The sequence below is a fragment of the Mesorhizobium sp. WSM2240 genome (assembly GCF_040438645.1).
Taxonomy (GTDB): Bacteria; Pseudomonadota; Alphaproteobacteria; order Rhizobiales; family Rhizobiaceae; genus Allomesorhizobium.
The window spans coordinates 1,652,806-1,708,506 of sequence record NZ_CP159253.1; the positions used below are offsets into that span (position 1 = coordinate 1,652,806).

The following is a 55,701-nucleotide window of genomic DNA, read 5'->3' on the forward strand; positions in this document are numbered from 1 at the left end:
CCGTAGAGGCTGGAGACGACAGAGGTCTGCGGCAATGCGAGCACGCCGTCCTCCTCGGGCAGTTGCACGCGCACCTGAACGAACTGACCCGGGCTGAGCTGGCCTTCGGGATTTACGACCTCCGCCCGGATGGAGACCAGCCGCGACACCGGATCGACCTTGGGCTCGATGCCGATGATCGAGCCGCTGAATTTCATATCGGCGGAGTTGGTGCCGAGCCGTACCGTCTGCCCGATCTCGACCAGGTCGAGCTGCTGCTCGGGAATCGAGAAATCGACGCGCATCGTGTCGAGATCCTGCAGCGTGGCGACGATCGTGCCGGGCGCGATATATTGGCCGTCATCGACGCGGGGAATGCCCATCGTGCCGGCAAACGGCGCCGTCAGCTGCTTCTGGTCGAGGACGGCCTGAAACTTGGCGACCTGGGATGCGGAGGCGTCTGCCGCGGCCTTCGCCGCTTCCACGTTCACATCGGTTCCGACGCCACGCCGTTGCAGTTCGAGCGCGCGATCGTAGGCGGTCTTGTCGAGAGCTGCCTGCGTCAAGCCGGCGGCGAGGTCGGCGCGCTGTACCGCGTCGTCGAGCTGGATCAGAACCTCGCCCTGGTCGACACGCTGATTGGCGGAAAACAATATGTCCCTGATGATCCCGGTCGTCTCCACCGTCAGGTCGACGCCGCGCGCAGCGCCCACGGTCCCGATGGCTTCGATGCCGGGCGTCCACTTCATCGGCTCGACGACCGATGTCGACACGGCGACCGGCGCGACCGGCGCGTTGGCGAAATACTGCTCGATGGCCCGGTCGCGGAAGATATTGAAGCCGATGACGCCGCCGCAGATCAGCACGAGCAGGACGAAGGCGATGATGAGGCGCTTGATCATGAATGACACCGGGCTCGACGATTCGACGACGAATGACTGCGGCTTGCAAGCTTCGCCGCAACCACTTGCAAACCGAGGCGTTTACTGTACCGTCTGGACGGTATTGTCAACCTCCGGATGTGGTTCCGGATGACTGTCAAAGGCTGGTTTGGGTCCGTGAAAAAGGGCATGCGCGAGAAAATACTGTCGGCGGCGGCTACTTTGGCGCGCGATGTCGGCCCGGGAAACCTGTCGCTCGACGCTGTCGCAGAGCGGGCAGGGGTGTCGAAAGGCGGGCTGCTTTATCATTTCCCGTCGAAGTCGAGGCTTCTCGAAGCGCTGGTCGAGCAGCATCTGGGCGAATTCGACGCTGCCTTGAACGAGAAGGAAAAGGCATATGGCGGCGGACAGAACAGTCTCGCCGTCGCTTATCTCGACCTGTTCGTCGCTGAGCAAGCCTTACCCCCGCCGACCGGGGTCCTTGCGGCCATGGCCGCAAATCCGGAGCTTCTGGTGCCCGTGGGCCGCTTCAAGCGTCAACTGCTCGATCGGCTGAAAGCCAACGCAAAGGATGAAAGCAGCGCGCTTGCCGTATTCCTTGCCCTCGAAGGCATGCGCAGCCTACGCCTGTTCGAGACGGACATCGTCACGCCGATGGAGCGGGACGCGGTCCTGTCGCTTCTGGCGGAGATACTGGCTGCGGATCCAGAATAGCGCGAAACGAAACAGCGGGCCGTGACCCGCCGTTTCGAAGCCGATTCTCAGGCTGCTACAACCGGGCCTGTCTGCGCAAAGGCGCCGCCGGCAAGCGTCGCCGCGAGAACTGCGATCGGGAGCATTTTGAGTTTCATGACGATTTCCTTTCCTGTTCGAAGGGGATCGATCAGCAGGCGATCGTCATAAAAACGGGCCGGCGGACCGAAGGTTCCGGTCCCTTTTCGCCCGCCAGAAAGGCTCTAGGCGATCCTGCGTTCGAGGACGCCGACGCAGGAATCGAGGTCGTTGGTTGCAAGATGCGCATAGCGCATGGTCATCTGAAGGGTTTGATGGCCAAGCCACATCTGGACCCGCCTAATGTCGATGCCGCCTTGGACGAGGCGGGAAGCGCAGGTGTGGCGCAAGATATGCGGAACCACCTGCATATCCGTCCCCAAGCCGATTTCCGCTTTGGCGTCGTTCCAGATTGCCCGGAAATTGGGCTGGTTCAGCATCGAGAACGGCCCCTTCGCGCGAATGCCTCCAATGACCAGCGATTCCCGCGCCCGGGCCGTGAGCGGAACGGTTCGGCTGCGCCCCGACTTCGTTATCCAGAAGGAGACGCGGTGATCGTGCACATCGTTCCAGATGAGCCCGATCGCCTCGCCCAGGCGGCAACCGGTGTCAACCAGGAAGATGCAGAGCCGGTAGCTATTCTCGCACCTGGCTTTCACGGCCGAGAACAGGCGGTCCTCTTCATCCCGCTCCAGAAACCGAATTCGTCCGGCTCGCTCTTTTTGCCGCCGAAACTCCGGAAGGTTGTGGATATTTCCCATTTTATATGCCTTGCGCAGCAATTTGCTGAGCGCCGCCATCTTGCGATTGATGGTTGCGTTGCTGTTGCCGCGTTCGCGCAATTTTCCAATCAGGCCGTCGACGGTATCCTGGTCAAGAACACTGAAGCGTTCACCGAGCAGTATCTCGTCTAGTTCACCAAGGAAGGAACTGACATTGTATTTGTGGTTTCCGTCGTCCCACAAAATGTCTCTATAGAGGGAAAAAAGGTCGGATATGCTGAAAGCTTCGACTTTGCTAAGCTTGGAAAGTGCATAGTCGACTGTTTGCGAGCTGAAGGAAGTGAAGGATATACCATCTTTCCATAGCCTATTGTCTTCGTCAAGTTTCATTAATCAAGCGCCCCCGCCCGGAATAAAAAGACGATGAAGCACAAGCCCGAAATGTAAGAAAATGACAATAGCGAGAGACATTTCTTCGCCTCAGGTCGCAATGCGCAAAATTCCGCAGCCCCAGCGAAACCCTGCTCTAGGTTTACCCCTCTCCGTCAGCCACCTGACTTGTTGCCCGTCAAAATCACGTCGAAAGCAGCAGTCCACGATCGATCTGCTGAAAGGTTGACCCGGACGAAGCTGTCCGGGTCAACCTGCGCACCGAAGTGCTATTAGAACGTGCGCTGGAAGCGGAGGAAGCCGCCGATCTCGTCGCTATCGTCGTCGATGTCGTCGTCGAAGTTGTCGACATAGACGATTTCAGGCGTGATCACGAGGCCCGGAACGAGCGTGTAGTTCACGTTCGCAACGGCAGCGAAGTTCTCCAACTCATGATAAGACAGCTGAACGTTGATCTTGGCCTTTTCCGAGACGGTGAAGGTACCACCGCCCCAGACAGCCCAGTCGCCGCCCCAGTTGCCGTAGTAGTTGAACAACTCATCAAGCGACTCGTCGTCCGTGGATGAAAAACCAGCCATGATGAACAGCGAAAGCTGTTCGGTGGCGTTCACGTCCAGGCGAACCTTGGCGGCCCATTCTTCCCAGACCGCGTCGTAGGCAGCAACGGCCGAGACGCCGCCCCAGCCCTGCGTCCAGGCTAGGCCGCCGACGACATGCGGAACATAGTCGTCCAGCGCATAGAGTTCACCAGCGCCTTCTTCGAGGGCGACCGCGGCCGAGAAGCCGTTGCCGCCGGTGAAGGTGTAGGCGATCTGGTGCGTGCCGAACGGGCCGTAACCGATGATGTCGTCGTTGATCACGCCGCCGGCATAGCCGGTGAAGGTCGAGAACAGCGAGTCGGTCTTGCCGATGCGGAAGCCGCCGAGTTCGATGTAGGCGTGCTCGATGCCGACATTGTCGCCGGTGGTGGTGACGACGCCGTCGTTAATGTCGTCACCGTCAACGTCAACTCCTACAACTTTCGTGTCGTAGTGGAAGTTGATGGCGGCGTAGGTGCGCAGTGTGCCGAGCTCGGTTTCCGAACGGCTGTCGACACGCAGCTGGAAGCGGGCGCGCTTGTAGTAAGTATCGTTGGTTTCAAGATTGCCCTCCGACAGCTCTTTCTTGTCGAAGACGTCCTGGTGGCCGAGGGCGCCGACGCCGATGTCGTAGCGGATGTAGCCGCCGACGCGCAGGCAGGTCTCGGTGCCGGGGATGTAGAAGAAGCCCGTACCGTACACGTCACAGACGCGCACATATTCCATGGGCTCCGGTTCAGCGATCACGACCGCATCGGCCGCGCGTGCGCCGGAAACTGCGACGAGAGCCGCAGCTGAGCCGAGAAGAAGGCTCTTGATGTTCATTTTCTGACCTCCAGTCAGAATCCGAAGGCCACACGGTGACCAACCGGCTATCGCTTTGATTACAATCCACAAATTGCCGACAGAATGTCTGCGGGGGCCGCTGCCGAGATTCTGGACGTTGCGAGAAATCGTGGTCCATGCGCCCCAGCTGGTCGCGGAATGTCCGATCGCCACCGCCGAATCGCGGATGTATTACGGCTTTAAGCACAGATTTTGGGTCGGGATTAGGAGCTGGCGGAGAGGAAGGGATTCGAACCCTCGAGAAGCTTTTGGCCTCTACTCCCTTAGCAGGGGAGCGCCTTCGACCACTCGGCCACCTCTCCAGCGCAACGCTCCGATAGAGAAAACGGACGCCACAATCAATAAGCCAGGCATTATAATGTCGAAAATAACCCGCGCGCCGCTTGCAGATCGCCGAAACAGGCGAACGCGGCTTCATTGACAAGGCCGGGCCGATTCCCCTTGGAACGCGTAACGGGCCGGATAACAGCCGTTTCACCGGTTCATTCCGCGCCACGATCGAATTAAGAGACATTAACGAGTCCTTTCTGGCTGGCGCCAAATCGTGTCATTTGTGCCACAGCGATGCGGGATAGCGTGCCGCAGCCCGCGCAGCGGGTATGATCGTTGTTGAACGCCGTCCCCTCGTGAGTATTGTCGGATTCGAGGAAGGGGCGTGACAGCGCATCTTTTTCGACATTGGGGATGGGGCAGGGAAAGCTGTCCTTCAGCAAAATTACCCAGACCCGCTTTTTAACTTTTGACTGGAGGTCAGAAAATGAACATCAAGAGCCTTCTTCTCGGCTCAGCTGCGGCTCTCGTCGCAGTTTCCGGCGCACGCGCGGCCGATGCGGTCGTGATCGCTGAACCGGAGCCCATGGAATATGTGCGCGTCTGCGACGTGTACGGTACGGGCTTCTTCTACATCCCCGGCACCGAGACCTGCCTGCGCATCGGCGGCTATCTCCGCTACGACATCGGCGTCGGCATCCTCGGCCACCAGGACGTCTTCGATAAGGAAGACCTCTCCGAAGGCGACTTCGACACCAACGACGCCTACTACAAGCGCGCCCGCTTCCAGCTGCGCACCGACGCTCGCTCGGAAACCGAACTCGGCACGCTTCGCGTCTATGCCGCGATCAACTTCCAGTACACGACGGACGATCCGGGTGGCATCACCGACGCATCCGACGCTGTCGGCATCGAGCACGCCTACATCGAACTCGGCGGCTTCCGCATCGGCAAGACCGATTCGCTGTTCTCGACCTTCACCGGCTATGCCGGCGGCGTGATCCAGGACGACCTGATCGGCTACGGTCCGTTCGGCACCCACCAGATCGCCTACACCTTCACCGGCGGCAACGGCTTCTCGGCCGCGATCGCTCTTGAAGAAGGCGACGGCGGTTCAGGCTCCTTCTTCAATGACTTCAATGACGATGGCATTGTCGATCCCGGTGAAGTTACCACAATCGGCAACCTCTACACGCTCGACAGCTACGTCCCGCATGTGGTTGGCGGCTTGGCCTGGACGCAGGGCTGGGGCGGCATCTCGGCTGTCGCCGGTTACGACGCCAACTGGGAAGAGTGGGCCGCAAAGGTTCGCCTGGACGTGAACGCCACCGAACAGCTCTCTCTCTTCATCATGGCCGGCTATGCCTCCAACGATGACGACAACAACTTCTTCGGCAGCGACGAAAGCCCTAACTACTACGGAAACTGGGGCGGCGACTGGGCTGTTTGGGGCGGTGGCACCTTCACCGTTTCCGAGCAGACCAAGATCAACGTCCAGCTTTCGTATGACGAGCAGGAGAACTTCGCTGCCGTTGCGAACGTGAACTACACGCTCGTTCCGGGCCTCGTGATCACGCCTGAAATCGTCTATGTCGACAACTTCGACGACGACTTCGAGGATGATGATGAAGACGAGATCGGCGGCTTCCTCCGCTTCCAGCGCACGTTCTAATCGGCTTATTCAGTCGATCTGAGAAAGACCCGGCGGGCCACCGCCGGGTCTTTTGTTGCGCGCCTGCCCGGATCGGCGAGCGGATATTGAAATGACCCGACCGGCGGGCCACCGCCGGGTTTTCGTTATGGCAGCCGATAAGTCTCTGTAACGGAGCGCGGTGCAAATCCCCATGAATGGCGCGGTTGCGGGCCGGGCGCTAGTGCTTCGGCGGCAGATGCGCAATCGCTAAAATAATGGTTCACCATTGAACAAGTTTTGAAGTCAGGGCAAAGAAGGCCGTCCGGGAGGGGGCAACTGATTCCGCCGGGCCAAGCCTGTCACAAATTATTGCTACAGCTTGGCCTCGCCCTAATCCTAAGGAGCTACCATGAACTTCAAAACCCTGCTTCTCGGTTCTGCCGCGGCCCTGGCGGCGGTATCGGGAGCCCGCGCGGCCGATGCGGTCGTCATCGCCGAGCCGGAGCCCATGGAATATGTGCGCGTCTGCGACACATACGGCACCGGATTCTTCTACATACCGGGCACCGAGACATGCCTGCGCGTCGGCGGCTATCTCCGTTATGACATCGGCGTGGGCCTCTTCGGGCACCAGGACGTCTTCGACAAGGAAGATTTGGCGAACGGCATCGAAGACGAGAACGACACCTACTACAAGCGGGCCCGCGCCGCGCTGCAGATCGACTCCCGTTCTGAGACGGAACTCGGCACCTTGCGCACCTATGCGCACATAAACTTCCAGTACACGACGAACGATGTCGGCGGCATCACCGACGCCAGCGACGCGGTCGAGATCGAGCATGCCTATATCGAACTCGGCGGCTTCCGCGTCGGCAAGACCGACTCGCTGTTCGTGACCATGACCGGCTTTGCCGGCGGCGTGGTCAATGACGATCTCGTCGATTACGAGCCGGACCGCACCCACCAGATCTCCTACACCTTTACGGGAACCAATGGTTTCCAGGCGGCGATCGCCCTGGAAGAGGGGGCCGGGGACCGGGATTTCGACTTTGACGATGACGGCGTTGCCGATTTCACCGCAAGCTATACCCTCGACAGCTACGTTCCGCACGTCGTCGCGGGCGCCTCGCTGACGCAGGGCTGGGGCGGCGTCTCGGCGGCTGTCGGCTATGATTCCGTGTGGGACGAATGGGCCGGCAAGGTGCGCCTCGACGTGAATGCAACGGACAGGATCACGGCCTTCATCCTCGCCGGCTACAGCTCGACCGATACCGGCAGCTACTACGCGACCTGGGACGGCGATTGGGCCGTCTGGGGCGGCGCCTCGATGGAAGTGACGGAAAAGGCGACCGTCAACGTCCAGCTGTCCTATGACGAATCGGAAGCTTTCGCGGCGGTGGCCAACGTCGCCTACATGCTGGTTCCGGGTCTGCGGGTCACGCCTGAGATTGCCTATTACGACAATCTCGGCGACGACAATGACGAGAATGACGGCGATGAAATCGGTGGCTACCTTCGTATCCAGCGCTCATTCTGACAAACCGGCATAGCTGAACTGAAAGACCCGGCGGGCAACCGCCGGGTCTTTTTCGTCCGGGCTGTGTCTTGATAGGCGGCAGTCGCTGGAATCAGGCCGAATTCGGATCCGCCCGGTCGAGAAACGCTTCGATCCGGGCGGGGAGCAGGCCGGTCTCCAGCATCGGCGTGTGGCCCTGGCCCTCGACGGTGACGGTCTCGATGGACGGGTGGCGCCGCGCCATTTCTTCCAGCGTCCTGGCCGACAGAAGCTTCGAGTTCTCACCCCTGATCGCCAGCATCGGCACGCCGGCGAGACCCTGGAATTGCGGCCACAGCGCCGGCAACGGCTGGCTCAGATCCAGGCCGGCGACGGTTTTCAGGAGCGCCGGATCGAAATCCGCGACCGGCTTTCCGTCCTCATCACGATAGATGGCGCGCACCATGCGCTCCCAATCCCGGTCCGTCAGCGCCGAAAACGCCTGGCCGTGTGTGCCGCGTTGAATGGCGATAGCTTCGGCAAAGCTCGCCGGCTTCGGCGCGCGCTCGAGATAGGCGCGGATATGGGCGAAGCCTTCGCCTTCCACCACCGGGCCGATATCGTTGAGCACCACCGCCTTGAGCGCGCCGGGGCGCGTTGCCGCCAGCACATGGATGATCAGCCCGCCGCGCGACGTGCCGATGAAGGTCGCATGCTCGATGCCGAGTGCAATCACCCCGGCGACAATGTCGCCGGCCTCAACACCGATATTGTAGTTCTGCCACTCCTTGTCATAGGCAGAACCGCCGCGCCCCCGGTAATCGAAGGTCACCACCTTGCGCGGCGTTTTCGCGTCACGAGAGAGATGGAGCGCGAGTTCATGAAAATCGCGCGCGTTGCGGGTCAGTCCGGGCAGACAGACGACCGGGAGTGTGCCGTTCGCGTCGTCGCCATAAATCCTGGCATGGAGCTTCAGCCCGTCAGTCGAGGAGTAGTAAAAGTCGCTGAAGCCTTCGTCCGCCATCGCCGTCCTGCCTGCATGTCCTTTCAGGAGGTACAGGTGGGGGATTGCCGGGTCAAATGGCGAGTGCGCTACGCGATAGGGACAGGGCGTGAAGGTAGACGCCCCTTGTCAGCGACCGTTGATCAGATCGCCGACAATGTCGAATTTTCCGGACAGACGCATCTTGTAGACCTGATAGTTCTCCATCACGCGCTGGACATAGCTTCGCGTTTCGGTGAACGGGATGCTCTCGATCCAGTCGACCACCGTGTCGATGTCCTTGCCTCGCGGATCTCCGTAACGCTTGATCCAGTCGCGGGCGCGGCGCGGTCCTGCATTATAGCCGGCGAAGGTCAGCACATAGGAGCCGTCGAAGCGACCGAGCTGCTCGCCGAGAAAGGCGGCGCCCAGCGTCGCGTTGTAGCCTGGATCGGTGGTCAGCCGCGCCTTCGAATAGGTGATGCCGGCTTTCTTGGCCACCTCCTTGGCCGTGCCGGGCAGCAATTGCAGCAGGCCGCGCGCGCCCGCGCCGGAGACGGCGGCGATGTTGAACTCGCTCTCCTGGCGGGCGATCGCATAAGCGAGCGCCTTGCCCGAGCCCGAGATGTTCGCCGATGACGGGATGACGCCCATCGGATGCGAAAGCGAGCCGATGTCGATGCCACGCGACGATGCGATCTTGCCGACCTTCAGCGCGAGGTAATGATCGCCGCGATTTTCAGCCATGACGGCAAGCAGCGTCAGTTCGCCGGGACTGGTGAGTTCCGCGGCGAGTTCGCGGCAGAGCGTATCGGCGAGACTGTCATAGCCGGCGGCTTGGAGCCGCTTGATAGCCCTCACGGGCTCGCGGCTCACAAATCTCTCATGATCGGCCATTGACGGGCGCGGGTAACCGACCTCGACCCTGTCTCGCCCGATGCGCTGCGCGGCAAGCTGCCCGTAAAACGTCGTGCTGTAGACGCTGGCGCGCTCGAAATATGTTCGGGCATCACCCTCCGCACCGGCTTCAGCCGCGCGGCCGAGCCAGTAATAGGCGCGCGAAAGCGAGATCGGACCCTCGGCGATTTCGGCGATGCGGGAGAAATGACGTGCACCGGTCCTGGCGTCCGCCAGGCCGCGAAACGCGTACCAGCCGGCATGGAACTCGGCATCGGCCACATTTGCCGGGCTTTCCGCCGCATGAGCAGCGGCGATCCTGTAGGCCGTCTTCATGTCGCCTAGATCGACGAGCTCGCGCGAAAGCACCCGGCGCTCGACCCACCATGCGTCGGCATCGGCGAGCACCGCGCCGTCCGTAGGCGCTTTGAGCATCACTTCCGCCGCCTCAGTGAACTTCCCGCCGCGGCGCAAGGACTTGGCCTTGGCAAAAAACCAGCCGGCCGAGCGCTGATCTGCCGGAACCTTGTCCAGGAGCTTGCCGGCGTTGCGGTCGCCCCTGATCACCGCTGTCCAGGCGTCGGCCAGCGATTGCGCCCCGGCGAGCGCCGCGACGCGCTTGGCCGAATTGACTCGCTCCGCATAGAGCATCCGCTCCATGCGCGCGCGGTGGTCGGCGGCCGGAATGATCCCGCCAAACTCCCTGATGATTGCCGCCTCGTCCTTGGGGGCGAGCTTTTCCATGCGCCAGAGCGGCGACAGCACCGCGCGCGCCGCTTCGCGGTCGCCCAGCGCGATATGCGAACGCGCAAGGATGATCACCCCTGCCGACGTCTCCGGTGGAGTGTCGCTGAGCATCCGGACGATGGCTTTCGGATCGGGCTTCTCGCGAAGAAGCGCCCTCTCGCCGTTGCGGCGCAGCGCTGCCGTTCCCGGCCAGTCGGGTAGCGCTTGCGCTGCCGCTATATCGCTGGTCGGCGCCAGTCCGCCGCCTTTGACAGCGATCGCCCAGGTCAGGACGTAGCGGTCGAGGGACCGCTCCGGAAGGCTGTCGCGCACCTCGCGCGCCTGGTTGATCTCCCCGTCCGAGAGCGCTTCCAAGCCGGAATCCAGCTTCGCAACGCCGGCGTCCAAGCCGTCCCGGCCAACGAAAACATCCGGCCGGATTGCAACGGATGCCTTCGACGCTCCGGGACCGAAATTCTTCTCGATCGCGGCTTGCGGTCGAGGTTGCGGAATCGGCGCGAAGGGCAACTCGCCTGACTGTGCGAGCGCCGCGACTGGGCCGATGGTTGCGAGTACTCCCGCAAGCACAAAACGGGTCGGCCAATCAAATGGCATGGTGTTCTTTGTCCCTGTTCTTGCACGATGCCAAGAGGAGCGGGTCCGCAGAAGCTCAGATTCAGCAGGTGAACCCCACCGCCAGTGCGAGCGCCCAATACCTCAAAGATCGTGGCCCAATACACTCTTGCCGCCCATCAGTGGCGAGACTATGGTGCGCGGCTTCGCTTTCGGATAGAAAGCCGCGACATTCGAAAAGGACTGGCCAACCGCAAGGTTGCAGGGAGTTGGACGTAATGCTGAGAGGCTCGATCACCGCGCTCGTGACACCATTCGAAAAGAGTGGCGGTTTCGACGAGAAAGCCTTTCGCGCCTTTGTTGAGTGGCAGATCGCCGAGGGCACCAAGGGCCTCGTCCCGGTTGGCACCACCGGCGAGTCGCCGACGCTCTCGCATGACGAACACCGCCAGGTGGTAAAGGCTTGCGTGGAAACGGCGAAGGGCCGCGTGCCGGTCATCGCCGGGGCGGGCTCCAACAACACGGAAGAGGCGATCGGACTTGTGCGCTACGCTGAGGAAATCGGCGCCGACGCTGTTCTCGTGGTGACGCCCTACTACAACAGGCCAACCCAGCGCGGGCTTTATGCGCATTTCGCAGCCGTCGCCAAGTCGACCAGCCTGCCGATCCTGATCTATAACATTCCGCCGCGCTCGGTGATCGACTTGATGCCGGAAACGATGGGCCTGCTGGCGCGCGACTTCAAGAACATCGTCGGCGTGAAAGACGCCACCGGCAAGGTCGAGCGCGTGTCGGAGCAGCGCATGACCTGCGGCAAGGATTTCATCCAGCTTTCCGGCGAGGATGCATCGGCACTCGGCTTCAATGCACATGGCGGAGTAGGCGCGATTTCCGTCACGTCGAATGTGGCGCCGCGCCTTTGCGCCGAATTCCAGGAAGCGACGCTGAACGGCGACAAAGAGAAGGCGCTGGAATTGCAGGATCGGCTGATGCCGCTGCACAAGGCGATCTTCATCGAGCCGGGTGTTTCGGGATCGAAATATGCGCTGTCGCGGCTCGGCAAGGCCGAAAACGTTGTGCGTTCGCCGCTGGTGACGATCGAGGACGCAACCGCGGAGATGATCGACGCGGCGATGAAGCATGCCGGGTTGATCAATTAGGTCGGCTCTTGCCAAAGCCCGTCACTGCCGCCATGTGATTGTGTCCTCGTCGTGCGTCCTTCGAGGCCCGCACCTCGGGATAGGAAAGTCTTGCGCGGTCGAGCGTCAAATCCGTAAGCGATTGCCTGCCGGGAGGGAGGTCGCACAACGCCCCTCATCTGAGTGCGAGCGACAGCGAGCCTCGAGAACTCACCTGAAGTGTACGTGACGTCATGAACCAGAAGAAAGCCGATCCGAACAACAAGACCGTCGCGGAAAACCGCAAGGCGCGTTTTTCCTATGAGGTGGTCGACACGGTGGAGGCCGGGCTGGCGCTGACCGGCACCGAGGTCAAGTCGCTGCGCCAGGGGCAGGCCAACATCCAGGATTCCTATGCTTCGGTCGAAGGCGGCGAGATCTGGCTGATCAACTCCTATCTGCCGGAATATCTGCAGGCCAACCGCTTCAACCATGAGCCGCGCCGGCGGCGAAAACTCCTGCTCAACAAGCGGGAAATGGCGCGGCTGGCGCAGAGCGTCGAGCGCGAAGGCATGACCATGGTGCCGCTGAAGATCTACTTCAACGACAAAGGCCGTGCAAAACTGCTGCTCGCCGTCGCCAAGGGCAAGAAACTGCACGACAAGCGCGAGACCGAAAAGCAGCGCGACTGGAACCGGGAGAAGGGTCGGCTGCTCAAGGAGCGGGGGTGAGGCTGCGGCCGCTATTTACTTCCCGATGGCTATGACGTTTCCACCTGCTGCCGCGCCAGGAACTCAGCCACTTCCGCGAACACCTCCACGAACATTTCCGCCGTCAGGCGTCCGGTATTGGTGTTGTAGCGCGAGCAGTGATAGCTCGAAAACAGCCTGACTGCATCGGCGCTCTGGCTGGCGCCGTGCCTGAACGGGTAATCGGCGACGCGCTTGCCAAGCGCGCGGACGGTCGATTGGTGGGCAATGGTGCCCAGCGTCAGGATCGCTTCGAGATTTCGGAAGCGGCCGATCGTCGGCATGAGAAAAGCGCGGCAGGTCGCGATCTCCAGGCCGACCGGCTTGTTTTCGGGTGGGACGCAGCGCACCGCATTGGTGATCGCTGTGCCGATCAGCTCCAGGCTGTCGTCCGGTCGCGCTTCGAAGCGGCCGCGGGCGAAACCGAAACGAATGAGCGTGTCGTAAAGCAGCTCGCCGGCGTAATCGCCGGTGAAGGGACGGCCGGTCCGGTTGGCGCCGCGCAAACCTGGCGCCAGCCCGACGATCAGGAACCGCACCACGTCTTCGCCTTCCGGCGGCAGGAAGGTCGGCACCGGTCCGTTGAACCAGCCTGGCTCGCGGACGCGCCACGCCGTCCTGAAGTCGGCGAGACGCGGGCAGAGCGGACAATCGTGCGATGGCTCGGCGAAAAGCTGGCGGGTCACGCGATCAAAATTCGCTTTCCTCGGCTTCGGCAGGCTCGGCGCGCCGCACCGGCCGCTCTGAAGGATCGCGTCCGATCTCGCTCCTGAGCGTCATCAGGTCGATGAAATGGTCGGCCTGGCGGCGCAGATCGTCGGATATCATAGGCGGCTGCGAGGCCATTGTGGACACTACGCTGACCTTTCGGCCGCGCCTTTGCAAGGCTTCGACCAGCGTGCGGAAATCGCCGTCGCCGGAAAAGATCACGTAGTGATCGACGACTTCGGCAAGTTCCAATGCGTCGACGGTGAGCTCGATGTCCATATTGCCCTTGATCTTGCGGCGGCCGGTGGAATCGGTGAATTCCTTCGCCGGCTTGGTGACCACCTTGAACCCGTTGTAGTCAAGCCAGTCGATCAGCGGACGGATCGACGAATATTCCTGATCTTCCACCAGCGCGGTGTAGTAGTAGGCGCGCAGCAGATAGCCGCGCTTCTGGAAGCTCGATAGCAGCTTGCGATAGTCGATGTCGAAGCCGAGCGAGCGCGAGGTGGCGTAGAGATTGGCGCCGTCGATGAAAAGGGCGATCTTTTCGCGAGGATCAAACATGGCCGTAATATCCCTACAAAAACAGCAATCACTTTAAATACGCGGGGGCTAGCCCCTCGGTTGCACGGGAAATACGTTCCGGCCGCCTCATAATGAAATTAGAGTTCGCCCCGGCCCATTCCAAGCCTTGACGGTCCGAAGCAATAAAATGTGATCCCGTGTTGGATTGACCGCCCGTGCGGCAGTTCAAAAAGCCTTCAAGCTTGTATTTGGCGCGGGTTCAGGTTATGGACCGCGCCTGTTTTCCACTACATCATCGTATGAAAGGGGCAATCCATGGCCCGCGTAACCGTTGAAGATTGCATCGACAAGGTCGACAACCGGTTTGAACTGGTTCTCCTGGCCGGCCACCGCGCCCGCCAGATCTCGCAGGGCGCGCAGATCACCGTGCCGCGCGACAACGACAAGAATCCGGTCGTTGCCTTGCGCGAGATCGCCGACGAGACGCTGTCGCCCGGCGATCTCAAGGAAGATCTGATCCACTCGCTGCAGAAGCATGTCGAGGTCGACGAGCCGGAGAGCGACGGCCAGGAACTGGTCGACCAGACCGACGCCGCAGCAATTGCCGCCGATGCCGACGAAGCGGAAGAAAACATCACCTTCGACCGCATGTCAGAAGAGGATCTTCTCGCCGGCATCGAAGGCCTGGTGGCGCCTGAAAAGAGCGACGACTACTGAGCGCGCTTTCTGACAATTCTGCTCAGCCGGCCAGCTAGCGCTGAGCGAATTCTGAAAAGCTCTCGCCGCAGCGCTTGAAACGACCGCCGGTACTTTCGCGCCGCCGGTTTGGTGGTTATCTATGGCATGCGCCGTATCATCCGATGCGGCGCATGATCTCTTTTATAGTCCGGGACTTAGCCCATGATGCGTCAGTATGAGCTTGTCGAGCGCGTCCAGCGCTACAAGCCCGACGTGAACGAGGCGCTGCTCAACAAGGCCTATGTCTATGCGATGCAGAAGCATGGGCACCAGCGGCGCGCCTCGGGCGATCCCTATTTTTCGCATCCGCTCGAAGTCGCCGCCATCCTCACCGAAATGCATATGGACGAGGCGACGATCGCGGTCGCTTTGCTGCATGACACGATCGAGGACACGACGGCCACCCGCCAGGAGATCGACGAACTGTTCGGCCCCGACCTCGGCAAGCTTGTAGAGGGGCTAACCAAGCTCAAGAAGCTCGACCTCGTCTCGAAAAAAGCCGAGCAGGCGGAGAATCTGCGCAAGCTGCTGCTCGCGATTTCGGAGGATGTGCGCGTCCTTCTGGTGAAGCTGGCGGACCGCCTGCACAATATGCGCACGCTCGACCATGTTCCCGACACGAAGCGCCTGCGCATCGCCGAGGAGACGATGGAAATCTATGCGCCGCTCGCCGGGCGCATGGGCATGCAGGGCATGCGCGAGGAACTGGAGGAACTGGCGTTCCGCTATATCAATCCGGAAGCCTATCGCACGGTGACGGAGCGGCTCGCCGATATTTTCAGGCGCAACCGCGGCGTGGTCGAGGAGATCGAAAAGTCACTTTCGGCCCTGTTCGAGAAGCACGCGATCGAGGCGGTCGTCAAAAGCCGGCAAAAGAAGCCATGGTCGGTTTTCCGGAAAATGGAGGCAAAGGCGCTTTCTTTCGAGCAGCTTTCCGACATTTTCGGCTTCCGCGTTGTCGTCGGCACGGTCGAGGATTGCTACCGCGCGCTCGGCGCCATCCACACGACCTGGTCGATGGTTCCAGGACGTTTCAAGGACTACATCTCGACGCCCAAGCAGAACGACTACCGCTCGATCCATACTACGATCGTCGGGCCGTCACGGCAGCGCATCGAGCTTCAGATCCGCACGCGCGAGATGAATAAGGTCGCCGAATATGGCGTCGCCGTGCACGCGCTCTACAAGGATACGGGCGGCAAGGTGAACGGCGCCAGCCACGCGATCTCCAAGGAGACCAATGCCTATGCATGGCTGAGGCGCACCATCGAGCAGCTTGCCGAAGGCGACAATCCGGAGGATTTCCTCGAAAATACCAAACTGGAGCTGTTCCAGGACCAGGTGTTCTGCTTCACTCCAAAGGGCATGCTGATTGCCCTGCCGCGCGGCGCGACGCCTATCGATTTCGCCTACGCGGTCCACACCGATGTCGGCGACACCTGCGTGGGGGCCAAGGTCAATGGCCGCATCATGCCGCTGATGACCGAACTCAAGAATGGCGACGAGGTCGAGATCATCCGTTCGAAGGCGCAGGTTCCGCCCGCCGCCTGGGAATCCATCGTGGTAACGGGAAAAGCGCGCGCCGCCATCCGCCGCGCCACCAAGAACGCGATCCGCAAGCAATATTCCGGTCTCGGCATCCGAATCCTCGAACGCGCTTTCGAGCGCGCCGGCAAGCAGTTCTCCAAAGACAGCATGAAGCCGGTTTTGCATCGTCTGGCCCGCAAGGACGTCGACGACGTGGTGACGGCGGTGGGGCGCGGCGAGCTGTCGTCCACCGACGTGATGAAGGCCGTCTATCCCGACTACAAGGATGAGCGTATCACGCCGGCGCCGAAGCAGCGCGAAGAGGGCTGGTCGAAAATACGCAATGCCGCCGGCATGCTTTTTCAGATTCCGGGCCGGGCGTCGCGCAAGGAGAAGCGCGAAGCCAAGGACAACGGTGTTCCGATCAGGGGCATCAGCGGCGACCTGCCGGTGCGCTTCGCCCCGGAGGGCGCGGTGCCGGGCGACCGCATCGTCGGCATCGTCCAGCCGGGCGCCGGCATCACCATCTACCCGATCCAGTCGCCCTCGCTGACCGATTTCGACGACCAGCCGGAGCGCTGGATCGACGTACGCTGGGACATAGACGAGGCGACCAAGGAGCGGTTTCCGGCGAGGGTCTCCGTAACCGCGATCAATGCGCCGGGCTCTCTCGCCGAGATAGCCCAGGTGGTCGCGGTCAACGACGCCAACATTCATACCCTTTCCATGGTGCGCACCGCGCCGGATTTCACCGAAATGCTGATCGACCTGGAAGTGTGGGATCTGAAGCATCTGAACCGGCTGCTGTCGCAGCTCAAGGACAATTCGAGCGTCAGCGAAGCGCGGCGTGTCAATGGCTGAAGCATCGGGATGATGATGGATACGGAACAAGTTCTGGATATTTTCCGCGAAGCGGGCGCCGTGCTCGAAGGGCACTTCATCCTGACGTCCGGCCTCAGGAGTCCAATATTCCTTCAGAAGGCGCGCGTCTTCATGCATGCCGATAAAACGGAAAAGCTCTGCCGCGCACTTGCCGACAAGATTCGCGCCGAAGTTCCAGGCGCAATCGACTATGTCGTCGGACCGGCGATCGGCGGGCTCATTCCTGCCTATGAGACCTCGCGCCATCTCGGCGCGCCTGCGATCTGGGTCGAACGCGAGGACGGCAAGTTCCGGCTGCGCCGTTTCGATATCGAGAAGGGCGCGCGTGTCGTGATTGTCGAAGACATCGTCACCACCGGGCTCTCGATACGCGAGACGATCGACTGCCTGCGCGAGATCGGCGCCGAGGTAGCGGCGGCCGCTTGCATCATCGACCGCTCGGCGGGCAGGACCGATGTCGGCGTGCCGCTGATCGCGCTCGCCGAATACGAAGTGCCGGCCTATCCGGCGGACCAGTTGCCGCCGGAACTGGCGGCCATCCCCGCGGTTAAGCCCGGTAGCCGGAATATCTGATCCATGATCATCGGCATTGGCAGCGACCTGATCGATATTCGTCGCATTGCGAAATCGCTCGACCGCTATGGCGAGCGCTTCACCGCGCGCGTCTTCACGGAGATCGAGCAGGCGAAATCGGACCGCCGCAAGGAGCGCGCGGCCTCCTATGCCAAGCGCTTCGCCGCCAAGGAGGCCTGCGCCAAGGCGCTCGGCACCGGGATGTCGCAGGGGGTGTTCTGGCGCGACATGGGCGTGGTCAATTTATCGGGAGGCAAGCCGACAATTCATCTGACCGGCGGCGCGGCTGCGCGGCTGAAAAAAATGCTGCCGTCCGGCCACCGGGCGGCGATCCACCTGACGATCACGGACGACTTTCCGCTGGCGCAAGCCTTCGTGATCATCGAGGCACTGCCGGTCGAATAACGGCCATCTTCTTGGCGCTTTTGCCGCCGGCATGGACGTTGCCCAGCGCGCGTCGAGCCCTTATACCCAACCGACGAAACGAGGACTTCATGAGCGTGGCTGAAAAAACCGAGAAGAAAAGCGGCGGGCTAGGCGAGACCGTCAGCGTCATCGTGCAGGCCCTCATCCTGGCGCTGGTCATCCGGACATTCCTGTTTCAGCCCTTCTCGATCCCCTCGGGTTCCATGCGGCCGACCCTGCTCGAAGGCGATTATCTCTTCGTCACCAAATGGTCCTACGGCTATTCGCGCCATTCGCTGCCGTTCTCACCGAATATCTTTTCCGGCCGTATCTTCGGCAGCGCGCCCGAACGCGGCGACGTGGCCGTATTCAAGCTGCCGCCCAATCCTTCGCTCGATTACATCAAGCGCGTCATCGGCCTGCCGGGCGACCGGATACAGGTGAGGGACGGCCAGTTGTTCATCAATGACGTAGCCGTTCCGCGCGAGAAGGTCGGGCAGATCGACAATCCCGACATCACCGAAGTCAGCGGTCCGGTCGACGTCTACCGCGAGACGCTGCCCAACGGCGTCAGCTACGACACGCTCGATCTCACGCCCAATTCGATCGGCGACGACACGCGCGAATTCATCGTTCCCGAGGGCCATTATTTCATGATGGGCGACAACCGCGACAATTCGACGGACAGCCGTTTCTCCGTCGGTTTCGTGCCGGAAGAGAATCTGGTCGGCCGCGCCAACATCATCTTCTTCTCGATCGCCGAGGGCGCAAGCCCGCTCGAAATCTGGAAATGGCCGACGCAGATGCGCCCGTCGCGCCTGTTCAATTTCGTCCGCTGACCGATCACATGGCCGCCAAGCGCCTTTCCGAACACGAACTCGCGGAGGCGATCAGGGGGCGAACCGGATATGCCTTCCGCGACACCGGGATGCTGCGGCGGGCGCTGACGCATGCGAGCAAAAGGGGCGCCGACGGCGCGGACAATGAACGGCTGGAATTCCTGGGCGATCGGGTGCTTGGCCTCGTCATCGCGGAAATGCTTTTCCGCCGCTATCCCGAAGCCCGCCAGGGCGAACTCGCGGTTCGTCTCAACGCGCTGGTGAGCGGCGAAAGCTGTGGCGTGATCGCCATCGAGATCGGGCTGGACAAACTGATCCATGCCGACCCTGTGGCGAAGGCCGCGAAGGGCCGGAGGGTCGGGAACGCGCTCGCCGACGCGGTCGAGGCGCTCATTGCTGCGATCTATCTGGACGGCGGCCTCGAACCGGCCCGGGCGTTCATCGCCCGCCTTTGGGAGCATCGTGCGGAAACAGTGGCCAAAATGCTGCGCAGCGCCAAGACCGAACTGCAGGAATGGCTGGCGCAACATGACGGGCTGAGGCCGATCTATTCCATTATCAACCGCGAAGGGCCGGACCATGAGCCGATCTTCACGGTGTCAGTGGCGGCCGAAGGCTTTCCGGCCATCAGTGGCGCAGGCCCCTCCAGGCAGGCGGCCGAGCAGGCCGCGGCAGCGGCCTTCCTGATCCGCGAAGGCGTCTGGCAAGAAGAAGGAAAGCTGTCGTGATCGAGCCCGAAAGCCTGCCTGAGACGCGGTCCGGCTTCGTCGCTCTGATAGGCGCGCCCAATGCCGGCAAGTCGACATTGGTGAACCAGCTTGTCGGCGCGAAAGTCTCGATCGTGACGCACAAGGTGCAGACGACGCGCGCCATCGTCCGCGGCATCGCGACCCACAAGAACGCGCAGATCGTCTTTGTCGACACGCCGGGCATCTTCCGTCCGCGGCGGCGTCTCGACCAGGCGATGGTGACCACCGCGTGGGGCGGCGCCAAGGATGCCGACGTTGTGCTGGTGCTGATCGATGCTGAACGCGGCATCAAGGGCGACGCCGACGCCATGCTGACCAACCTTGCCGGTGTCCGCCAGCCGAAAATCCTGGTGCTGAACAAGCTCGACCGGGTCAAGCCCGAAAGCCTGCTGGCGCTGGCCGCGACCGCAAATGAGCGCGTTGATTTCCAGCGCACCTTCATGGTTTCTGCGCTCACCGGCGCGGGGTGCGGCGCGATCCTCGACCATCTCGCCGAAACGCTGCCCGCCGGCCCATGGTTCTATCCCGAAGACCAGATCTCCGACCTGCCGATGCGCCAGCTCGCGGCCGAGATCACCCGCGAAAAGCTCTATCTGCGCCTGCATCAGGAACTTCCTTATTCGTCGCATGTCGAGACGGAAAAATGGGAGGAGAAGCCGGACGGCTCGGTGCGCATCGAGCAGGTGATCTATGTAGAGCGCGACAGCCAGAAGAAGATCGTGCTCGGCCATAAAGGCGAAACGATTCGTTCCATCGGGCAGGCGGCTCGCAAGGACATCGGGGAAATCCTCGAGCAGAAGGTGCACCTCTTCCTGTTCGTGAAGGTGCGCGAGAACTGGGGCGACGACCCCGAGCGCTACCGCGAGATGGGGCTTGAATTCCCGCACTGAGGAGTAAACTCTCCGGCGATGGAATGGCGCGATGAAGGAATCATACTCGGCGCCCGCAAGCATGGCGAAACCAGCGTCATACTTGAGGTGATGACGCGCGCGCATGGCCGCCATCTGGGGCTTGTGCGGGGCGGGCGCTCGCGCAAGCAGCAGCCGCTGCTCCAGGCAGGCAACCGCGTCGACCTGATCTGGCGGGCGCGCCTCGACGAACATCTCGGCACCTTCCAGGCCGAACCGCTGGAACTCAATGCGGCTCGGCTGTTCGACAGCGCTGTCGCCGTCTATGGACTGCAGACTCTTGCAGCGCATCTGCGCCTGCTGCCCGAACGCGATCCGCACTCCGGGCTTTACGAGATGCTGGCCCTGATGATCGAGCATCTCGACGATCCGGACACCGCCGGCGAACTCGTCGTGCGCTTCGAACTGCTTGTGCTCGACGAACTCGGTTTCGGTCTCGATCTGACGCAATGCGCCGCCACCGGCGCGCGCAGCGACCTTGCCTATGTGTCGCCGAAGACTGGCCGCGCGGTTTCGCGCACTGCCGGCGCGCCCTGGGCCGGCCGGATGCTGGCGCTGCCCGCCTTCCTGCTCGGCAATTCCGGCCTGCGCGCCGATCGTGCGTCGATCAAGGATGGCTTTAAACTCACCGGATTCTTCTTCGCGCGTCATGTCTACGAGCCGCGTGGCATCGAGGCGCCCGATGCGAGGGCAGGGTTTCTCGCCGTGCTTCAAAAACACCGCCCGAACGAACCCCACACCACCGGAGAACATGCCGCATGAGCGAGGTCGAACTGTTTCCGGGTTACGTCTCCCCACTCGGCCTCGGCACCATCCCCTTCGAAGACATAGCCAGATTTTCCGGCATTGAGCTTCTGCAGCGGATCGTCGACGGCAAATATCCCGCACCGCCCATTTCCGCCGTTCTGAATTTCGCCCTGACCGAGGTTTCGGAAGGACGGGCAGTGTTTCGCGGCTTGCCTGGCGAGCGCCATCTGAACCCGCTGGGCGGCGTTCATGGCGGCTGGGCGGCCACTATCATGGATTCGGCGCTGGCCTGTTCGGTCCAGACGCTGCTCGAGCGCGGCGAAGCCTACACCACCGCCGAATTCAAGGTGAATTTGATGCGGCCGATCACGCCCAGAACCGGCGAGGTCGTCTGCGAGGGACGCGTCGTGCACAAGGGCCGCACGCTCGCCGTCTCGGAAGCCACGCTGAAGGACAAGCAAGGAAAACTGCTCGCTTTCGGCACCGAAACCTGCTCGATTTTTCCGGTCGCCAATCTGGCGGCGCGCTAGAGCCTGGATCGAAATAGAGGTTCTAACTTATTGATTAGACGCATGATCTTCTTCGAAAGTCTGCGATTTTTCGGGATCATGCTATAGCAGGTACGAACTGCCAGGGCTGAATTCGGGGGAACGGCCATGTTATTCGACAGCTTCGGGCTCCTGGGCACGCTCGGCCTCGTGGCGCTTGTCGTGATCGTCATACGCCTGAATACGCGCCTGGGGCTGGTCGAGCGCGAGCTTGGCGCAATGCGCTCCCTCGTCCTCTCCCGGCCGCCGGCTGCTGCGGCCTCGGCCGTGGCGAAAGAACAGGCGCCGCCTGCAACGATGGAGCGGGCTGGCGAACCCATAGTGGACGGCGCGGTTCCCGAGACCGCGGAGCAAGCTGGGGGTGAACCTGCCGAACCGGCAGGACCATGGGGGATGGTCGAGGGGAGGGATACGGCAGGCGCTGAACCCGCGCCTGCGGCGGCTGCCGGATCATCCGCTGCGAAGGCTGACATAGAAACGGCGCTCGGCACGCGCTGGGCCGTCTGGGTCGGCGGCGTAGCGCTGGCGCTCGGGGGTGTGTTCCTGATCCGCTATTCGATCGAGGCTGGCATCTTCGGCCCTGGCGTGCGCCTGACTATGGCGGCGCTGCTTGGCCTGGCGCTCGTCGGCGCAGGCGAGTTCATCCGCCGCACCGGCTTCGAGATACCGCTGAACGGTGGCAACAACGCTTACATTCCCGGCATATTGACCGCCGCCGGCGCCTTCACCCTGTTCGGGGCGGTCTACGCCGCGCACGGCGTCTATGGCTTCATCGGTCCGGCCTCCGCCTTCGTGCTTATGGGAATCATAGGCGTGGGGACCGTTGCTGCCGCTCTGGTGCACGGGCAGGCGCTGGCCGGCTTCGGCCTGCTCGGCTCGCTGGTCACGCCGCTGCTCGTCGCCTCCGAAGCCCCGAATGCCTGGGCACTGTTCGGCTACCTCGCCATCGTGCTCGCCGCGGCAGTCGCCATCGCCCGCCTGCGCGATTGGCGCTTTCTTGCTGGTGCCGCCTTTGCCGGAACCGGGCTCTGGTGCCTGGTTTATATGGCCGGCTCGGAAACGATCGACTTCACCGTTGTGCTCTTCATCAATCTCGTCATCCTGCTGTCGCTGGCCTTGATCTGGCTGGGCAGGCGCGGCGGCGGCGAGGAGGCGGCGGTTGCGTTCGACTGGCCGACAGCCATTCCGGCATTGTCGGTTGCGTTTGCAGCGCTATCGCTGCTGATCAACCCGGATTATCAGGCATTAGGCGGCGCCCTCTATGGCACCATTCTGATCACGGCGATGGTCGCTATCGCGCTTTATCGCCCCGGCGCGCTCGCGCTACTCCACGCCGCCGGCGCGGCATCCGTTGTCGCTTACGCGCGAGCCGCGCTGAGCGGCACTTTCGCGTTCGATTTTGCCGGCGGAAGTCTGGTCATAGACGGCTTTCCCGCTACCCCATTTTCGGCGCTCATGCCCTATATCGGAGCCGCGATTGGTGCGCTCTTCCTGGCCGCTGGCCTTTGGAGCGCGCGAAACCTCGCCGCATCGGCCCCGGTTCGTGGCGCGCATTGGGCCGCCTGGGCTGCGCTCACGCCGCTCGCCATCCTCATGGCGGTCTGGATCATCTCCGGCAATCCCGACCGCGACTATGGTCTCGCGGCTGTGGCGCTACTGCTCGGCGCGATCCTGACGGCTGGAGGCGAAGCGATCGCCAGGGCCGAAAACCCGCCACTTGCGGGCGGTCTCTCGGTGTCTTTTGCGCTTGTCGGCGCGGGCGTTGCTCTGGTTCTCTTCCTGCACATGGCGTTCGGCCCCGGCCTGACCACGGTTCTCGTCGGTGCGGCTGCGGCGCTGCCCGCATTGGCTACACGGCAGCGGAGCTATCCGGTGCTGGGCTGGCTCTCAGTCGGCGCGGCGATTGTTGTCATGGCGCGAGTCGCAGTCGATCCGACGATCGTTGGCCGGGAACTCCTCGGCAGGACCCCGGTGTTCAACGCGCTCCTGCCCGGCTACGGCATCCCGGCGCTGGCGTTCGGTTTCGCAGCCTGGCAATTGGCGCGAACCACCGCCGGAAGGCCACGGCTGGCCATGGAGGCTGCCGCCGCACTGTTTTCGCTACTCGCAGCTGCTATGCTGGTGCGCCACGCCATGCATGGCGGCGTGATAGACTCCAGCGCCCCCACGCTCGCCGAACAGGCGATCTACACGCTGCTCGCACTCGGGGCAGGGGCGATCCTCATCGCGCTCGACATGCGTTCGCCGAGTCCCGTGCTGCGCTACGGCTCAATCGCAGCCGGGTGCGTGTCCGCCATTCTCATCGTCGCGAACCATTTCTTCACCCTGAATCCGCTATTTACCGACGAGTCGACCGGACGAATCCCGTTCTTCAATCTGTTGTTGTTGGCATATCTGCTGCCGGCAATCGCCGCCGGGGCGTTAGCCCTCTACGCGCGTGGAAAACGCCCGCGCTGGTATCCGGCGATGCTTGCGCTGGTTGGAGCGGCGCTCGCCTTCGTCTATGCGACGCTGTCGGTGCGGCGGCTGTTCAAGGGCGAGTTCATCGGCTTCTGGAGCGGGCTAGGCCAGTTCGAGACCTATTCCTATTCGGCGCTCTGGCTAGCCATGGGAGTCGGCCTGCTGGTAGCCGGTGTCTGGCAGAAGTCGTACATTCTGCGCATCGCGTCGGGTGCGCTGATCGCCATCGCTGTCGCCAAGGTGTTCCTGTTCGACATGTCGGAACTGGAAGGCGTGCTGCGCGCGCTGTCTTTCATAGGGCTCGGCGCGGTGCTGATCGGCATTGGGCTGTTTTACCAGCGGCTGCTTACGCGCGCCGCCAGAACAGACGCGCCGGCAAAGGCGCAGTAGGCGGGCAGCCTACTCCGCCGCCGCCAACTGCATGCGCTCTACCGGCCGCTCCTTGATCGGCCAATGCACCACGGCCGCGAACAGGCCGAGCGCCACGCCAAGCCACCATACCGGGTCGTAGGTGCCGAAGCGGTCGTAGAGGTAGCCGCCGAGCCAGACGCCGAGAAACGAGCCGATCTGGTGCGACAGGAATACGAGGCCGCCCAAGAGCCCGAGATGGCGCGTGCCGAACATGATGGCGACAAGCGCGTTGGTCGGCGGCACCGTCGAGAGCCACAAAAGACCCATCACGATCGCAAAGATGATGACGCTGGCCGGCGTTTGCGGCAGCAGAAGAAACGCCGTCACCGCGATCGAGCGTCCGATATAGATCCAGGCAAGAAAGATCGGCTTGGAATATCTCTGCCCGATCGCGCCCGAGGCCAGCGAGCCGATGATGTTGAAGAAGCCGATGAGCGCCAGCGCGATGACGGCGTAGCGCGCGTCGATGCCGATATCGCCGATATAGGCAGGAAAATGCGCGGTAATGAACGCCACCTGGAAACCGCATACGAAAAAGCCGGAGACGAGGAGCACATAGCTCTTGTGGGCGAAAGCCTCGCGCAGCGCGTTGCCGACTGACTGCTGCACGGCCTTCTGCGCCGCAGCCGCATTGTGCGAGCTACCGTAGAGCGGCATCGCCAGCACCGGGATGACCAGCATCGCGGCGCTCATATAAATCAGCGTGTCCGACCAGCCATAGGCGTCGATCATGCCCTGGGAGATCGGCGCGAAGATGAACATGCCGGCCGAGCCCGCCGCAGTGCCGATGCCGAACACGACCGAGCGCTTTTCGGGCGGCGTATGGCGAGCGAAGGCGGCGAGAACGATCGAGAACGATCCTGCCGCGACGCCGAGGCCGACCAGCACGCCGCCACCGATATGCAGCGCCGTGATGGAGGTGGCAGTGGCCATCATATAGAGGCCGGCAGCATAGATGACGCCGCCGAGCGCCAGCACGCGCCAGGTGCCGTAGCGGTCGGCGATCGCACCGAAGAAGGGAAGACCGAGGCCCCAGAACAGGTTCTGCAGCGCCATGGCCAGTCCGAACGTCGTACGGTCCCAACCCTTTTCAGCCAGCATCGGCAGCTGAAAGAAGCCCATGGCCGAGCGTGGCCCAAAGGTCAGCGCAGCGATCAGGCAGCCGCAAATGATGATCAGCCACGGAACACTCTTCGCCGGGGCCTTCGCGTTCGCCGTCATCGCCATCGCCGTATCTCCATCAGGGACCGGAGTTTTAGCCGAACGGCTTTGCAGCGCAAATGAATGGTTGTGGGCTATGCTTCAAAATCCTTGATGCAATAACGCCACCGGGACGAATCCGGCCCGTCCGAACGTTTTCGATAAGCTGCCTGATCGCGCTTGCGATCGGGGGTTCTATCTGGGATCAGAGGGAAGGGGGCAAAACGCAGCGATGGACGACCGGAAGGCAGCGATACTTGCGGAAATACCGCGTTTGCGCCGCTACGCGCGAGCCTTGCTGCGCGACCGCGACGCTGCCGACGATCTTGTTCAGGATAGTCTCGAACGGGCGCTTGTCCGTCTCGACAATTGGCGCACCGGCGACAGCCCGCGCCGCTGGCTGTTCACCATCATGCACCACCTCTTCGTCGACCAGATGCGCAAGGTGAAAAGGCGCGGCGAGGCTTCCATGCTGCAGATTGAGGCGAGCGAAGCGATGTCGCTGCCGGCGCATCAGGCCGAGGATGTCGCTTCCCGCGAGATACTCGATGCGCTGCAGGCCATCAGTCCGGATCGCCGCGCCGCCATATTGATGGTTGCTGTCGAAGGATTTTCCTACGCCGAAGCCGCCAACGTACTGGGTGTGCCAGCCGGCACGCTGATGTCGCGGATCGCACGCGGGCGGGACGAACTGCGCGGCTTGCTCGACGACGGAGCGCGCCGGCGGACGATAAGGGTGGTCGAGCCATGACCATGCGCGAATTCAGCGAACGCGACATCCATCTGGCGCTCGATGGCGAGCTGCCGCAGGACGAACGGGCTGCCTATGAACGGTGGCTTGAAACCCACCCCGACATGGAAGCGAAGAGCCGGCGCTATGAGGCTGATCGTGACCTGCTGCGCGGGGCGGTCGCGGGCGTTCTCGACGAACCGGTGCCGGAATGTCTTGCCAAGACCCTGGCCAGCGAAACGCCGCCCGGGTCACGCAATTCAGCACTGCCGCGCTGGCGCATGGCGGCGGCTGCCGCGCTGATTTTCGCGGCAGGCGGTTTGGGCGGCTATTTCCTGGGAGCTTCCGGGTGGCGGCCGGTGAACGGGACGGCAATCCAATTGGCCGACGGCGCGATCGCCGCCCATGCCATCTATGCCGCCGAAAAGCTGCATGTCGTGGAAGTCGGCGCCGACCAGAAGGAGCATCTGGTCGGCTGGCTTTCCAAGCGCATCGGCGTGAAGCTGGTGGCGCCCGACCTTACGGCCGAAGGTTTCGAACTGATCGGCGGACGGCTGCTGCCGGCGGAAGCAACCAAGACAGCGGCTCAGTTCATGTATCAGGACCGCACCGGCAACCGCATTTCGCTCTATGTCGCGCGCGACAGTTCCAATACCGAAACCGGCTTCCGCCTGCTCGAAGAGGGCGACACGCGCGCACTGTACTGGCTGGACGACGGCTATGGCTGCGCGGTAGCCGGGAATTTGCCGGAAGAAGTGCTGGTCAAGGTTGCAAATACCGCCTACCGGCAGCTGCTGCAGGGCATGAAAGGCTGACGACCGCGGTTTCGCTCCGGTGGCCGATTGGGCCACAGAAACGCGCCTGATGCACCAATCGCCGCCAGCAGACAGGGCGCGCGGGACGAGTCACAATTCAGCCCGAATCGAGGAGCGATTCGCATCCAATGCCTCCGCCGATAGCCGGGCAGGAACGCCTTCGACCAAGCCTTTGTCTGACCCGCCTGTTGAGGTCTTCCGGTCCGCATGCCTGCCGAAATTCGCCTGGCCCGCGCGTCTGACGTCGATGCCTTGGCAGCGATCGAAAACGCTGTTTTCGAGGCGGATCGCATTTCCCGAAAATCGTTCCGGAGCTTGGTTGGTAGCGCTTCGGCCATCGTTCTGGTGGCGGCCGTGCAAGGCGCCATCGCCGGCTATTGCGCCCTGTTGTTTCGCGCTGGCAGCCACAAGGCGCGCCTCTACTCGCTCGCGGCCGCTCGCGGGAGCGGTATCGGCCGGGCGCTGCTGGCCGCGGCCGAAGAGGCGGCGGCTGCGCGAGGCTGCACGGACCTGCGCCTCGAAGTACGTGAAGACAATGCGAGGGCGATGAGCCTCTACGAGCAAAGCGGCTACCGCCGGTTCGGGCGCAAGCCGAGCTACTATGCCGACGGCGCTGCCGCCCTATTGTACGAAAAGCCGCTTCATTTGGCCGAACCGGCCGCACCCACCCGAAAGCGTGAACGATAATGACCTGGGTCATCCTTACCGGCCGCCAAAGCCATCTCGATCAGGTTGCGACGCCGCACAAGGTCATTACCAACCGCGACTATCTCGCCCACCCGGCTTTGTTTCGCGGCCAACGCCCGAAGGTCATCAATCTGTCGAGCAGCTACGCCTATCAGAGCCGCGGCTACTATGCCTCGTTGCTGGCGAGTTCGCGAGGCCACAAGGTCATCCCGACGGTCGAGACGATGATCGACCTTTCCGAGCACAAGCTCTACGAGCACGCGCTGCCGGAACTGGAGCAGGCGCTCAACAAATGCCGAAAGGAACTTGGCGGCTCCTTCCCGGCGAAGGTCACGTTCTTCTTCGGCATTGGTCCGTCAAAAGCCTGGGACCGCTTCGCCAAGCTGCTGTTCGACTGGTTTCGTGCTCCGGCGCTGGAGGTCGCGATCAAGGACAACCGGCAATGGGCTTCGATCCACAAGATCGGCTTTTATTCGCTGACGCGCATGAGCCCCGAGGAAAAACCGCGCTTCCTGGAGAGCCTGGCCATCTACACCAACCGCGAATGGCGCGACACCAAGACCCGTACGCCGGCGCGCTACACCTTTGCCACTCTGGTCAATCCGAACGAGGATTTGCCGCCCTCCGAGATTTCCTCCCTGCGCCACTGGGCCAAGATCGCTGAAAAGATGGGCGTCGAGGTCGAGCCGATCACGAGAAAGGATCTGGCCAAGCTAGCCAATTACGATGCGCTGTTCATTCGCGAAACGACATCCATCTCCAACCACACCTACCGCTTCGCGCGCCGCGCGCAGCAGGAGGGTATGCCGGTGATCGACGATCCGCTGTCGATGATCCGTTGCACCAACAAGGTCTATCTCAACGAATTGATGAACTACAACAAGGTGCCGGTGCCGCCGACGGTTATGATCGCCGGCCCGTCCGATCTGGAAGTGGCGGCGCAGACGTTAGGCTTTCCGCTGGTCCTGAAAATCCCCGACAGCTCGTTTTCGCGCGGCGTGAAGAAGGCCTCGAATTTCGAGGAGCTGAGGACCTTGGCGACACTCTGGCTGGAAGATTCAGACCTTTTGATCGCCCAGAAGTTCATCCCGACCGAATATGACTGGCGCATAGGCGTCCTCGGTGGCCAGCCGCTCTTCGCCGTGCATTACCTGATGGCGAAGAAGCACTGGCAGATCGTCAACCACGAGCGCTCAGGCAAGCCGGACCAGGGCGGCATCCGCACTTTCACGCTGAAGGACGCTCCGACACATGTCGTCGAGACAGCGGTCAGCGCCGCACGCTGCATCGGCGACGGACTTTACGGCGTCGATTTGAAGGAAACTGGAGACGGCGTTTTCGTCATCGAGGTCAACGACAACCCAAATCTCGACCACGGCTGGGAGGATTCTGGCGAAAAGGACGAGGTCTGGGTGAGGCTGACGCAGTGGTTTCTCGACCGGCTGGACCGGCAGGGGCGGTAAGCCGGACCGGCCGACGCAGCGTCGAAGCGCATGGCGGCTGCGGGACCGGATGCAGCGGCAAACCTGGGGCGCGGGCATTCACATATGAAAACGGCGACGCGGCAAACGTGACATCACGCCTTCCCGCCGTCACGTTCCTGCCACCGCACGAACAAACGGGGCGATAGGCTCCGACATGCCGGCGGTTGCCACCAGCGCGTCGCCGGAGTTTGTTCGAACAGGAAGAGAAACATGATGAAAACCGTCCTTTCAATCACGACCGCTGCTCTCGTCGCTGCTTCGATGCTGGCGGCTCCATCCATCGCCTTGGCAGGCGGCCTGAGCGTATCCGGCGACGTCGGCGGCGGAGCAAGTGTCGGCGGCGGGGCCGGTGTAGGCGGCGGAGCGAGCGTCGGCCTCGGCGGGGCCGGCAAAGCCGCGGGTGGCGCGGCGCACGGCAAGGGTGGCGTCGGCGTCGATGCAGCAGTGGGTGCAGACGCATCGGCGGGCGCCGATGCGAAATTTGGCAAAGCCGTATCGTCCATCCGCTCAGCCGCGAAATCAGCGGCGGACTTGTCCTCGGTGACCGACGCATCGAAGGTCAGCGTGGTGAGCATCGATGCGCTTGCCAAGGGTAAAAACGACGTCGCGATTGAAAACGCGCTTTCGGAAAATGGGGATGCGGTAAGCACGCTCCAAAGCCAGATTGCGGCGAACGCGGCAATTTCAGAAGCCCTGGCGGCCGAAAATGTCGATGTTTCTTCCGTTGTGGCCGCGTCGCTAAACGCGGATGGAAGCGTGATCGTCTACTCGCGCTGAGCCTGAATCTGCGTCTCCCGGCCGGCGGGGCGTACCAGCTCCGCCGGCCTTGCAGGCGCGAAGCCCGGCGCGTTGGCCGGGTTTCGGCCGCCGGATTACCTTCCGCGCAGCTTTTCGATCGCCTCGAAGCGTTGCAGGAACGCCTTTTGCACCGCCTTCGTCGGGCCGGGCATGATATCGAGCCGCTCCGCCGAAAAGCCGCGCGGCCGGCCGAAGAACTGGGTCGCCTCTGCAATGGAGAAGCCGGCGAGCATCGTCGCCTCGAAGTAGGCGGCGATCTGATCCGCCCGCTTGATGTCGGCCCTCAATTTTTCGCCTGTCTCGGCAGGCAGCGAAAACCGGATGTGAATCGCGCGCTGCAGACGCTGCTCGACCGTCTTGTAGCCGCCGCCGATGGCGGACTTGAACGGCGAGATCATGTCGCCGATTACATATTCGGGCGCATCGTGCAGCAGGGCCGCCAATTGCGCATCCGGCGAAACCTGCTTCGCCTGTTCGGAATAGATCGCTTCCACCAGAAGCGAATGCTGGGCGACCGAGAAGGCGTGGTCGCCGCCAGTCTGTCCGTTCCAGCGGGCCACGCGGGCGAGTCCGTGGGCGATGTCGGAAATCTCGATGTCGAGCGGCGAGGGATCGAGCAGGTCGAGGCGGCGGCCGGATAGCATGCGCTGCCAGGCGCGCGGCGGCGCTCCGGGCCTGTCGGCCATCAGGCGTCACCCGCTGCGGCCGTCTCCTCGGGGAACGAGAATTTCGCCCATTCCGGTATGGCGAGCGACAAGGCAACGCCGCCGGCGAGAATCGGCACGCCCTCGTCCATCGCAGCCTTGACCTTATCGATGCGCACGACCGCCAAGCCGGATTTGCCCGCGACCGAACCGAGCGCTCCAACGGATCGGCCGTCGGCGACAATATCGGCGCCGGGCGCCGGCAGCGCGCCTTCGGCTGAGGCGATCAGCACGCGCCGGCGCGCCGTGCCGCGGTGCTGCATGCGTGAGACAACTTCCTGTCCGACATAGCAGCCTTTCCGGAAGCCGACGCCGCTCATCTGGTCGAGCAGCACATCGTGGGGAAATGCATCGCCCAGCTCGTAGTCCCGTCCGCTTTCAGCAATGCCGTGGGCGATGCGGAAAGCATGCCACGCCGAGACGTCCGCGGAAGCGCCGGCTGCCTGGCCATAGTTCCTGAACACTCTTGCCGAAGGCGGGAAGCGAAGGTCACGCAATCCGGTTGATTCAGTTTGTAAAGCGCTTGAATCGGAAACTGAAGCCTCTGAATCATCCCGCCACGAGACGGAGACAAGCGCCTGATCGCGCGAGGAAATATCGACCTTGGCGCGCAGCCGGTAAAGTATCAGGCGTCGAACGAAATCGGCTGCCGCATCCGCCCGGCATTCGAGCAGGAAGGCGGATTCGCCATCGCGCGACACGAGAAAGTCGAACAGGATCTTACCCTGCGGGGTCAAAAGCGCGCCCGGTTTCGCCTCACCGTTAGCCAGCGCATCGAGATCGGGGGTCACTATATTCTGCAGGAAGTGCTCCCCATCCGCTCCCGATACGGAGATGAGCGCGCGATCGTCTAGCTGGGTGGTGGGCATGGGCGGCAACGCACCTGATGTTGCAAATCGGTCGGCCATTACGTAAGCCGCACACAACGCGCGAGCAAGAGCCAGAGGCAGGGCAAATGGCGGAGACCTTCGACCTTATCCTGAAGGGCGGCACGGTGGTCAACCAGGACGGGATCGGCCTGCGGGACATCGGCGTGACCGGAGGGCGGATCGCCGCTATCGGCGATCTCTCGCCGGCTTCAGCGGGCGAGACTATCGATTGCCGCGGGCTGCATATCCTGCCGGGCGTCGTCGACAGCCAGGTCCACTTCCGCGAGCCTGGGCTGGAGCATAAGGAAGATCTCGAATCGGGCTCGCGCGCCGCGGTGCTGGGTGGCGTCACCGCCGTCTTCGAGATGCCCAACACCAACCCGCTGACGACGAGCGCGGAGGCGCTTGCCGACAAGGTCAAGCGGGCGACAAACCGCATGCATTGCGATTTCGCCTTCTGGGTCGGCGGCACGCGGGAGAATGCCGCCCAAATCGCCGAGTTGGAGCGGCTGCCGGGCGCCGCCGGCATCAAGGTCTTCATGGGCTCATCGACCGGCGACCTTCTGGTCGAGGATGACGAAGGCGTGGCCTCGATCCTGAGGAACACGCGCCGGCGCGCCGCCTTCCATTCGGAGGACGAGTTCCGGCTGCGGGAGCGGCTGGGCGAACGCAAAGAGGACGATCCATCTTCCCACCCGGTTTGGCGCGACGAGATCGCGGCGCTGCGCTGCACCGAGCGGCTGGTGCGCATAGCCCGGCAGGTACGCGCCCGCATCCATGTGCTGCACATTTCCACGGCCGAGGAAATCGCATTCCTGGAGGCGCATAAGGACGTGGCGAGTTGCGAAGCGACGCCGCATCATCTGACGCTGTCGGCGGACGACTATGCGCGGCTCGGCACGCTGCTCCAGATGAACCCGCCGGTGCGCGACAAGCGTCATCGCGACGGCGTTTGGCACGGCATTTCGCAGGGCGTCGTCGACGTGCTGGGTTCCGACCACGCGCCGCATACGCTTGAGGAAAAGGCAAAACCCTATCCGGCCTCGCCGTCGGGCATGACAGGCGTGCAAACGCTGGTGCCGATCATGCTCGACCATGTGAATGCGGGGCGGTTGACGCTGGAACGTTTCGTCGACCTGACCAGTCATGGCCCGCATCGCCTGTTCGGCATGGCGCGCAAGGGCCGCATCGCGGCCGGCTATGACGCTGACTTCACCGTTGTCGACCTCAAGCGCCGCGAAACCATCACCAACGAGCAGGCCGGTTCGAAGGCGGGCTGGACGCCGTATCATGGCAAGCAGGTGACAGGTTGGCCGGTCGGAACGATCGTGCGCGGCAGGCGCGTCATGTGGGAGGCCGAGATCATCGAAGCCGGGAAGGGCAGGGCCGTGGAATTCTCCGAGGCGTTGCCTGCCTGATTATTCGCCGGCGACGAAGAACGCCCAGCGCCCGTCCGGAGTAATGCCGAGGCGGTAGAAGATATACGAGCCGAAATTCTTCATGTCCTCGTAATCGCCGGCGGTCACGATCTTGAACAGTTCGACGTGCTGGCGCGCATCGAGCCTGTCGAGCGGAATGGCGAAGAAGTAGGGCCAGACATAGAGCTCTTCCGCGCCGCCGGCATCGAGATGCACATAGCCGGCGCTCAGCACCTCTTCCATGATTGCGAGGATTTCGCGGCCTTCATCGTCGCCCGAAAGGCTCTTGAGATGTTCGATCGGATCGCCTTCGATGCCCGCCAGGGAAAGCTGGGTCATGTCGTCACCGAGCCCGATCAACGGACGCAGCCTTTCGATGTCGCCGCTCTTAGCCGCCTCGATCAACAACTCGCGCATGCGCTTGACGTCAGGCGGAAGCCTTTCGATGTCGTAGATCACCTCCGGCAGGGGCCCCGTGGCTTCGGCATCAGGCTGTTCTACACCCTCCGGTGTTTCCTCTCCGGTGGGGCCGGTCTTTTCAGGGTCGATTGGCTGGTCGGCCGACGGGGGCTGCACTGAATCAGGAAACGGCACCGTGTTTTCCAAGCCGCCCGAGGGAGCAGGCGAGGTCGGCGCCGGCAGTTCTTCGCGCTTTATCTCGCTGAGCGCGAAGGCCGGCGCCATGCCGGCGGATATTATCGGCAAGGCCAGGCAAATCGCGGCCAGGCGCGGGAGCAATCCGGCGGCTGCGCCATGTCGGCGCGATTCGCCTGTCTGATGATCCATTCCGCAGTTTCTCCGGGCGCGTAGCCATTATCGCGCCCCACGCCATCACACAATGAAAAGCCCTAGAGGGGGTGTGTCAATGTCGCATGCGCACCGGTTCGAATTCGCCGGCGATCACCTTTTCACGCATGCGGTCGAGCAGCGCCAGGGCCGCGTCCTCGCCATTGTTGCGCAAAATCTCGGCAAATGCCGTAGCGAGCGCGGCTTCCGCGATGATTTCGGCTTCGATGCCGGCGGAAAGCCCCTCCGCCCAGGCCTCGTTATGACATTCGACGGCGGTCAGGCGCTTTTCTTCACGGACCAATGCGTCGAGATCGCTAACACTCTGTTCAACTGCCAATTTGTACCACCCTTCCAAGTTCGGATCCGGCGATTTCGGACCAACTTGATCTATTCCCTTAATGTCCCGTTAAGAGTCCTAGCACACCAAACCGCGCCTGTACGCCCGGCATTGCCAGAAAAGTTAACCGGCGCTTAATTTCCGTAGCGCGCCGCCACCTCGCGCGTAAGCGCTTCGCCTTCCTTCATGTAGCGGCTGATCGCCGCGGTCGCCGACGCCGTGCAACTCGTGTAGGTGCCGGCGAAGGAGCGATAGCCCCGGTTGAAGCTGGCGATGAATTTGGCGCGGCGCGCCGGATCGGGATTTTCCGCCTGCAGCAGCTTGTCCATCTCGCCGCGCCACTGTTCGCCGGGTTCGCCGCAGAGATTGCGCAGGAAATGCAGCGAACCAAGAATTTCGGCAAGCCGCACCAGACTGCTCTCGAACGGAGCTTCCGCCGCACGCACCTGCTGCGGAAAAGCCGCCGTGCTGAAGGCGACATATGCGATGAAGAACAGTGAGGCCCGGCCCATAAGCCTTTGTAACGAAACATTTGTCTGCCGCAAGGCGAGGAGGGCGGCTATTCCCGGCTAATTGCTGTCGCCGAGCAATTCGCGGCAAATGTCCATGATCGAATCGGTAAGCGGCAGGTTTTCCATTTCCGAGAGCGTGTAGAAACAGGCCTCCTCGGCGTCGCTGGCGCAGGCCGGTTCGCCGCCCGCCGCCTTTCCGGTAAACACTTCGAGCCGGTAGGTGATCTCCTCGCCGTCCACCAGCGCGTCGATCAGATACTCGCGCAGCGGCGTCAGTGCGGCCGTCATCATTCCGGTTTCCTCGAGAAGTTCGCGCCTTGCGGCTTCTTCGCTGGTTTCGCCGGCCTCGACCCGCCCGCCCGGAAAGGCATAGAGCCCACGTGACGGCTCCAGCGCGCGCTTGACCAGCAGCACCGTTTCGCCGCGCACCAGCGCCACCGACACCGCCGCAATCGTTCGCTTCTCCATCATCTCGCAGGCTCCGCTGATTGTTGAGGATAGCTTGGTGCGTCCACTGGATAGCGGTTGCGGCGGGGCTTTTCCATGGCCACCAGCGTCATCGCAACTGGCAGTGGATGGTTCCACGAAAAGCAACCGTCACTCGTTGCATTTGGCACAATCTAAAGGAATAACGTCCCGGGGGTTCAATCATGGGGAATGGGGGCATGTGGCATGATTGCAGGGAATTTTCGGCTGGCCGCAGTTGGAGCGGCCGCGGCGGGGCTCATGGCGCTCTCTTCCTGCGCCACACTCAATAAACAACAATGCGAGACAGTGAACTGGAGCCAACTTGGCCAGGGAGACGGCGCGGCTGGCCGGCCGGCTTCATATGTCCAGCAGCATGAACAGGCATGCTCGAAGCATAAACTGCCGGTCAACTCGACGGAATGGCATACCGGGTGGAAAGTCGGGATAAGGGCCTATTGCACGCCGGCCAATGCGCTGCGTGAAGGCCGCGAAGGCCGCTATTACGCCAATTCCTGTCCCGCCGATCTGGCGTCGGACTTTCAGACCGCCTACCATATCGGCAAGCGACTCTATGATGCGAGTACCGAGCGGATGCGTGTGCAGAATGAACTGGATTCGCTGCTGGAGAAGCTGAAGGACGCCAAGACACCGGAGGAACAGCGCGCTTTGCGGCTCGAGATCGACCTTAAGAGGTCCTCCCTCTATTCCGCCGACAGTCGGGTCCGCGATGCGGAAAGGGCTCTCGATTTCTATATCATCTCAAGAAACCTGCAACGCGGCTAGCGAATGTGCGGACGCTTTGCGCTGACGGCGACGCCAGAGGACATCGACGCGATGTTCGCGCTCCTCGATGTCGTCGCGTTTCCGCCCCGCTACAACATCGCGCCGACGCAACCGGTGCTGATGATCATGGCCGGCGAAAGGCAGGAGCCGGGCGCCAACCGACCCGACCGGCGCTCGCTTCTGGTCCGCTGGGGGTTCATTCCGGCATGGGCCAAGGACACGAAATCCTTTCCGCTGCTGATCAACGCCCGCGCCGAAACCGCCATAGAGAAGGCCGCGTTCCGCACCGCCATGCGTCATCGCCGCGCACTGCTGCCGGCCTCCGGCTTCTACGAATGGAGGCGCGAAGGCAAAGACAGGCCGCAACCCTATTGGGTGCGCCCGAGGCATGGCGGCGTCGTCGCATTTGCGGCGCTGATGGAAATGTATGCAGAGCCGGGCGGATCGGAGATCGACACCGGCGCGATCCTGACCACGGCGGCCAGTGCGGACATCGCCCACATTCACGACCGCATGCCTGTGGTGATTCAGCCGGAGGATTTTTCGCGCTGGCTCGACTGCCGCACGCAGGAGCCGCGCGATATCGTTGATCTGATGCGTCCGGCGCAGTCCGACTTCTTCGAGGCAATTCCGGTTTCGGATTTGGTCAACAAGGTCGCCAACACCGGGCCTGACCTTCAGCGCAGGGTGGAGCCTGCGGCAGCCACCCTACGGAAGCCGGCGAAGAAAGCGTCGGCGGCCGATCAACTGACGCTGTTTTAAGCCGCCTTGCTGGGTGTGGGCGGAGCAGGCTTGCGCTTCTTGGCCGCCAGGAGGGCGGCGACGATGGCGGCAGGCCCGATCGCGCGGTAGTGGCGCGTCAGAGTGGCATATTGGGCGCGAGCGCGTTCCTGATCGCTCTTGAAGGCTGACATGGTTCTCTTCCCTAGGGTCAATTCTGCATTTGGGCCGTCCAGATGATGGCCGATTTGGTCCAAATCGTGACGTCGGACCGCGTTCCCGGCCGGCTTCCCGATTTGATGTATAGACATGTTTAATAAAACCTTTGGGTTTTCGTTCCGACATAGGAAAGACGACCTGTTTGCTACGAAGTTGCGACTTGACTGCAACACCCGCCAGGCGCGATAAAGCTGCCCATGAAAACGTGTCGCGCCATTTGTGGCATTTGCATTATTGGCTAGCGCTCGCGCTGGTCCGGACGTTTTCGCCTTTTCTCTCGACAGACAGGACAAACGCCCCGGCCAGCAGGCTGGAGCACAATCGCGGCCGGCGCCGTGATTTGGCTTCGTGAAACCGGACTGGATTTCGAATGGCGGACGGACAAAAGGGCCTGAAACTCTACAACACGCTGAGCCGCGCGAAGGAGGATTTTGTCCCCATCGATGCGGAGAATGTCCGCATGTATGTCTGCGGCCCGACCGTCTATGACTTCGCCCATATCGGCAATGCGCGGCCGGCCATTGTCTTCGACGTGCTTTTCCGGCTGCTGCGCCACTTCTACGGCGAGGATCACGTCACCTATGTGCGCAATATCACCGACGTGGACGACAAGATCAACGCGCGGGCGGCACGCGATTTTCCTGACCTGCCACTGAACGAGGCGATCCGCCGCGTCACCGAGATCACGAATAACCAGTACCAGAAGGATGTCGCAGCGCTCGGCTGCCTGGAGCCGACCTTCCAGCCGCGCGCAACCGAATTCGTGCTGCCGAGGCCTGACGGCAAGACCGACATGGCGACGTTGATTCAGCGTCTCATCGAACGCGGCCATGCCTATGAAGCCAAAGGCGAAATCCTCTTCGATACGGCGTCGATGGCCGATTACGGACAGCTTTCGAAGCGCAATCTCGACGAGCAGCAGGCCGGCGCGCGCGTCGCCGTCGAGGCGCACAAGAAGAACCCGCAGGATTTTGTGCTCTGGAAGGAATCATCCGCAGAGGAGCCGGGCTGGAATGCGTCGTTCACATTGCCGGGCCGCACGGCGACAATCCGCGGCCGGCCGGGTTGGCACATCGAGTGCTCGGCAATGTCGGAGGCTTATCTCGGCGAAATCTTCGACATCCATGGCGGCGGCCTCGACTTGATCTTCCCGCACCACGAGAACGAGATCGCGCAATCGCGCTGCGCTCACGGCACCGACGTGATGGCGAACTACTGGATGCACAACGGCTTCCTCCAGGTCGAGGGCCGCAAGATGTCGAAGAGCGAGGGCAATTTCGTCACGATCAACGAATTGCTGGAGACAGATAAGTTCGGCGGGCGCAAATGGCCCGGCGAGGTGCTGCGGCTGGCGATGCTGATGACGCACTATCGCGAGCCGATAGATTTCAGTGTGAGGAAGCTGGAGAATGCCGAAAGACTTCTCACACGCTGGTATCGGATGCTCTCGGAAGTTTGGCCGGTCGAGCCATCTTCACCAAGCGCTGAGATGATCGAGGCGCTGAGTGATGACCTCAATACGGTCGAGGCGCTTGATGTCCTGTACTCGTCGTTTACGTCGCATGAGGCTGGTGTGTTGGAGGCCGGCGCCTCAGAGTCTGGCTGGGACTTCTATGATCCTGAAAATGCTGCGGTTGCGCTGGCATCCGCCCGCTTCCTGGGATTGCTGACGATGGCTCCTGCCGTCTGGCTGCAAGGTTCGGCAGATGTCGACGCGGAACGGGTGGCCTCGCTTATAGCTGCGCGCCTCGCGCTTATCCGCGAAAAAGACTGGGCCGAGGCCGACCGCATCCGCGACGAGCTTCTGGCGCAGGGCATCCAGTTGAAGGACGGCAAGGATCCCGACACCGGCGAACGCGTGACGACATGGGAGGTAAAGCGATGATCGACCACACTGGCATAACAGTCGCGGATTTCGACGCCTCGAAGGCGTTTTACGACCGGGTGATGGCGCCGCTTGGCGCCTCGCTGCTCTACATGGTGCCGGCTGAATTCACCGGCGGCGTGAAGGTCGGCGGCTACGGACGTTCCAAACCCGATTTCTGGCTGCATGAGAATGCAAATACCGGGCCTGGGCGGCACTATGCTTTCACGGCGCGCTCGAGAGCCGAGGTCGATGCGTTTCATGCGGCCGCACTCGCCGCCGGCGGCAAGGACAATGGCGCGCCGGGCCTGCGCCCGCACTATCATGCGGACTACTACGGCGCCTTCGTCTTCGACCCGGACGGCAACAATATCGAGGCGGTCTGCCATGCGCCGGAATAGGTTGCCTGTGGCGAGCGAAACACGAGCAAACTCAGACGGATGCGTGCGTCGGCGGAATCGGCTTCGCAGCCGGGTGGGAGAGGGAGCGGCGACATGATGAGCCTCGACAACAAGCCCCTCTATACCGGCGGATGCCAGTGCGGCGCGGTGCGTTTCCGGATCGAGGGAGCGCTGGGCGACGCGTCGGTCTGCCATTGTCGCATGTGCCAGAAGGCCTCCGGCAATTTCTACGCCGCTCTCGTCTCGGTGCGCGACGCGAAGCTTGAATGGACACGCGGCGAGCCGAAACGCTTCCAATCCTCCAACTACGCGTTTCGCGGCTTCTGTCCCGATTGCGGAACGCCACTGACCTTCGAGGCGCCGGAGGGCATGGCGCTTGCCATCGGGGCGTTCGACGAACCGGCCGAGATAGCGCCGCGTATTCAGTGGGGGATCGAGGCGAAGCTGCCCTACGTCGATGGCGTCCCCGCGCTACCCGGCGCGGAGACAATCACCGACGAGGAGGCAAGCTCCTACTTGGCCCATCTCGTCTCCTATCAGCACCCGGACCACGACACGGAAAGCTGGCCGCCGAAGGGCCGCACATGAGCGCCGCAAGGATCACCGGAGGCTGCCAGTGCGGCGCGGTGCGTTTCCGGGTGACCGGCCTCGGCCGCGCCTCGATCTGCCATTGCCGGATGTGCCAGAAGGCGTTCGGCGGGTTCTTTGGCCCGCTGGTCACGGCGAAGGGCCTGGAGTGGACGCGCGGCGAACCGAGACGTTTCGCGAGTTCCAATGTCGCCAGGCGCGGCTTCTGCGCCGCCTGTGGTACGCCGCTGACCTATGAATATGAGGGCGGCATCGACGTGGCGATCGGTGCGCTGGACGATCCTAACCTCGCGCCGCCCACCGTCCAGCTCAATCCGGCCGACAAGCTGCCGATCTATGACGAACTCCACCGGTTGCCCGGCCGTCCGCCGGGCGAACAGGCCGCCAGCGACGCGTTCCTGGCTTCGGTCGAAAGCCACCAGCATCCCGACCACGACACCGACCAACCGCATTCCAGAGAAGCGAGATCATGACGGCCGAATTGCGCACCTTCTATCCCGAAATCGAGCCCTTCGAGACCGGCATGCTCGACGTTGGCGACGGCCACACGATCTATTGGGAGCGCGTCGGAACGCGCGGCGCCAAGCCGGCGGTGTTCCTGCATGGCGGGCCGGGCGGGGGCTCCTCGCCCAAGCAGCGGAGGGTATTCGATCCGAAACTCTACGACGTGATCCTGTTCGACCAGCGCGGCTGCGGAAAGTCGACGCCACATGCCGGGCTGGAGGCCAATACGACCTGGCATCTGGTCGCCGACATAGAGCGGCTGCGCGGGATGGCCGGCTTCGACAAATGGCTGGTGTTCGGCGGCTCGTGGGGTTCGACGCTTGCGCTCGCCTATGCGCAGACGCATCCGGAACGGGTTTCGGAACTGGTGGTGCGGGGCATCTACACGCTGACCAAGGCCGAGCTCGCCTGGTACTATCAGTTCGGCGTGTCGGAAATGTTCCCGGACAAGTGGGAGCGCTTCGTAGCGCCCATTCCGGAGGCCGAGCGCGGCGACATGATGGCTGCCTATCGCAAGCGTCTGGTCGGCGATGATCGGCAAGCGCAGATCGAAGCGGCACGGGCGTGGAGCCTGTGGGAAGGCGAGACGATCACGCTGCTGCCCGAGCCGGAGACCAGCGGCAAGTTCGGCGAGGATGATTTCGCCATAGCCTTCGCCCGGATCGAGAATCACTATTTCGTCCATGCCGGTTGGCTCGAAGAGGGCCAACTGATCCGCGACGCAGGAAAACTCAAGGATATTCCGGGCGTGATCGTCCACGGCCGCTACGACATGCCGTGCCCGGCGAGATTTGCCTGGGCGCTGCACAAGGCTTGGCCGGAAGCGGAGTTCCACCTGATCGAGGGGGCGGGGCACGCATTTACCGAGCCGGGCATTCTCGACCGGTTGATCCGCGCGACCGACAGGTTTGCGGGGAAGGCCACGTGAACCGAGCCGCGCCATGACCAAGCACCGCATCCACCTCTTCGACACCACGCTGCGCGACGGTCAGCAGACGCCGGGCGTGGACTTTTCCGTCGAGGACAAGATCGCCATCGCGAAGCTGCTCGACGAGTTTGGCATGGACTATGTCGAGGGCGGCTATCCCGGCGCGAACCCGACCGACACGGCGTTTTTCAGCGAAAAACGCACTGCGAATGCAAAATTCGTCGCCTTCGGCATGACCAAGCGGGCAGGGGTGTCGGCTTCCAACGATCCCGGCCTTGCCGCGCTCGTCCAGTCGAAATCCGACGCAATCTGCTTCGTTGCCAAGAGCTGGGATTATCATGTGCGCGTGGCTCTGGGCTGCACCAACGAGGAGAATTTGGAATCCATTGCTGCCTCTGTGGAAGCAGCCCGCGCCGCCAGCAAGGAGGCGCTGGTCGATTGCGAGCATTTCTTCGACGGGTTCAAGGCCAATCCGGATTATGCGCTGGCCTGTGCGAAGGCGGCATATGACGCAGGCGCACGCTGGGTGGTCCTGTGCGACACCAATGGCGGCACGCTGCCGTCGGAAGTCCGCGACGTCGTCGCAAAGGTGATCGCGTTGGGCATTCCGGGCGAAAACCTTGGCATCCACGCCCACGACGACACCGGCCAGGCGGTCGCCAATTCGCTGGCTGCGGTCGAGGCGGGCGTGCGCCAGATCCAGGGCACGCTGAACGGCATCGGTGAACGCTGCGGCAACGCCAATCTCATTTCCATCATCCCGACGCTGGTCCTGAAGCCAGCCTTCTCCCAACGCTTCGAAACCGGCATCTCGGCCGAGGCGCTGGCGGGTATATCGCGCTTGTCCCGCGCGTTCGACGAATTGCTCAACCGTGCGCCGGAAGCCCAGGCGCCATATGTCGGCATATCGGCCTTCGCCACCAAGGCCGGCATCCACGCTTCGGCGCTGGCCAAGGATCCCGCGACCTACGAGCATGTGCCGCCAGAGGCGGTCGGCAACCGTCGCAAGGTGATGGTCTCTGACCAGGGCGGCAAGGCGAATTTCGTCGCCGAGCTGAAGCGGCGCGGCATCGACGTCCCGCGGGAAGGCCACCGGCTCGATGCACTGATCAGCCTGGTCAAGGAGCGCGAGGCCGAGGGCTACGCCTATGAGGGCGCTGATGCGAGCTTCGAGCTTCTGGCGCGCAAAATGCTGCACACCGTACCGGAGTTCTTCCGCGTCACCTCGTTCCGCTGCATGGTCGAGCGGCGGTTCGACGCCAACGGCCAGCTGAAGACCGTATCGGAAGCTATCGTGAAGGTGCTGGTCGACGGCGAGGAGAAGATGTCGGTAGCCGAGGGTCATGGCCCGGTCAACGCGCTCGATTTGGCGCTGCGCAAGGATCTCGGCAAGTTCCAGCACGAGATAGGCGATCTCGAACTGGTCGACTACAAGGTGCGTATCCTCAACGGCGGCACCGAGGCGGTCACCCGCGTGCTGATCGAATCGCGCGACGCCGCTGGCGGACGCTGGTGGACGGTCGGGGTGTCGGACAACATCATCGACGCATCGTTCCAGGCATTGATGGATTCGATCGTCTTCAAGCTGATGAAGAACCGCGACATGGCCGGGCTGGTCGCGGCAGAGTAGCGCCACCCATAAGCGAAACGCCACGGCGCATCAGAAAATTGAAATGGTGCTCCGCCGAACTGCGGCCCATATGATCCCGATGACGACAGAGACCCTGACCGCCCGAGACAGCGCTACGCGTGGATTTCTGTTCGCGCTGTCAGCCTATCTTCTTTGGGGATTCCTGCCCTTCTACATGAAGGCGGTGGCGCATATTCCGGCGACGGAAGTGGTGGCGCACCGCGTCATCTGGTCGGTCCCGGTTGCCGGAGCGCTGCTGATCTGGATGGGCCGTACCGCCGATATCAAGATGGCGCTGCGTTCCCCGCGCACGCTGGCCATGGGCGGGCTCACCGCCGCGCTGATCACCGTGAACTGGGGCGTCTATGTCTGGGCCATCGGCGCCGACCGGGCGCTGGAAACCGCGCTCGGTTACTATATCAATCCGCTGTTCAGCGTCTTTCTCGGCGCCGTGCTCCTCGGCGAGAAACTGAGCCGCGCTCAGATCGCGGCGATCGCGCTCGCGGTGGCGGCGGTGGCGCTGCTGACATGGGAGGCCGGCGGCCTGCCCTGGGTCTCGATAGCGTTGGCGCTCAGCTGGGGTTTTTACGCGTTCTTCAAGAAGACGCTGCCGATCGGTCCTGCACAGGGTTTCTTCCTCGAGATACTCGTGCTGAGCATACCGGCAATCGCCTATATCGGCTGGCTGGGAGCTTCAGGCGCCGGCCATTTCGGACGAACCGGAGCCGTCGATATCTGGCTTCTTCTTGGCTGCGGCCTGGTTACGGCGGTGCCGCTCATTCTTTATGCGAACGGCGCGAAGCTGCTTCGGCTGTCGACGATCGGCATCATGCAGTATATCGCGCCGACGATGATCTTCGTGATCGCGATATTCATCTTCCAGGAACCGTTCAGCAGCACCCGTGCAATCGCGTTCGCGATGATCTGGTCCGCGCTTGCGATCTATTCCTGGTCGATGTTCTTCCGCCGGCCGGTCGCGGGCTAACCCCGCTCAAGCTCGACCAGCGTCCGGAAGCCGCCATAGATCATGCGCTTGCCGTCGAAGGGTGAATCCTTCATGTCCATATTGAGCCGCGGATCAGCCATCACCTTCTCGTTGATGGCGTCGCGGTCTTCACGCGATTTGTAAGTGATCCAGGAGAATACGACGGTCTCGCCGTCCTTCTGCTGTACCGCACGCGGAAACGATGTGAGCTCGCCGTAGGGCACATCTTCGGCGACGCATTCGACAAAGGACAGCGCGCCGTGTTCCATCCACACATCACCGGCCTTTTGGGCCATCTTCCTGTAGTCCTCGATCCTATCCGCCGGGACGGCCAGCACAAAACCATCGACATACATCGGAACCTCCTCGTTCAGGCTTGGAAAATCTTCCAACAAGCAAGAGACAGGTCGGTTCCCGGCAGCGGGAACAGCCTACATTTTCTCGATGACGGACGGGACGCCTGCGGTAGGGGCGTCAACCGCTGCGCCCTCGGTCAGGAGCGCGGCAACGACCGCCTCGGCGCGGCCGATCACCAGCGGCCTGACCAGATGCGACGTGTGGACGAAACCTTCGGCGCGCATGTGATCGATCAGGATCATCATCGGATCCCAGAAGCCGTTGATATTGGCGAAGACGATCGGCTTGCGGTGATGACCGAGTTGGGCCCAGGTCATGATCTCGACGATCTCCTCGACGGTTCCGATGCCCCCGGGCAGCGCCACAAAGGCGTCGGATTTCTCGAACATCGTATGCTTGCGCTGATGCATGTTCTCGGTGATGACAAGCTCGTCCAGTCTACCGAGCGCGGGTTCGGTCGCTTCCCGATTGACGAGGAAGCGCGGGATGATGCCCGTCACCTTGCCTCCGGCACGCAGTGCGCTATCGGCGACGGCGCCCATTATGCCTTTCGTGCCGCCGCCATAGACGAGGCGCAGGCCTGCCTCGGCGATCGAGCGTCCGAGGACGTGGCCCGCCTTCATGTAGACGTCGCTGCGGCCGGTCGAAGAGCCGCAATAGACGCAGACGGATCGAATCGTGTTCATGCAATTGATTGGTGATTGCCTATGTAACCGTGGTCAAGTCTCAACAGGGGCTTTTTCTTGTCGATTGGGCTAAAACAGGCTAGACCCGGCTGAGGCGGCTAAGGGGCAAGCAAATATGGCGTTGACACCGATTAAGGCTCTTCTGTTTCTCGCGGGCGGCGCGGCCGCCGCGGGCGGGGTGGCCTATGTGTCGGGCGTGTTCGACCCCTATCTTGGCGGCGAGGCCCCGAAGCTTGCCGCTGCTCCGGTTCCCGGAACATCCGAGGCTAATCCCAAATCCTCCCGGCTGCCGCAGCCGCCGGCCGCAAACGCCCCCTCCGCGGGCACTCCTGCAGCCAGTGCGCCGGCTGCTGGCGCTTCGACTGAGGGGGAAGTTCTTCCGCCTTCTTTCGATGTGGTGCGCGTCGAGGGCGATGGTTCGATCGTCATTGCCGGCGAGGCGGCTGCGGGAGCCACCGTTGAGATCGTGACCGGCGCACGCGTTATCGGCAACGCAGTGGCCGGGCCGGACGGCGACTTCGCCGTCGTCATCGACGAGCCGCTGAAGCCTGGCGGATACCAGATCGTGCTGCGCTCGACCGCGCCCGACAATGTGGTCGCCACCTCGCTGGAAACCGCCGTCGTATCAATTCCCGATAAGCCGGACGGACAGGTGCTGGCGCTGGTCGAAAAGCCGGGCGAGCCGAGCAAGCTGATTACGGTTCCCGAACCGCAGCCCGCGCCGCCGCTAAGCGGCGATGCCGCTGCTCCGGAAGCGCCAGCCTCGGCCGAGGCGGCTCCGGCTGCTCCAGAGGAAAAACCCGCGAGCGGCGGACCTGAGGCGTCCGCTTCGGCGGAAGTGGAGGCGCCCGCCGAGGAAGCGCCGCCGGCCGAGCAGCCGGCTGCGGCGCAAGAACCCGAACCGGCGCCAACCGAAGCCGCGCCAGACAAGCCGGACGAACAGGTCGCAGCGGCGAAGCCCGATCAGGAACCGGTCGAACTCACACCGAGCGCGCCTTCCGGCGAGCCGCAGGTCACAGTCGAGGCGGTCGAGATCGAAGGGCGCAAGGTTTTTGTCGCTGGCGTGGCCGATCCCGGCCGCAAGGTGCGCGTCTATGCGAACGACATATTGCTGGGGGACGCAGATGCCTCGCCGAGCGGCCGCTTCCTGATCGAGACCGAGCGTGACTTGCCTGTCGGCGACTATATCATCCGCGCCGACGCGCTGGAGCCGGACGGCGTCAAGGTCGCCGCGCGCGCGGCGGTGCCGTTCGAGCGCGAGGAGGGCGAAAATCTTGCCGCGGTAGCGCCGTCCGTCACGCCGCAGGCTGAAGCCCCCGCAACCGGCGCGGATCGGTCCGCCGCTGCTGCACCAGATGTAGCAGAGCCGCAGTCCGCCCCCACCGCACCGACCCCGAATGACCCTTCGGCCGGAGCCAACGGGCGAGCTTCCGCCGAAGCGCCGATCGAGCCAGACGCAACGCCGTCCGCTGCTCCTTCGGCTACGGCCGAGGCTTCGCCGCCCACCGCTTCGGGCACTGAGGCTTCACAGCCTGCCGTGCCCACTCCGCCCGCAACCGCGGAAGCGGATGCGCCGTCAACTCAGCCTACGGAGCAATCGGCCACCGCTCCCGCCGGGACTACGACCGCGCCTGCTTCCGAATCGACGCCGACTACTTCCGCAGAGGCTGAGACGGCGAAACCTGCAACGGGTGCCGAGATTGCGGCCGCGCCGGAAGCCACCCGGCTCGCACCGAAGCTCGAAAGCGTACCTGGCGCTGTCATCATCCGGCGCGGCGACTCCCTGTGGCGGATTTCTCGCCGCGTCTATGGGAAGGGCGTGCGCTACTCGACGATCTATCTGGCCAATCAGGAACAAATCAGCGATCCCGACCGCATCTGGCCGGGGCAAGTATTTAAGGTTCCCGAAAAGACCAGTGAAGGCGAGGAAGCCGACATGAAGGCCATCGGCGGGCAGGCGGTCACGACCACCACGCAGTGATTGCGCCGCTCTTGCGATCGAGCGTTTCATCGTCTATCGTCGATAAACGATGAACGTTTCTCCTTCCACCGAATTCAAGGAATGCGGTTCCGCGTCGGCCAAGGCGCTGGCGGCGAAACTCGCGGCTTTGTCGCATCCGGCCCGCATTGAAATCCTGAAGCATCTTTCCGGCAACCGCGCCTGCTGCTGCAAGGACGTCGTCCAGCAACTGGACCTGGCGCAGTCGACCGTATCGCAGCACCTGAAGGTGCTGGTCGAAGCAGGGCTGGTGCGGTTTTCGGCGGAAAGGCAGCGCTCGCTCTACGAAATCGACCGCGAGGCTTTGGCGGGCATCTCCGCCTCCGTCGCCGGCCTCGTCGAAACCTGCTGTTCTAGCCAGCCGGCATAATCCCGAAAGTCGCGGACTTTCCGGCAAGACCATGTCCGCTGACAAATCAAAGGCAAAGACCTAGTGGCAAAGACCGTATCCGCAGGCTCGACGTTCAGAACCCTGCTCAATCTGTGGCCTTATATGTGGCCGGCCGACCGCATCGACTTGAAGGCGCGGGTGGTGTGGGCGACGGTGTTCCTGTTTGTCGCCAAGCTCGTGCTTGTGGCGGTGCCGTATTTTTTCAAATGGGCGACAGACGCGCTGGTAGGTGACGCCAAGGCGCCGCCGCCTCTGCCCGATTTCATGCTCGGCCCGGTAGCGCTGGTCATTGCCTACAACATCGTCCGTATCGTGCAGGTCGGGTTGAACCAACTGCGCGATGCGCTGTTTGCCCGTGTCGGCCAGCATGCCGTCCGCCAACTTGCCTACCGCACCTTCGTGCACATGCACGATCTGTCGCTGCGCTTTCATCTGGAGCGGCGCACCGGCGGCCTGTCGAGGATCATCGAGCGCGGCACCAAGGGCATCGAGACCATCGTCCGTTTCACCATCCTGAATACAGTTCCGACGGTGCTGGAATTCGCGCTGACGGCGGTGATCTTCGCGCTCGCCTATGGCTGGGTCTACGTGCTGGTCGTGGCCGTCACGGTGGCGGCCTACACCTGGTTCACCGTCTGGGCGAGCGACTGGCGCATCGCCATCCGCCGCGAAATGAACGACAGCGACACAGACGCCAACACCAAGGCGATCGATTCGCTGCTCAATTTCGAAACGGTGAAGTATTTCAACAATGAGCGCATGGAGGCTCAGCGTTTCGACGGCTCCATGGCGCGATACGAGGCTGCGGCGACGAGAACCTGGACATCGCTCGGCTGGCTGAACTTCGGGCAGGGCGTCATCTTCGGCGGCGGCATGCTCATTGTCATGTGCCTGTCTGCTCTCGAAGTCATGGCCGGAACGCAGACGATCGGCGATTTCGTCTTCATCAACGCCATGCTGATGCAGCTTTCGGTGCCGCTCAATTTCATCGGCTTCATCTACCGCGAAATCCGGCAGGGCCTGACCGACATCGAGCAGATGTTCGACCTGCTGGACGTGAAGCAGGAGGTGGTCGACCGGCCGGAAGCAAAACCGCTGGCCGTCACCGAAGGCAAGGTCGAGTTTCGCGATGTACATTTCTCCTACGACGCCAACCGGCAGATCCTGAAGGGCGTCAGCTTCGAGGTTCCGGCCGGCAAAACCATCGCCATTGTCGGACCGTCCGGCGCGGGCAAGTCGACCATCTCGCGGCTCCTCTTCCGTTTCTACGACATTCAGCGCGGGGCGATCCTGATCGACGGGCAGGACATTCGCGACGTTACCCAGGAGAGCCTGCGCGCCGCCATCGGCATGGTGCCGCAGGACACAGTGCTGTTCAACGACACCATCGCCTACAATGTTCGCTACGGCCGAACCGACGCGACCGACGAAGAGGTGCAGAAGGCCGCCGAACTCGCGCAGATCGGCGGGTTCATAGAGAGCCTGCCGGGCGGCTACAAATCGATGGTTGGCGAACGCGGGCTGAAGCTGTCAGGCGGCGAAAAGCAGCGCGTGGCGATCGCCCGCACCATCCTGAAGGCCCCGCCGATCCTGATGCTCGACGAGGCGACCTCGGCGCTCGACACGCATACCGAGCAGGAGATCCAGGCCGCGCTCGACATGGTCAGCCGCGGACGCACGACCATAGTCATTGCCCATCGCTTGTCGACGGTGATTTCGGCGGACGAGATCATAGTGCTCAAGGACGGCGAAATCGCGGAACGCGGCACCCATGCCGACCTGCTGCGCCAAAGGGGCCTCTACGCCTCCATGTGGGATCGCCAGCGCGAAGCAACCGAAGCCGAGGAGCGCCTGCGCATCGCCAGGGAAGCCGACGAATTCGGTATCGTGGTCCGCCGCCGCACAGCCGAGCTCTGAGCGGCGGACAAGCGCCTCCCGGATTGCCGCGTTGCGGCGGGCGGCGCTTTCGGCTAAGCAGACCGGCATTCAACCGGAGCCGCCCGCGCGCGATGAGCCTCGTCGACACCGTCAAGAACGTTTTCGTGCCGATACACCGCGAAGGCTATCCCTTCATCGGCGCTTTCGCAGGCGTCACGCTGATTCTTGGCCTGTTCTCGACAAGCCTGTTCTGGATCGGCCTAATCCTGACCGGCTGGTGCGCCTATTTCTTCCGCGATCCCGAACGTGTCACGCCGGTCGACGACCGGCTGGTGATCAGCCCTGCCGACGGCGTGGTTTCGGCAGTAGGCCCGGCGGTTCCGCCGCGCGAACTCGGCCTCGGAACGGCGGAGATGACGCGGATTTCCGTATTCATGAACGTCTTCTCCTGCCATGTGAACCGCTCGCCGGTGCGCGGGCGCATCACCCGCATCGAGCATCGGCCGGGCAAGTTCCTCAATGCCGAGCTGGACAAAGCGAGCAGCGAGAACGAGCGCAACGGTCTCGTCATCGAAAGCCCCAACGGCACCGTCGCCGCCGTGCAGATCGCCGGGCTGGTCGCAAGGCGGATCGTCTGTTTCGCCGAGGCGAACGGCAATGTCGCGGTCGGCGAGCGCATCGGCCTGATTCGCTTCGGATCGCGGGTCGACGTGTTCCTGCCGCTCGACGCGACGCCGCGCGTTGCGGTCGGGCAGACTGCGGTCGCCGGCGAAACGGTGGTCGCCGAATTCGGCGGCGGCGCGGCCACGCCGCTTGTGCGGGTTTCCTGAGCAATGGCCGCGCCTTTCCAGCCATTCGAGCCGCATGGCCGGGGCGGCCCGCGCATTCGCGAAATCCCGCTGCGCATGGTCTTGCCCAATCTGATCACGGTGCTCGCCATTTGCGCCGGCCTGTCCGGCATAAGGCTGGCCTTCGAGCACCGGTTCGAGACGGCGGTGGTTATGGTGCTGGTCGCCGCCTTCCTGGACGGCATAGACGGCCGCATCGCACGGATGCTCAAGGCGACGTCGAAATTCGGCGCGCAGATGGATTCGCTGGCCGACATCGTCAACTTCGGCGTGGCCCCGGCGCTGGTTCTCTACGCCTTCCTGCTCGACCAAGCCGGCTCGCCGGGCTGGATTGCAGCACTGCTGTTCGCCATAGCCTGCGGCTTGAGACTCGCCCGGTTCAATGTCCTCGACGAGGATTTGAGCCGCCCTGCCTGGCAGGCGGAATATTTCGTCGGCGTGCCGGCGCCGGCTGGAGCCGTGGTCGTGCTTCTTCCCATCTATCTGGTCTTCATCGGCGCCATCGAGCCCGGCCGCACGGTCGCTTTCATCAGTTCCGGCTTCACCGTCCTGATCGCGATCCTCTTGGTCAGCCGTCTGCCGATCTATTCCGGCAAGAAATTCAGGATACCCCGTGACAAGGTGCTGCCGGGGATGCTGGCCGTCGTGTTCGTCGTGTTGTTGTTATCGACCTACACTTGGCAGACACTCGCGGTTTCGGTGATCGCCTATCTCGTGTTCCTGCCGCTCAGCGCGCGCGCCTATTCGCGGCGGGCCAAGCTTGAGGAGGCGAAGGCTGCGGAGCCTTCGAATGAGTGATCAGGCGGCGGCGCTGAGCCCCAGCCGCTCGAGCGCCAGATGTCGCGCCGACGCATAATCGGTCTTGCCTGATCCGAGCACCGGGATTTCCGCGACTTTGATGATGTCCTGCGGCACCATCAGTTCGGCCGCACCTGCCTCCTTGCCGTATTGCCGCAATTTGTTGGGATCGGCGTCTCCGGCCGTGGTGACCAGCACGATGCGTTCGCCGCGACGCTTGTCGGGCACCGAGACGACGGCGTGGCGCTCCTCCGGCCACAGCGCCTGCACAAGCATTTCCACCGCGCCCAGCGAGACCATCTCGCCGGCGATCTTGGCGAAGCGCTTGGCGCGGCCGCGAATGGTGATGAAGCCATCGCGATCAGCCGAGACGATGTCGCCGCTGTCGAGCCAGCCGCCCGCAAGCGGCTGCAACTCGCCGGGCCGGTCGACGCTCATATAGCCGAGCATGATGTTGGGGCCGCTAAGGCACAGGCGGCCTCCCTCGGCAACGCCTTCGACCGGCTCCAGCCGCATGCGCATGCCCGGCAGCAGCCGGCCAACCGTGCCTTCGCGGGTATGTGTCGCCGAATTGACGGCGACTACCGGCGCTGCCTCGGTCAGGCCAAAACCCTCGATGATCTCCGCGCCGAAGCGCTCGCGCCAGATGCGGCGGGTCTCCCTCCTGACGCTCTCGGCGCCGGAGACGGCGAAGCGCAGGCTGGAGAAATCGTCGTCGTCGGCGGTCTTGGCGTAGGCCGACAGGAAGGTATCGGTGCCGAACATGCAGGTCGGCCGCACCTTCGCGGCGACCTCCGGAATGAGTTTGTAGTGAAGCGGCGAGGGGTAGAGGAACAGCCGGACGCCGGTGACTAGCGGCAGGATCGTCCCACCGGTCAGCCCGAACGAGTGGAAGACCGGCAGCACGTTCAGGAGCTTGTCCTCAGGTGAAATCGAGAGCCGCGCCTCGACCTGAGCGGCGTTGGCGAGCAGATTGCGGTGTGACAGCACGACCGCTTTCGGCGAGCCCTCGGAGCCGGAGGTGAACAGGATTACCGCGGGTTTTGCGGAATTCTCCTGCGGGACGAGCGGACGCCGCCATTGCAGGGCGGCGGCAAGTTTTTCGGCCGGCGTTGCGCTGTCGCGCAACTCCTCCAGCCAGACGAATGTCGCGCCGCCCGCCTCGGCGGCCTCTACGATGTCGGCAAGTCCGGCCTTGGCGATGAAGGCGCGAGAAGACACGACCGTCCGGATGAGCGCCGTGCGCACCGCCGCGGTGACGCTGGCGGGGCCGGCCGTATAGTTGATCATGGCGGCGACGCGTCCGGCCGACATCAAGGCGAGCAGCGACAGCACGACGCCGTTGGTGTTGGGAAGCAGGATGCCGACCGCCTCGCCGGGCGCGGTGGAGGCGGAAAAACGGCCGCCGAGCACGCGTGCGCCGATGAACAGGCGCTTGTAGCTCATCGAGCCGCTGACCACGTCCTCGACGATGGGGTGGCCCGATCCGTAGCGATCGGCGGCGTCGCGGATTGCCTGGAACAGGGTGCGGTCGAGATCGGCGGCGGCGAAGCGGACTTCCGCCACGCGGTCGAAGAGGGCAATCGAGGCGGGCGAAGACTGCACGCCCGACCGGACCGTCAGCTCGGCGATGGTGATCGGCGGCAGTGTGGTGATCGTCAGACGCGGGAACAGCCGGCGCGGCGCCTTTTCCGCGGGCGTCAGCGAGAACGGAAGATACCGCGCGCCGCCGACGAAGACCGGCACGATGCGGGCGTCGGCCTGCATGGCGATGCGCGCCACCGCGCGGTAAAGGCGGAACGATTTGACGTCCGGCTCGACATTGTCGGGGATATACACCGCCAGCCTGCCATTGCCTTTCAGCACGCGGACGAGGCGGCGGCTGACGAAAACATGCTCGGCGTTGAAGGCGATGGTGCGGGAAAGCTCCCGCCAAGGCTCGAGCCAGGGCGACTTCGCCGACCATTCGTCGAGGATATGCAGTGTGTTTTCAGGCAGCAGCGCCAGCATCAGCGCCGGGTCGAGGCGCGACTGGTGCGTCACCACATAGATCACCGGCCGGGGCGCCTTGTGGACCTCGCGCATCGCCTGGTCCTGGATGCGGTAGGCGAGTTTGAGCGGCACATAGAGCAGCGCCTGATGCACGCTGAGGCCAAGGCGCAGCTTCTGCAGCAAGGCGAAGGCCGCGTAGGCAAGCGCAAGTGCGAGCAGAGTAAGGCTGGTCAGGATCATGCCGCAACCTCCCAACGCATTGTCACGCCGCCAGCGGACACCGCGACAGAGAAAACTAGACGAAGCTGTGGGAACGTCAATGCGGTGTCTCCGGGGTATTCGCTCCCGTTGAGGGGAGGGTCGATCCGCGCGGCGGATCGGGTGGGCGAAGCAAACCGTGAGGGCGTTCTTGGGCGCAAGCTTCTCCGTCGCCACGCCCGCTCTCGCGTCTGGCCATTGTGGGGAGCGGCGCATGGCAACGACGCCTAATCAATTTTAATTAGTTGACGCGCTGCCATGCGCCGCCGGCGTTTTCTCCCCTGATCGCTGTCCGGCCCATCGCTCCTGTCCTGGTATGCTGGGACGGAGCGCGGGCGCACAGGCGCGACCCGGGGCCGGAGCGATCCGCGCGACCCAGCGGGTATCGTCTCCGGCGCCACACTTGCCTGGATGCCGGTCGTGTACACCCGTCCCCACCAGCAAGCTGCCGGGACGGAGTATGCGGGCAGCGCCAGGGGGTGTGAACAAACAGGAGGGTGAAGATTCCTGAAGAATCTTACAAGCCATTGTTGCGCAAGCGATATTTCTTCGTTTTGGCCGGAACGGGAGTGAATTCCATCCACAACGGCATCTCATGTGGCCGGGAAAAGATGAGGCGCGGCTTGGCCATAATGGGTCAGGGCTCGCGCAGCCAAAGAAAAAGCCGGCCTCGCGGCCGGCTTGAGTAATAGGGACGGGCGAGGGGGTTTGGGCATGGGGACAGCCCGTCCATGCGCCTACAACAGCCGACGCCGAAGAAGGTTCCGGCCAAAATCAAATTTTTTTCGCGGCCGTGCATTTTTTTGAATCTGCCGAAGCGGCACGCGCCAGTGAGAGGTCACGGCCGGCATGTGCGAAGACCGCGGCCAGCACAACAGCGCCGCCGACCAGACTGGCGACGGGTGGAAATTCGGCCAGGAAAAGCCAGCCGAACAAGATCGCGAAGGGCACCTCGGCGGAGCCGAGCAGGCCGGCTTCGGCGGCTGGGATAAGCCGCGAGCCTTCCGTCCAGAGCACAGAGGCCAGCGCGAAGGATGCACCGAAGGCCGCAAGCAGGATCGCATCGCGCGTGGTGACGGCCAGCGGATCGGTGACGAACCAGCCGAGCCCGAAAAGGAGGAAGGCCGATACCGCGCCGGCCCAGACCACCGGCGTGTCGCGGAATTTGCGGATCAGCACCATGTAGAGGGCGCTGCCGAACGTCATGAGCAGCGCGAGCCCGTCGCCGAATGGCCGGCCGGTGCCGATCCCGGCAAACACCATCAGCCCGACGCCCGCGAGCGACAGGGCGGCCGCCAGCATGGTTTGCGAGCGGATCTTTTCGCGCACCAGGAGCCAGCCGAGCAGCGCCGCCACGAAGGGCGCGGTCGCATAGATGATCGCGACATTGGCGACGTAGGTGTTCTTGAACGCGGCGATGAATGCGACACTGGCGGCAGCTCCGACAATCGCCATCAACCAGCCGCGCCAGCCGAGCCTGAGCGGCCGCGGCGCGGCCTCGCGGGAGCGCCGCCAGAAGACATAGGCTGTTATCAGCAATGCGCCGACCAGCCCGCGCCAGCAATTGATGGTTAGCGGGTCGGTTTCGATCGACTTGGTGAGAACGCCCGCCAGGCCGAAGACGGCGGCCGAGCACGTGACCAGCGCGACGCCGAGCATCCGTCCCTTCTGTTCCTCAAGCCCTGTCGTCATGCCTGCCCCGCTCAGCCTGATCTCATCATTTATCGCACCGCTGCTGACAGCCCGCTGTCAGCAGTTCGCGCATCAAACCGGGCGTTTGCGGAAATGTTCGGTGGCGATGATGATGAGGCCAGCCGAAAAGATCAGCGCGGCGCCGATGAACACCTCGCGCCGGGCAATGTCGCCCCAGATCAGGTAGCCGAGCACGAAGGACCAGACCAGCGAGGTGTATTCGAACGGTGCGATTATGGAGACCGGCGCGCGCTTCATGCCTTCGAACAGTGCGAATTGCGCCATCCCGCCGAGCACGCCGACGCCGACCAGCAACAGCCATTCGCCGGCCGCAGGCGTCTGCCAGAGATAGAGGAGCGGGATGCCGGCGATGACCAGAAAGAAGCCGTTGTTGAGGACGAGCTGGATCAGCGTCCTTTCCTGCAGCGCGATCTTGCGCAGCAGCACGATAGACATGGCCCACAGGAAAGCCGCCGCGAGCACCAGCGCCACCGGCAGAGACAGGCCGAGCCGGGCGGGGTCACAGGCTATGAAGACCCCCGCGAAGCCGACAAGAACGGCGATCCATCTGGCCAGAGGCACATCTTCGCCGAGGATGACGATGGAGAGCACCGTGACGATGATCGGGGCGGCGAAATAGATCGTGGTCAGTTCGGCGAGTTGCAGGTCCTTTGCCGCCGTGTAGTAGCAGAGCCAGGCGGCGAGGATGATGAAGCTGCGGAGCAGCATCGGCCTGACG

At 63.1% G+C, this 55,701-nt stretch carries 55 protein-coding genes and 1 tRNA gene (2 of these 56 cut by a window edge); 35 read left to right on the forward strand and 21 right to left on the reverse strand.

Annotation, left to right across the window (positions count from 1 at the left end):
- A protein-coding gene (locus tag ABVK50_RS07875) for an efflux RND transporter periplasmic adaptor subunit (RefSeq protein ID WP_353642087.1) crosses the window boundary here: on the reverse strand, window positions 1–881 show its 5' portion. Its footprint begins 295 nt before the window's first position; 881 of the gene's 1,176 nt are visible here — the first part of the coding sequence; it begins with the start codon at window positions 879–881; the stop codon falls past the left edge of the window.
- Between the two features lie 168 nt (window positions 882–1,049).
- On the opposite strand from ABVK50_RS07875, the gene ABVK50_RS07880 reads away from it, so the two are divergent.
- On the forward strand, window positions 1,050–1,574 hold the full coding sequence (locus ABVK50_RS07880) for a TetR/AcrR family transcriptional regulator (RefSeq protein WP_353642086.1): 525 nt from the start codon (window positions 1,050–1,052) through the stop codon (window positions 1,572–1,574).
- A gap of 242 nt (window positions 1,575–1,816) precedes the next feature.
- On the opposite strand, the gene ABVK50_RS07885 is transcribed toward ABVK50_RS07880, so the two are convergent.
- From ABVK50_RS07885 to ABVK50_RS07895, 3 genes are all read right to left on the reverse strand, one after another.
- Window positions 1,817–2,743, reverse strand: coding sequence for a site-specific integrase (locus ABVK50_RS07885; RefSeq protein WP_353642085.1), 927 nt, complete (start codon window positions 2,741–2,743; stop codon window positions 1,817–1,819).
- A 272-nt stretch (window positions 2,744–3,015) separates the two neighbouring features.
- Window positions 3,016–4,146, reverse strand: coding sequence for a porin (locus ABVK50_RS07890; protein ID WP_353642084.1), 1,131 nt, complete (start codon window positions 4,144–4,146; stop codon window positions 3,016–3,018).
- A 232-nt stretch (window positions 4,147–4,378) separates the two neighbouring features.
- Window positions 4,379–4,469, reverse strand: a tRNA-Ser gene (locus ABVK50_RS07895).
- 455 nt (window positions 4,470–4,924) lie between these two features.
- On the opposite strand from ABVK50_RS07895, the gene ABVK50_RS07900 reads away from it, so the two are divergent.
- Together ABVK50_RS07900 and ABVK50_RS07905 are read left to right on the forward strand one after the other, a co-directional pair.
- Entirely contained in the window at window positions 4,925–6,109 is a 1,185-nt protein-coding gene (locus ABVK50_RS07900) for a porin (RefSeq protein WP_353642083.1), read from the forward strand.
- Window positions 6,110–6,479: 370 nt separating this feature from the next.
- Window positions 6,480–7,607: a porin gene (locus ABVK50_RS07905; protein ID WP_353642082.1), complete on the forward strand. Its 1,128-nt coding sequence runs from the start codon at window positions 6,480–6,482 to the stop codon at window positions 7,605–7,607.
- 91 nt (window positions 7,608–7,698) lie between these two features.
- Here the strand turns inward: ABVK50_RS07905 and ABVK50_RS07910 are convergent, their stop codons facing one another.
- Both ABVK50_RS07910 and ABVK50_RS07915 read right to left on the reverse strand, forming a co-directional pair.
- Window positions 7,699–8,589, reverse strand: coding sequence for an alpha/beta hydrolase (locus ABVK50_RS07910; RefSeq protein ID WP_353642081.1), 891 nt, complete (start codon window positions 8,587–8,589; stop codon window positions 7,699–7,701).
- A 108-nt stretch (window positions 8,590–8,697) separates the two neighbouring features.
- On the reverse strand, window positions 8,698–10,785 hold the full coding sequence (locus ABVK50_RS07915; RefSeq protein ID WP_353642080.1) for a lytic transglycosylase domain-containing protein: 2,088 nt from the start codon (window positions 10,783–10,785) through the stop codon (window positions 8,698–8,700).
- 236 nt (window positions 10,786–11,021) lie between these two features.
- On the opposite strand from ABVK50_RS07915, the gene dapA reads away from it, so the two are divergent.
- The gene (gene dapA / locus ABVK50_RS07920; RefSeq protein ID WP_353642079.1) at window positions 11,022–11,903 is read left to right on the forward strand and encodes a 4-hydroxy-tetrahydrodipicolinate synthase; all 882 of its coding nucleotides are present in this window, start codon (window positions 11,022–11,024) and stop codon (window positions 11,901–11,903) included.
- Between the two features lie 212 nt (window positions 11,904–12,115).
- Complete coding sequence (gene smpB / locus ABVK50_RS07925; RefSeq protein ID WP_353642078.1) at window positions 12,116–12,592, forward strand: SsrA-binding protein SmpB; 477 nt, start codon at window positions 12,116–12,118, stop codon at window positions 12,590–12,592.
- Between the two features lie 29 nt (window positions 12,593–12,621).
- Here the strand turns inward: smpB and ABVK50_RS07930 are convergent, their stop codons facing one another.
- Both ABVK50_RS07930 and ABVK50_RS07935 read right to left on the reverse strand, forming a co-directional pair.
- The gene (locus tag ABVK50_RS07930) at window positions 12,622–13,296 is read right to left on the reverse strand and encodes a uracil-DNA glycosylase (protein WP_353642077.1); all 675 of its coding nucleotides are present in this window, start codon (window positions 13,294–13,296) and stop codon (window positions 12,622–12,624) included.
- 4 nt (window positions 13,297–13,300) lie between these two features.
- Window positions 13,301–13,882: an NYN domain-containing protein gene (locus ABVK50_RS07935; protein WP_353642076.1), complete on the reverse strand. Its 582-nt coding sequence runs from the start codon at window positions 13,880–13,882 to the stop codon at window positions 13,301–13,303.
- A 276-nt stretch (window positions 13,883–14,158) separates the two neighbouring features.
- On the opposite strand from ABVK50_RS07935, the gene rpoZ reads away from it, so the two are divergent.
- The 10 genes from rpoZ (at window position 14,159) to ABVK50_RS07985 (ending at window position 24,609) form a co-directional block, all read left to right on the forward strand.
- Window positions 14,159–14,560: a DNA-directed RNA polymerase subunit omega gene (gene rpoZ / locus ABVK50_RS07940; protein ID WP_353642075.1), complete on the forward strand. Its 402-nt coding sequence runs from the start codon at window positions 14,159–14,161 to the stop codon at window positions 14,558–14,560.
- Between the two features lie 183 nt (window positions 14,561–14,743).
- Window positions 14,744–16,969 (forward strand): bifunctional (p)ppGpp synthetase/guanosine-3',5'-bis(diphosphate) 3'-pyrophosphohydrolase, encoded by a 2,226-nt coding sequence (locus tag ABVK50_RS07945; RefSeq protein ID WP_353642074.1) that lies wholly within the window; start codon window positions 14,744–14,746, stop codon window positions 16,967–16,969.
- A 15-nt stretch (window positions 16,970–16,984) separates the two neighbouring features.
- Window positions 16,985–17,563 (forward strand): orotate phosphoribosyltransferase, encoded by a 579-nt coding sequence (gene pyrE / locus ABVK50_RS07950; RefSeq protein ID WP_353645987.1) that lies wholly within the window; start codon window positions 16,985–16,987, stop codon window positions 17,561–17,563.
- A 3-nt stretch (window positions 17,564–17,566) separates the two neighbouring features.
- Window positions 17,567–17,968 (forward strand): holo-ACP synthase, encoded by a 402-nt coding sequence (acpS, locus tag ABVK50_RS07955; protein WP_353642073.1) that lies wholly within the window; start codon window positions 17,567–17,569, stop codon window positions 17,966–17,968.
- Window positions 17,969–18,057: 89 nt separating this feature from the next.
- On the forward strand, window positions 18,058–18,807 hold the full coding sequence (gene lepB, locus ABVK50_RS07960) for a signal peptidase I (RefSeq protein ID WP_353642072.1): 750 nt from the start codon (window positions 18,058–18,060) through the stop codon (window positions 18,805–18,807).
- 8 nt (window positions 18,808–18,815) lie between these two features.
- Entirely contained in the window at window positions 18,816–19,535 is a 720-nt protein-coding gene (gene rnc / locus ABVK50_RS07965) for a ribonuclease III (RefSeq protein ID WP_353645986.1), read from the forward strand.
- The gene (gene era / locus ABVK50_RS07970) at window positions 19,532–20,446 is read left to right on the forward strand and encodes a GTPase Era (RefSeq protein ID WP_353642071.1); all 915 of its coding nucleotides are present in this window, start codon (window positions 19,532–19,534) and stop codon (window positions 20,444–20,446) included. The genes rnc and era overlap by 4 nt, the downstream gene beginning before the upstream one ends.
- A gap of 18 nt (window positions 20,447–20,464) precedes the next feature.
- Window positions 20,465–21,226, forward strand: coding sequence for a DNA repair protein RecO (recO, locus tag ABVK50_RS07975; RefSeq protein ID WP_353642070.1), 762 nt, complete (start codon window positions 20,465–20,467; stop codon window positions 21,224–21,226).
- Window positions 21,223–21,741, forward strand: a complete 519-nt coding sequence (locus tag ABVK50_RS07980; protein WP_353642069.1) for a PaaI family thioesterase — start codon at window positions 21,223–21,225, stop codon at window positions 21,739–21,741. The genes recO and ABVK50_RS07980 overlap by 4 nt, the downstream gene beginning before the upstream one ends.
- A 126-nt stretch (window positions 21,742–21,867) precedes the next feature.
- On the forward strand, window positions 21,868–24,609 hold the full coding sequence (locus ABVK50_RS07985; RefSeq protein WP_353642068.1) for a DUF2339 domain-containing protein: 2,742 nt from the start codon (window positions 21,868–21,870) through the stop codon (window positions 24,607–24,609).
- A gap of 9 nt (window positions 24,610–24,618) precedes the next feature.
- Here the strand turns inward: ABVK50_RS07985 and ABVK50_RS07990 are convergent, their stop codons facing one another.
- Complete coding sequence (locus ABVK50_RS07990; RefSeq protein WP_353642067.1) at window positions 24,619–25,857, reverse strand: MFS transporter; 1,239 nt, start codon at window positions 25,855–25,857, stop codon at window positions 24,619–24,621.
- A gap of 205 nt (window positions 25,858–26,062) precedes the next feature.
- On the opposite strand from ABVK50_RS07990, the gene ABVK50_RS07995 reads away from it, so the two are divergent.
- From ABVK50_RS07995 to ABVK50_RS08015, 5 genes are all read left to right on the forward strand, one after another.
- Window positions 26,063–26,581, forward strand: coding sequence for an RNA polymerase sigma factor (locus ABVK50_RS07995; RefSeq protein ID WP_165031852.1), 519 nt, complete (start codon window positions 26,063–26,065; stop codon window positions 26,579–26,581).
- Window positions 26,578–27,375: an anti-sigma factor gene (locus tag ABVK50_RS08000; protein WP_353642066.1), complete on the forward strand. Its 798-nt coding sequence runs from the start codon at window positions 26,578–26,580 to the stop codon at window positions 27,373–27,375. The genes ABVK50_RS07995 and ABVK50_RS08000 overlap by 4 nt, the downstream gene beginning before the upstream one ends.
- Window positions 27,376–27,582: 207 nt before the next feature.
- Complete coding sequence (locus ABVK50_RS08005; protein ID WP_353642065.1) at window positions 27,583–28,062, forward strand: GNAT family N-acetyltransferase; 480 nt, start codon at window positions 27,583–27,585, stop codon at window positions 28,060–28,062.
- Window positions 28,062–29,525, forward strand: coding sequence for a RimK family protein (locus tag ABVK50_RS08010; protein ID WP_353642064.1), 1,464 nt, complete (start codon window positions 28,062–28,064; stop codon window positions 29,523–29,525). Before ABVK50_RS08005 ends, ABVK50_RS08010 begins: the two co-directional genes overlap by 1 nt.
- A 231-nt stretch (window positions 29,526–29,756) precedes the next feature.
- Window positions 29,757–30,323 (forward strand): hypothetical protein, encoded by a 567-nt coding sequence (locus ABVK50_RS08015; protein ID WP_353642063.1) that lies wholly within the window; start codon window positions 29,757–29,759, stop codon window positions 30,321–30,323.
- Window positions 30,324–30,418: 95 nt separating this feature from the next.
- Here the strand turns inward: ABVK50_RS08015 and ABVK50_RS08020 are convergent, their stop codons facing one another.
- Window positions 30,419–31,033, reverse strand: coding sequence for an HD family hydrolase (locus ABVK50_RS08020; protein ID WP_353645985.1), 615 nt, complete (start codon window positions 31,031–31,033; stop codon window positions 30,419–30,421).
- Entirely contained in the window at window positions 31,030–31,917 is an 888-nt protein-coding gene (locus ABVK50_RS08025) for a folate-binding protein YgfZ (protein ID WP_353642062.1), read from the reverse strand. The genes ABVK50_RS08020 and ABVK50_RS08025 overlap by 4 nt, the downstream gene beginning before the upstream one ends.
- Before the next feature lie 86 nt (window positions 31,918–32,003).
- On the opposite strand from ABVK50_RS08025, the gene ABVK50_RS08030 reads away from it, so the two are divergent.
- A complete protein-coding gene (locus ABVK50_RS08030; RefSeq protein ID WP_353642061.1) occupies window positions 32,004–33,335 on the forward strand; it encodes a dihydroorotase in 1,332 nt (443 codons plus the stop codon).
- On the opposite strand, the gene ABVK50_RS08035 is transcribed toward ABVK50_RS08030, so the two are convergent.
- From ABVK50_RS08035 to ABVK50_RS08050, 4 genes are all read right to left on the reverse strand, one after another.
- Complete coding sequence (locus tag ABVK50_RS08035; RefSeq protein ID WP_353642060.1) at window positions 33,336–34,121, reverse strand: hypothetical protein; 786 nt, start codon at window positions 34,119–34,121, stop codon at window positions 33,336–33,338.
- A gap of 76 nt (window positions 34,122–34,197) precedes the next feature.
- A complete protein-coding gene (locus ABVK50_RS08040; protein ID WP_353642059.1) occupies window positions 34,198–34,461 on the reverse strand; it encodes a hypothetical protein in 264 nt (87 codons plus the stop codon).
- 134 nt (window positions 34,462–34,595) lie between these two features.
- The gene (locus tag ABVK50_RS08045) at window positions 34,596–34,973 is read right to left on the reverse strand and encodes a TIGR02301 family protein (protein ID WP_353642058.1); all 378 of its coding nucleotides are present in this window, start codon (window positions 34,971–34,973) and stop codon (window positions 34,596–34,598) included.
- Window positions 34,974–35,030: 57 nt separating this feature from the next.
- Window positions 35,031–35,444, reverse strand: coding sequence for an NUDIX domain-containing protein (locus tag ABVK50_RS08050; RefSeq protein WP_353642057.1), 414 nt, complete (start codon window positions 35,442–35,444; stop codon window positions 35,031–35,033).
- Between the two features lie 303 nt (window positions 35,445–35,747).
- Here ABVK50_RS08050 and ABVK50_RS08055 point away from each other — a divergent pair, with 303 nt between their 5' ends.
- On the forward strand, window positions 35,748–36,224 hold the full coding sequence (locus ABVK50_RS08055) for a DUF2799 domain-containing protein (protein ID WP_353642056.1): 477 nt from the start codon (window positions 35,748–35,750) through the stop codon (window positions 36,222–36,224).
- A 3-nt stretch (window positions 36,225–36,227) separates the two neighbouring features.
- A complete protein-coding gene (locus ABVK50_RS08060; protein WP_353642055.1) occupies window positions 36,228–36,986 on the forward strand; it encodes an SOS response-associated peptidase in 759 nt (252 codons plus the stop codon).
- Here the strand turns inward: ABVK50_RS08060 and ABVK50_RS08065 are convergent.
- On the reverse strand, window positions 36,983–37,138 hold the full coding sequence (locus ABVK50_RS08065; protein ID WP_353642054.1) for a transcriptional regulator: 156 nt from the start codon (window positions 37,136–37,138) through the stop codon (window positions 36,983–36,985). The genes ABVK50_RS08060 and ABVK50_RS08065 overlap by 4 nt on opposite strands.
- A gap of 395 nt (window positions 37,139–37,533) precedes the next feature.
- On the opposite strand from ABVK50_RS08065, the gene cysS reads away from it, so the two are divergent.
- From cysS to rarD, 7 genes are all read left to right on the forward strand, one after another.
- Window positions 37,534–39,048 (forward strand): cysteine--tRNA ligase, encoded by a 1,515-nt coding sequence (cysS, locus tag ABVK50_RS08070; RefSeq protein ID WP_353642053.1) that lies wholly within the window; start codon window positions 37,534–37,536, stop codon window positions 39,046–39,048.
- A complete protein-coding gene (locus ABVK50_RS08075) occupies window positions 39,045–39,428 on the forward strand; it encodes a VOC family protein (RefSeq protein WP_353642052.1) in 384 nt (127 codons plus the stop codon). Before cysS ends, ABVK50_RS08075 begins: the two co-directional genes overlap by 4 nt.
- A gap of 96 nt (window positions 39,429–39,524) precedes the next feature.
- Window positions 39,525–40,016 (forward strand): GFA family protein, encoded by a 492-nt coding sequence (locus ABVK50_RS08080; protein WP_353645984.1) that lies wholly within the window; start codon window positions 39,525–39,527, stop codon window positions 40,014–40,016.
- Window positions 40,013–40,489, forward strand: a complete 477-nt coding sequence (locus tag ABVK50_RS08085; RefSeq protein WP_353642051.1) for a GFA family protein — start codon at window positions 40,013–40,015, stop codon at window positions 40,487–40,489. Before ABVK50_RS08080 ends, ABVK50_RS08085 begins: the two co-directional genes overlap by 4 nt.
- The gene (gene pip / locus ABVK50_RS08090) at window positions 40,486–41,448 is read left to right on the forward strand and encodes a prolyl aminopeptidase (protein ID WP_353642050.1); all 963 of its coding nucleotides are present in this window, start codon (window positions 40,486–40,488) and stop codon (window positions 41,446–41,448) included. Before ABVK50_RS08085 ends, pip begins: the two co-directional genes overlap by 4 nt.
- 13 nt (window positions 41,449–41,461) lie before the next feature.
- Window positions 41,462–43,078, forward strand: coding sequence for a citramalate synthase (gene cimA, locus ABVK50_RS08095; RefSeq protein ID WP_353642049.1), 1,617 nt, complete (start codon window positions 41,462–41,464; stop codon window positions 43,076–43,078).
- A gap of 79 nt (window positions 43,079–43,157) precedes the next feature.
- Window positions 43,158–44,063 (forward strand): EamA family transporter RarD, encoded by a 906-nt coding sequence (gene rarD, locus ABVK50_RS08100; RefSeq protein WP_353645983.1) that lies wholly within the window; start codon window positions 43,158–43,160, stop codon window positions 44,061–44,063.
- On the opposite strand, the gene ABVK50_RS08105 is transcribed toward rarD, so the two are convergent.
- Window positions 44,060–44,419, reverse strand: coding sequence for a DUF1428 domain-containing protein (locus ABVK50_RS08105; RefSeq protein ID WP_353642048.1), 360 nt, complete (start codon window positions 44,417–44,419; stop codon window positions 44,060–44,062). The genes rarD and ABVK50_RS08105 overlap by 4 nt on opposite strands.
- Before the next feature lie 75 nt (window positions 44,420–44,494).
- Window positions 44,495–45,106 carry a TIGR00730 family Rossman fold protein gene (locus ABVK50_RS08110; RefSeq protein WP_353642047.1) on the reverse strand — a complete coding sequence of 204 codons (612 nt, stop codon included), beginning with the start codon at window positions 45,104–45,106 and terminating at the stop codon, window positions 44,495–44,497.
- 115 nt (window positions 45,107–45,221) lie between these two features.
- On the opposite strand from ABVK50_RS08110, the gene ABVK50_RS08115 reads away from it, so the two are divergent.
- The 5 genes from ABVK50_RS08115 to pssA all read left to right on the forward strand — a co-directional run bounded on the left by ABVK50_RS08115 (window position 45,222) and on the right by pssA (window position 51,020).
- On the forward strand, window positions 45,222–47,087 hold the full coding sequence (locus ABVK50_RS08115; protein ID WP_353642046.1) for a LysM peptidoglycan-binding domain-containing protein: 1,866 nt from the start codon (window positions 45,222–45,224) through the stop codon (window positions 47,085–47,087).
- Window positions 47,088–47,136: 49 nt separating this feature from the next.
- Entirely contained in the window at window positions 47,137–47,475 is a 339-nt protein-coding gene (locus ABVK50_RS08120) for a metalloregulator ArsR/SmtB family transcription factor (RefSeq protein WP_353642045.1), read from the forward strand.
- 63 nt (window positions 47,476–47,538) lie between these two features.
- Window positions 47,539–49,413: an ABC transporter ATP-binding protein/permease gene (locus ABVK50_RS08125; RefSeq protein ID WP_353642044.1), complete on the forward strand. Its 1,875-nt coding sequence runs from the start codon at window positions 47,539–47,541 to the stop codon at window positions 49,411–49,413.
- Window positions 49,414–49,505: 92 nt separating this feature from the next.
- Window positions 49,506–50,204 (forward strand): phosphatidylserine decarboxylase, encoded by a 699-nt coding sequence (locus tag ABVK50_RS08130; protein WP_353642043.1) that lies wholly within the window; start codon window positions 49,506–49,508, stop codon window positions 50,202–50,204.
- Window positions 50,205–50,207: 3 nt separating this feature from the next.
- Window positions 50,208–51,020 (forward strand): CDP-diacylglycerol--serine O-phosphatidyltransferase, encoded by an 813-nt coding sequence (pssA, locus tag ABVK50_RS08135; RefSeq protein ID WP_353642042.1) that lies wholly within the window; start codon window positions 50,208–50,210, stop codon window positions 51,018–51,020.
- Here pssA and ABVK50_RS08140 read toward each other — a convergent pair whose 3' ends face one another.
- The 3 genes from ABVK50_RS08140 to ABVK50_RS08150 all read right to left on the reverse strand — a co-directional run.
- A complete protein-coding gene (locus tag ABVK50_RS08140; protein WP_353642041.1) occupies window positions 51,021–53,252 on the reverse strand; it encodes an AMP-binding protein in 2,232 nt (743 codons plus the stop codon).
- Window positions 53,253–54,044: 792 nt separating this feature from the next.
- Window positions 54,045–54,962 (reverse strand): EamA family transporter, encoded by a 918-nt coding sequence (locus tag ABVK50_RS08145; protein ID WP_353642040.1) that lies wholly within the window; start codon window positions 54,960–54,962, stop codon window positions 54,045–54,047.
- Between the two features lie 72 nt (window positions 54,963–55,034).
- On the reverse strand, window positions 55,035–55,701 hold the 3' portion of the coding sequence (locus tag ABVK50_RS08150; protein ID WP_353642039.1) for a DMT family transporter. It continues 224 nt past the right edge of the window; 667 of the gene's 891 nt are visible here — the last part of the coding sequence; its start codon lies beyond the right edge, outside the window; its stop codon occupies window positions 55,035–55,037.

Coding starts and splice junctions, on each gene's coding strand:
- ABVK50_RS08110 (WP_353642047.1), bottom strand. CDS start 45,106: ATGAACACGATTCGATCCGTCTGCGTCTATTGCGGCTCTTCGACCGGC.
- lepB (WP_353642072.1), top strand. CDS start 18,058: ATGAGCGTGGCTGAAAAAACCGAGAAGAAAAGCGGCGGGCTAGGCGAG.
- ABVK50_RS08060 (WP_353642055.1), top strand. CDS start 36,228: ATGTGCGGACGCTTTGCGCTGACGGCGACGCCAGAGGACATCGACGCG.
- acpS (WP_353642073.1), top strand. CDS start 17,567: ATGATCATCGGCATTGGCAGCGACCTGATCGATATTCGTCGCATTGCG.
- ABVK50_RS08075 (WP_353642052.1), top strand. CDS start 39,045: ATGATCGACCACACTGGCATAACAGTCGCGGATTTCGACGCCTCGAAG.
- ABVK50_RS07900 (WP_353642083.1), top strand. CDS start 4,925: ATGAACATCAAGAGCCTTCTTCTCGGCTCAGCTGCGGCTCTCGTCGCA.
- ABVK50_RS07905 (WP_353642082.1), top strand. CDS start 6,480: ATGAACTTCAAAACCCTGCTTCTCGGTTCTGCCGCGGCCCTGGCGGCG.
- pyrE (WP_353645987.1), top strand. CDS start 16,985: ATGGATACGGAACAAGTTCTGGATATTTTCCGCGAAGCGGGCGCCGTG.
- ABVK50_RS08005 (WP_353642065.1), top strand. CDS start 27,583: ATGCCTGCCGAAATTCGCCTGGCCCGCGCGTCTGACGTCGATGCCTTG.
- ABVK50_RS08045 (WP_353642058.1), bottom strand. CDS start 34,973: ATGGGCCGGGCCTCACTGTTCTTCATCGCATATGTCGCCTTCAGCACG.
- ABVK50_RS08065 (WP_353642054.1), bottom strand. CDS start 37,138: ATGTCAGCCTTCAAGAGCGATCAGGAACGCGCTCGCGCCCAATATGCC.
- recO (WP_353642070.1), top strand. CDS start 20,465: ATGGAATGGCGCGATGAAGGAATCATACTCGGCGCCCGCAAGCATGGC.
- ABVK50_RS08130 (WP_353642043.1), top strand. CDS start 49,506: ATGAGCCTCGTCGACACCGTCAAGAACGTTTTCGTGCCGATACACCGC.
- ABVK50_RS07890 (WP_353642084.1), bottom strand. CDS start 4,146: ATGAACATCAAGAGCCTTCTTCTCGGCTCAGCTGCGGCTCTCGTCGCA.
- pssA (WP_353642042.1), top strand. CDS start 50,208: ATGGCCGCGCCTTTCCAGCCATTCGAGCCGCATGGCCGGGGCGGCCCG.
- rnc (WP_353645986.1), top strand. CDS start 18,816: ATGGCCGCCAAGCGCCTTTCCGAACACGAACTCGCGGAGGCGATCAGG.
- ABVK50_RS07910 (WP_353642081.1), bottom strand. CDS start 8,589: ATGGCGGACGAAGGCTTCAGCGACTTTTACTACTCCTCGACTGACGGG.
- ABVK50_RS08050 (WP_353642057.1), bottom strand. CDS start 35,444: ATGATGGAGAAGCGAACGATTGCGGCGGTGTCGGTGGCGCTGGTGCGC.
- ABVK50_RS08015 (WP_353642063.1), top strand. CDS start 29,757: ATGATGAAAACCGTCCTTTCAATCACGACCGCTGCTCTCGTCGCTGCT.
- cimA (WP_353642049.1), top strand. CDS start 41,462: ATGACCAAGCACCGCATCCACCTCTTCGACACCACGCTGCGCGACGGT.
- ABVK50_RS07995 (WP_165031852.1), top strand. CDS start 26,063: ATGGACGACCGGAAGGCAGCGATACTTGCGGAAATACCGCGTTTGCGC.
- ABVK50_RS07880 (WP_353642086.1), top strand. CDS start 1,050: ATGCGCGAGAAAATACTGTCGGCGGCGGCTACTTTGGCGCGCGATGTC.
- rpoZ (WP_353642075.1), top strand. CDS start 14,159: ATGGCCCGCGTAACCGTTGAAGATTGCATCGACAAGGTCGACAACCGG.
- ABVK50_RS07980 (WP_353642069.1), top strand. CDS start 21,223: ATGAGCGAGGTCGAACTGTTTCCGGGTTACGTCTCCCCACTCGGCCTC.
- ABVK50_RS07915 (WP_353642080.1), bottom strand. CDS start 10,785: ATGCCATTTGATTGGCCGACCCGTTTTGTGCTTGCGGGAGTACTCGCA.
- ABVK50_RS08145 (WP_353642040.1), bottom strand. CDS start 54,962: ATGACGACAGGGCTTGAGGAACAGAAGGGACGGATGCTCGGCGTCGCG.
- ABVK50_RS08035 (WP_353642060.1), bottom strand. CDS start 34,121: ATGGATCATCAGACAGGCGAATCGCGCCGACATGGCGCAGCCGCCGGA.
- pip (WP_353642050.1), top strand. CDS start 40,486: ATGACGGCCGAATTGCGCACCTTCTATCCCGAAATCGAGCCCTTCGAG.
- dapA (WP_353642079.1), top strand. CDS start 11,022: ATGCTGAGAGGCTCGATCACCGCGCTCGTGACACCATTCGAAAAGAGT.
- ABVK50_RS07935 (WP_353642076.1), bottom strand. CDS start 13,882: ATGTTTGATCCTCGCGAAAAGATCGCCCTTTTCATCGACGGCGCCAAT.
- ABVK50_RS08010 (WP_353642064.1), top strand. CDS start 28,062: ATGACCTGGGTCATCCTTACCGGCCGCCAAAGCCATCTCGATCAGGTT.
- ABVK50_RS07945 (WP_353642074.1), top strand. CDS start 14,744: ATGATGCGTCAGTATGAGCTTGTCGAGCGCGTCCAGCGCTACAAGCCC.
- ABVK50_RS08120 (WP_353642045.1), top strand. CDS start 47,137: ATGAACGTTTCTCCTTCCACCGAATTCAAGGAATGCGGTTCCGCGTCG.
- rarD (WP_353645983.1), top strand. CDS start 43,158: ATGACGACAGAGACCCTGACCGCCCGAGACAGCGCTACGCGTGGATTT.
- ABVK50_RS07990 (WP_353642067.1), bottom strand. CDS start 25,857: ATGGCGATGACGGCGAACGCGAAGGCCCCGGCGAAGAGTGTTCCGTGG.
- ABVK50_RS07985 (WP_353642068.1), top strand. CDS start 21,868: ATGTTATTCGACAGCTTCGGGCTCCTGGGCACGCTCGGCCTCGTGGCG.
- ABVK50_RS08085 (WP_353642051.1), top strand. CDS start 40,013: ATGAGCGCCGCAAGGATCACCGGAGGCTGCCAGTGCGGCGCGGTGCGT.
- ABVK50_RS08115 (WP_353642046.1), top strand. CDS start 45,222: ATGGCGTTGACACCGATTAAGGCTCTTCTGTTTCTCGCGGGCGGCGCG.
- smpB (WP_353642078.1), top strand. CDS start 12,116: ATGAACCAGAAGAAAGCCGATCCGAACAACAAGACCGTCGCGGAAAAC.
- cysS (WP_353642053.1), top strand. CDS start 37,534: ATGGCGGACGGACAAAAGGGCCTGAAACTCTACAACACGCTGAGCCGC.
- ABVK50_RS07885 (WP_353642085.1), bottom strand. CDS start 2,743: ATGAAACTTGACGAAGACAATAGGCTATGGAAAGATGGTATATCCTTC.
- ABVK50_RS08000 (WP_353642066.1), top strand. CDS start 26,578: ATGACCATGCGCGAATTCAGCGAACGCGACATCCATCTGGCGCTCGAT.
- ABVK50_RS08105 (WP_353642048.1), bottom strand. CDS start 44,419: ATGTATGTCGATGGTTTTGTGCTGGCCGTCCCGGCGGATAGGATCGAG.
- ABVK50_RS08140 (WP_353642041.1), bottom strand. CDS start 53,252: ATGATCCTGACCAGCCTTACTCTGCTCGCACTTGCGCTTGCCTACGCG.
- ABVK50_RS08030 (WP_353642061.1), top strand. CDS start 32,004: ATGGCGGAGACCTTCGACCTTATCCTGAAGGGCGGCACGGTGGTCAAC.
- ABVK50_RS08080 (WP_353645984.1), top strand. CDS start 39,525: ATGAGCCTCGACAACAAGCCCCTCTATACCGGCGGATGCCAGTGCGGC.
- ABVK50_RS08025 (WP_353642062.1), bottom strand. CDS start 31,917: ATGCCCACCACCCAGCTAGACGATCGCGCGCTCATCTCCGTATCGGGA.